The sequence below is a fragment of the Streptomyces sp. NPDC093801 genome, assembly GCF_040701585.1.
Lineage (GTDB): Bacteria > Actinomycetota > Actinomycetes > Streptomycetales > Streptomycetaceae > Streptomyces.
The window spans coordinates 62,735-118,266 of sequence record NZ_JBFBDP010000019.1; the positions used below are offsets into that span (position 1 = coordinate 62,735).

At 73.9% G+C, this 55,532-nt stretch carries 55 protein-coding genes (2 of these 55 running past the window's edge); 31 read left to right on the forward strand and 24 right to left on the reverse strand.

The genetic code is table 11. From position 1 onward, the window contains the following. Positions 1-428: the 5' end (the start) of a thiamine pyrophosphate-binding protein gene (locus AB0469_RS22575; protein WP_366453205.1), read on the reverse strand. It extends 1,279 nt beyond the left edge of the window; 428 of the gene's 1,707 nt are visible here — the first part of the coding sequence; the start codon lies at positions 426-428; its stop codon lies beyond the left edge, outside the window. A 362-nt stretch (positions 429-790) separates the two neighbouring features. On the opposite strand from AB0469_RS22575, the gene AB0469_RS22580 reads away from it, so the two are divergent. Continuing rightward, entirely contained in the window at positions 791-3,655 is a 2,865-nt protein-coding gene (locus tag AB0469_RS22580) for a peroxidase family protein (RefSeq protein WP_366453206.1), read from the forward strand. 244 nt (positions 3,656-3,899) lie between these two features. Continuing rightward, positions 3,900-4,376: a cupin domain-containing protein gene (locus AB0469_RS22585; protein WP_366453207.1), complete on the forward strand. Its 477-nt coding sequence runs from the start codon at positions 3,900-3,902 to the stop codon at positions 4,374-4,376. A gap of 512 nt (positions 4,377-4,888) precedes the next feature. On the opposite strand, the gene AB0469_RS22590 is transcribed toward AB0469_RS22585, so the two are convergent. Both AB0469_RS22590 and AB0469_RS22595 read right to left on the reverse strand, forming a co-directional pair. Beyond that, complete coding sequence (locus AB0469_RS22590) at positions 4,889-5,419, reverse strand: GNAT family protein (RefSeq protein ID WP_366453208.1); 531 nt, start codon at positions 5,417-5,419, stop codon at positions 4,889-4,891. A gap of 87 nt (positions 5,420-5,506) precedes the next feature. Then, positions 5,507-5,755 carry a hypothetical protein gene (locus AB0469_RS22595; RefSeq protein ID WP_366453209.1) on the reverse strand — a complete coding sequence of 83 codons (249 nt, stop codon included), beginning with the start codon at positions 5,753-5,755 and terminating at the stop codon, positions 5,507-5,509. A gap of 204 nt (positions 5,756-5,959) precedes the next feature. Here AB0469_RS22595 and AB0469_RS22600 point away from each other — a divergent pair, with 204 nt between their 5' ends. Next, positions 5,960-6,277 (forward strand): muconolactone Delta-isomerase family protein, encoded by a 318-nt coding sequence (locus AB0469_RS22600; protein ID WP_366453210.1) that lies wholly within the window; start codon positions 5,960-5,962, stop codon positions 6,275-6,277. Positions 6,278-6,320: 43 nt separating this feature from the next. Here AB0469_RS22600 and AB0469_RS22605 read toward each other — a convergent pair whose 3' ends face one another. From AB0469_RS22605 to AB0469_RS22615, 3 genes are all read right to left on the reverse strand, one after another. Then, positions 6,321-6,443, reverse strand: coding sequence for a hypothetical protein (locus AB0469_RS22605; RefSeq protein ID WP_366453211.1), 123 nt, complete (start codon positions 6,441-6,443; stop codon positions 6,321-6,323). 114 nt (positions 6,444-6,557) lie between these two features. After that, positions 6,558-7,415: an SGNH/GDSL hydrolase family protein gene (locus AB0469_RS22610; protein WP_366453212.1), complete on the reverse strand. Its 858-nt coding sequence runs from the start codon at positions 7,413-7,415 to the stop codon at positions 6,558-6,560. Positions 7,416-7,420: 5 nt separating this feature from the next. After that, positions 7,421-8,134, reverse strand: coding sequence for a hypothetical protein (locus AB0469_RS22615; RefSeq protein ID WP_366453213.1), 714 nt, complete (start codon positions 8,132-8,134; stop codon positions 7,421-7,423). A 69-nt stretch (positions 8,135-8,203) separates the two neighbouring features. Between AB0469_RS22615 and AB0469_RS22620 the strand changes: the two genes are divergently transcribed. Further along, positions 8,204-8,704, forward strand: a complete 501-nt coding sequence (locus tag AB0469_RS22620; RefSeq protein ID WP_366453214.1) for a MarR family winged helix-turn-helix transcriptional regulator — start codon at positions 8,204-8,206, stop codon at positions 8,702-8,704. Positions 8,705-8,897: 193 nt separating this feature from the next. On the opposite strand, the gene AB0469_RS22625 is transcribed toward AB0469_RS22620, so the two are convergent. The 3 genes from AB0469_RS22625 to AB0469_RS22635 all read right to left on the reverse strand — a co-directional run bounded on the left by AB0469_RS22625 (position 8,898) and on the right by AB0469_RS22635 (position 11,268). Further along, positions 8,898-9,254: a hypothetical protein gene (locus AB0469_RS22625; protein WP_366453215.1), complete on the reverse strand. Its 357-nt coding sequence runs from the start codon at positions 9,252-9,254 to the stop codon at positions 8,898-8,900. 372 nt (positions 9,255-9,626) lie between these two features. Beyond that, positions 9,627-10,457, reverse strand: coding sequence for an SDR family oxidoreductase (locus tag AB0469_RS22630; RefSeq protein WP_366453216.1), 831 nt, complete (start codon positions 10,455-10,457; stop codon positions 9,627-9,629). 436 nt (positions 10,458-10,893) lie between these two features. After that, positions 10,894-11,268, reverse strand: a complete 375-nt coding sequence (locus tag AB0469_RS22635; protein WP_366453217.1) for a DoxX family protein — start codon at positions 11,266-11,268, stop codon at positions 10,894-10,896. Between the two features lie 114 nt (positions 11,269-11,382). Between AB0469_RS22635 and AB0469_RS22640 the strand changes: the two genes are divergently transcribed. Beyond that, entirely contained in the window at positions 11,383-11,844 is a 462-nt protein-coding gene (locus AB0469_RS22640) for a MarR family transcriptional regulator (protein WP_366453218.1), read from the forward strand. 35 nt (positions 11,845-11,879) lie between these two features. Here AB0469_RS22640 and AB0469_RS22645 read toward each other — a convergent pair whose 3' ends face one another. Next, positions 11,880-12,614: an SDR family oxidoreductase gene (locus tag AB0469_RS22645; RefSeq protein ID WP_366453219.1), complete on the reverse strand. Its 735-nt coding sequence runs from the start codon at positions 12,612-12,614 to the stop codon at positions 11,880-11,882. Positions 12,615-12,760: 146 nt separating this feature from the next. On the opposite strand from AB0469_RS22645, the gene AB0469_RS22650 reads away from it, so the two are divergent. Continuing rightward, positions 12,761-13,615 (forward strand): helix-turn-helix transcriptional regulator, encoded by an 855-nt coding sequence (locus AB0469_RS22650; protein WP_366453220.1) that lies wholly within the window; start codon positions 12,761-12,763, stop codon positions 13,613-13,615. Positions 13,616-13,758: 143 nt separating this feature from the next. Next, positions 13,759-15,876 (forward strand): SpoIIE family protein phosphatase, encoded by a 2,118-nt coding sequence (locus AB0469_RS22655; RefSeq protein WP_366453221.1) that lies wholly within the window; start codon positions 13,759-13,761, stop codon positions 15,874-15,876. Positions 15,877-15,948: 72 nt separating this feature from the next. Here AB0469_RS22655 and AB0469_RS22660 read toward each other — a convergent pair whose 3' ends face one another. After that, entirely contained in the window at positions 15,949-16,317 is a 369-nt protein-coding gene (locus AB0469_RS22660) for a nuclear transport factor 2 family protein (RefSeq protein ID WP_366453222.1), read from the reverse strand. Positions 16,318-16,387: 70 nt separating this feature from the next. Between AB0469_RS22660 and AB0469_RS22665 the strand changes: the two genes are divergently transcribed. Then, positions 16,388-17,263: a LysR substrate-binding domain-containing protein gene (locus AB0469_RS22665; protein WP_366453223.1), complete on the forward strand. Its 876-nt coding sequence runs from the start codon at positions 16,388-16,390 to the stop codon at positions 17,261-17,263. A gap of 28 nt (positions 17,264-17,291) precedes the next feature. Here the strand turns inward: AB0469_RS22665 and AB0469_RS22670 are convergent, their stop codons facing one another. Then, positions 17,292-17,816 (reverse strand): hypothetical protein, encoded by a 525-nt coding sequence (locus tag AB0469_RS22670; protein ID WP_366453224.1) that lies wholly within the window; start codon positions 17,814-17,816, stop codon positions 17,292-17,294. A 167-nt stretch (positions 17,817-17,983) separates the two neighbouring features. Here AB0469_RS22670 and AB0469_RS22675 point away from each other — a divergent pair, with 167 nt between their 5' ends. Next, positions 17,984-19,675: a serine/threonine-protein kinase gene (locus AB0469_RS22675; RefSeq protein ID WP_366453225.1), complete on the forward strand. Its 1,692-nt coding sequence runs from the start codon at positions 17,984-17,986 to the stop codon at positions 19,673-19,675. 145 nt (positions 19,676-19,820) lie between these two features. Beyond that, the gene (locus AB0469_RS22680) at positions 19,821-21,470 is read left to right on the forward strand and encodes an allantoin permease (protein WP_366453226.1); all 1,650 of its coding nucleotides are present in this window, start codon (positions 19,821-19,823) and stop codon (positions 21,468-21,470) included. A 14-nt stretch (positions 21,471-21,484) separates the two neighbouring features. On the opposite strand, the gene AB0469_RS22685 is transcribed toward AB0469_RS22680, so the two are convergent. Beyond that, entirely contained in the window at positions 21,485-23,125 is a 1,641-nt protein-coding gene (locus tag AB0469_RS22685) for an ATP-binding cassette domain-containing protein (protein WP_366453227.1), read from the reverse strand. Between the two features lie 334 nt (positions 23,126-23,459). Between AB0469_RS22685 and AB0469_RS22690 the strand changes: the two genes are divergently transcribed. The 11 genes from AB0469_RS22690 (at position 23,460) to AB0469_RS22740 (ending at position 35,892) form a co-directional block, all read left to right on the forward strand. Continuing rightward, positions 23,460-24,713 carry a hydroxymethylcytosylglucuronate/cytosylglucuronate synthase gene (locus tag AB0469_RS22690; protein ID WP_366453228.1) on the forward strand — a complete coding sequence of 418 codons (1,254 nt, stop codon included), beginning with the start codon at positions 23,460-23,462 and terminating at the stop codon, positions 24,711-24,713. A gap of 96 nt (positions 24,714-24,809) precedes the next feature. Continuing rightward, positions 24,810-25,799: a cytosylglucuronate decarboxylase gene (gene blsE / locus AB0469_RS22695; RefSeq protein ID WP_366453229.1), complete on the forward strand. Its 990-nt coding sequence runs from the start codon at positions 24,810-24,812 to the stop codon at positions 25,797-25,799. Further along, the gene (gene blsF, locus AB0469_RS22700) at positions 25,787-26,716 is read left to right on the forward strand and encodes a CGA synthase-related protein (protein WP_366453230.1); all 930 of its coding nucleotides are present in this window, start codon (positions 25,787-25,789) and stop codon (positions 26,714-26,716) included. The genes blsE and blsF overlap by 13 nt, the downstream gene beginning before the upstream one ends. Positions 26,717-26,823: 107 nt before the next feature. Then, complete coding sequence (blsG, locus tag AB0469_RS22705; protein WP_366453231.1) at positions 26,824-27,990, forward strand: arginine 2,3-aminomutase; 1,167 nt, start codon at positions 26,824-26,826, stop codon at positions 27,988-27,990. Further along, a complete protein-coding gene (locus AB0469_RS22710; RefSeq protein ID WP_366453232.1) occupies positions 27,987-29,168 on the forward strand; it encodes a DegT/DnrJ/EryC1/StrS family aminotransferase in 1,182 nt (393 codons plus the stop codon). The genes blsG and AB0469_RS22710 overlap by 4 nt, the downstream gene beginning before the upstream one ends. Next, complete coding sequence (locus tag AB0469_RS22715) at positions 29,165-30,403, forward strand: ATP-dependent carboxylate-amine ligase (RefSeq protein WP_366453233.1); 1,239 nt, start codon at positions 29,165-29,167, stop codon at positions 30,401-30,403. Before AB0469_RS22710 ends, AB0469_RS22715 begins: the two co-directional genes overlap by 4 nt. Before the next feature lie 83 nt (positions 30,404-30,486). Beyond that, positions 30,487-31,713, forward strand: a complete 1,227-nt coding sequence (locus AB0469_RS22720) for an MFS transporter (protein WP_366453234.1) — start codon at positions 30,487-30,489, stop codon at positions 31,711-31,713. Between the two features lie 134 nt (positions 31,714-31,847). Continuing rightward, positions 31,848-33,731, forward strand: coding sequence for a hypothetical protein (locus AB0469_RS22725; RefSeq protein ID WP_366453235.1), 1,884 nt, complete (start codon positions 31,848-31,850; stop codon positions 33,729-33,731). Positions 33,732-33,761: 30 nt separating this feature from the next. Continuing rightward, entirely contained in the window at positions 33,762-34,412 is a 651-nt protein-coding gene (locus tag AB0469_RS22730; RefSeq protein ID WP_366453236.1) for a class I SAM-dependent methyltransferase, read from the forward strand. A gap of 58 nt (positions 34,413-34,470) precedes the next feature. Then, the gene (locus AB0469_RS22735) at positions 34,471-35,028 is read left to right on the forward strand and encodes a nucleoside 2-deoxyribosyltransferase (RefSeq protein WP_366453237.1); all 558 of its coding nucleotides are present in this window, start codon (positions 34,471-34,473) and stop codon (positions 35,026-35,028) included. Positions 35,029-35,289: 261 nt separating this feature from the next. After that, entirely contained in the window at positions 35,290-35,892 is a 603-nt protein-coding gene (locus tag AB0469_RS22740; RefSeq protein WP_366453238.1) for a CBS domain-containing protein, read from the forward strand. Between the two features lie 102 nt (positions 35,893-35,994). On the opposite strand, the gene AB0469_RS22745 is transcribed toward AB0469_RS22740, so the two are convergent. Both AB0469_RS22745 and AB0469_RS22750 read right to left on the reverse strand, forming a co-directional pair. Next, complete coding sequence (locus AB0469_RS22745; RefSeq protein ID WP_366453239.1) at positions 35,995-36,498, reverse strand: flavodoxin domain-containing protein; 504 nt, start codon at positions 36,496-36,498, stop codon at positions 35,995-35,997. Further along, entirely contained in the window at positions 36,495-36,953 is a 459-nt protein-coding gene (locus tag AB0469_RS22750; RefSeq protein WP_366453240.1) for an Hsp20/alpha crystallin family protein, read from the reverse strand. Before AB0469_RS22750 ends, AB0469_RS22745 begins: the two co-directional genes overlap by 4 nt. Before the next feature lie 300 nt (positions 36,954-37,253). On the opposite strand from AB0469_RS22750, the gene AB0469_RS22755 reads away from it, so the two are divergent. Continuing rightward, positions 37,254-37,718 carry a cyclic nucleotide-binding domain-containing protein gene (locus AB0469_RS22755; RefSeq protein ID WP_366453241.1) on the forward strand — a complete coding sequence of 155 codons (465 nt, stop codon included), beginning with the start codon at positions 37,254-37,256 and terminating at the stop codon, positions 37,716-37,718. Between the two features lie 18 nt (positions 37,719-37,736). On the opposite strand, the gene AB0469_RS22760 is transcribed toward AB0469_RS22755, so the two are convergent. The 4 genes from AB0469_RS22760 to AB0469_RS22775 are packed head-to-tail and all read right to left on the reverse strand — an operon-like array spanning position 37,737 to position 41,803. Continuing rightward, positions 37,737-37,973: a DUF1918 domain-containing protein gene (locus AB0469_RS22760; RefSeq protein WP_366453242.1), complete on the reverse strand. Its 237-nt coding sequence runs from the start codon at positions 37,971-37,973 to the stop codon at positions 37,737-37,739. Further along, positions 37,970-40,561, reverse strand: a complete 2,592-nt coding sequence (locus AB0469_RS22765) for a cation-transporting P-type ATPase (protein ID WP_366453243.1) — start codon at positions 40,559-40,561, stop codon at positions 37,970-37,972. Before AB0469_RS22765 ends, AB0469_RS22760 begins: the two co-directional genes overlap by 4 nt. 7 nt (positions 40,562-40,568) lie before the next feature. Further along, on the reverse strand, positions 40,569-40,898 hold the full coding sequence (locus AB0469_RS22770) for a hypothetical protein (RefSeq protein ID WP_366453244.1): 330 nt from the start codon (positions 40,896-40,898) through the stop codon (positions 40,569-40,571). Then, complete coding sequence (locus AB0469_RS22775; RefSeq protein WP_366453245.1) at positions 40,895-41,803, reverse strand: universal stress protein; 909 nt, start codon at positions 41,801-41,803, stop codon at positions 40,895-40,897. Before AB0469_RS22775 ends, AB0469_RS22770 begins: the two co-directional genes overlap by 4 nt. Before the next feature lie 264 nt (positions 41,804-42,067). Here AB0469_RS22775 and AB0469_RS22780 point away from each other — a divergent pair, with 264 nt between their 5' ends. Genes AB0469_RS22780 through AB0469_RS22790 form a run of 3 tightly spaced genes read left to right on the forward strand, consistent with a single transcriptional unit; the run spans position 42,068 to position 44,522 of the window. Continuing rightward, positions 42,068-42,943 (forward strand): universal stress protein, encoded by an 876-nt coding sequence (locus tag AB0469_RS22780; protein WP_366453246.1) that lies wholly within the window; start codon positions 42,068-42,070, stop codon positions 42,941-42,943. Positions 42,944-42,984: 41 nt separating this feature from the next. Beyond that, positions 42,985-43,587 carry a CBS domain-containing protein gene (locus tag AB0469_RS22785; protein WP_366453247.1) on the forward strand — a complete coding sequence of 201 codons (603 nt, stop codon included), beginning with the start codon at positions 42,985-42,987 and terminating at the stop codon, positions 43,585-43,587. A 56-nt stretch (positions 43,588-43,643) separates the two neighbouring features. Next, complete coding sequence (locus AB0469_RS22790) at positions 43,644-44,522, forward strand: universal stress protein (protein ID WP_366453248.1); 879 nt, start codon at positions 43,644-43,646, stop codon at positions 44,520-44,522. Positions 44,523-44,538: 16 nt separating this feature from the next. Here the strand turns inward: AB0469_RS22790 and AB0469_RS22795 are convergent, their stop codons facing one another. The 5 genes from AB0469_RS22795 to AB0469_RS22815 form a co-directional block, all read right to left on the reverse strand. Further along, positions 44,539-44,826, reverse strand: a complete 288-nt coding sequence (locus AB0469_RS22795; RefSeq protein ID WP_366453249.1) for a DUF1876 domain-containing protein — start codon at positions 44,824-44,826, stop codon at positions 44,539-44,541. A 19-nt stretch (positions 44,827-44,845) separates the two neighbouring features. Continuing rightward, entirely contained in the window at positions 44,846-47,518 is a 2,673-nt protein-coding gene (locus tag AB0469_RS22800; protein WP_366453250.1) for a cation-transporting P-type ATPase, read from the reverse strand. Next, positions 47,511-48,107, reverse strand: a complete 597-nt coding sequence (locus AB0469_RS22805) for a hypothetical protein (protein ID WP_366453251.1) — start codon at positions 48,105-48,107, stop codon at positions 47,511-47,513. Before AB0469_RS22805 ends, AB0469_RS22800 begins: the two co-directional genes overlap by 8 nt. Positions 48,108-48,262: 155 nt before the next feature. After that, positions 48,263-50,704 carry a phosphoenolpyruvate synthase gene (gene ppsA / locus AB0469_RS22810; protein WP_366453252.1) on the reverse strand — a complete coding sequence of 814 codons (2,442 nt, stop codon included), beginning with the start codon at positions 50,702-50,704 and terminating at the stop codon, positions 48,263-48,265. Positions 50,705-50,978: 274 nt separating this feature from the next. Beyond that, complete coding sequence (locus tag AB0469_RS22815; RefSeq protein WP_366453253.1) at positions 50,979-51,428, reverse strand: universal stress protein; 450 nt, start codon at positions 51,426-51,428, stop codon at positions 50,979-50,981. A gap of 172 nt (positions 51,429-51,600) precedes the next feature. Here AB0469_RS22815 and AB0469_RS22820 point away from each other — a divergent pair, with 172 nt between their 5' ends. The 6 genes from AB0469_RS22820 to AB0469_RS22845 all read left to right on the forward strand — a co-directional run. Then, positions 51,601-51,831, forward strand: a complete 231-nt coding sequence (locus AB0469_RS22820) for an MBL fold metallo-hydrolase RNA specificity domain-containing protein (protein ID WP_366453254.1) — start codon at positions 51,601-51,603, stop codon at positions 51,829-51,831. 147 nt (positions 51,832-51,978) lie between these two features. Beyond that, the gene (locus tag AB0469_RS22825) at positions 51,979-52,554 is read left to right on the forward strand and encodes a hydrogenase maturation protease (protein WP_366453255.1); all 576 of its coding nucleotides are present in this window, start codon (positions 51,979-51,981) and stop codon (positions 52,552-52,554) included. Positions 52,555-52,684: 130 nt separating this feature from the next. Further along, positions 52,685-53,854, forward strand: a complete 1,170-nt coding sequence (locus tag AB0469_RS22830) for a 4Fe-4S dicluster domain-containing protein (protein WP_366453256.1) — start codon at positions 52,685-52,687, stop codon at positions 53,852-53,854. Then, complete coding sequence (locus AB0469_RS22835) at positions 53,851-54,327, forward strand: cyclic nucleotide-binding domain-containing protein (RefSeq protein ID WP_366453257.1); 477 nt, start codon at positions 53,851-53,853, stop codon at positions 54,325-54,327. Before AB0469_RS22830 ends, AB0469_RS22835 begins: the two co-directional genes overlap by 4 nt. Next, positions 54,324-55,130: an FAD/NAD(P)-binding protein gene (locus tag AB0469_RS22840; protein ID WP_366453258.1), complete on the forward strand. Its 807-nt coding sequence runs from the start codon at positions 54,324-54,326 to the stop codon at positions 55,128-55,130. The genes AB0469_RS22835 and AB0469_RS22840 overlap by 4 nt, the downstream gene beginning before the upstream one ends. 1 nt (position 55,131) lies before the next feature. After that, a protein-coding gene (locus AB0469_RS22845; RefSeq protein ID WP_366453259.1) for an oxidoreductase crosses the window boundary here: on the forward strand, positions 55,132-55,532 show its start. The gene runs 418 nt beyond the window's last position; only the first 401 of its 819 coding nucleotides appear in the window; its start codon is at positions 55,132-55,134; its stop codon lies off the right edge, out of view.

Sequence of the window (55,532 nt, forward strand, 5' to 3'; positions counted from 1 at the left end):
CAGGTGTCGGCGGCATCGGTGAGCAGGAAGGACTTCTTCGTCGTGGCCGCGAACATGGCCCGGGAGTCGGGCGTCCCGTTCAGGCCCGAGGTCTCGTTGAGCGAGCCCCAGCCCTGCCACGCCCTCGATGCGTACCCCGAGACGGCGAGCACCGGGTAGGAGTCGGACATCGCCACGGCCAGGCCGGAGAACAGGTTGAAGGCGCCCGGACCGGCCGTCGCGAAGCAGAAGCCCAGTTCGTCCGTGTACATCGCGTATCCGCAGGCCATGAAGGAGGCGGCCTGCTCGTGCCGGGTGATGACGGGCCGGATCTGCCGTGAATGCTTCAGCGCCAGCATCAGGCCGGCGGCGTTCTCTCCGGCGCCCCCGAACGCGGCCCGTACCCCGATTCCCTCCAGCCCCTTGACCAGGGCCTCGTACACTCTCATCGGCCTTCCCTCGGCTCGCTCGTCCACTCCCTCACGGGATGTTCGAATGTCCTGCCGCTGGACGGATCCCGAGTCCAGCTTGCCATCGGTCGGTGCATCCCGCTTCCGCACGCGGCGTGGCCCGTACGGGTGGTACGGGTGGCGGTACGGGTGGCGGTCACGGGCCGCGGGGCCTCGGCGCGCGCCCGACAACACCACCCGTCTGCCCTGTTCGGCGCGACGCCGCCGCATCGCCGCGTCAAGGTAGCCGTGTGTAACGGAGGTGCCCGCAGGCTCGGTCGCGGGCAGCCGCGCAGCGCCGCCCCGGCACGGCCCCAGCATCGCGTTCGGCCGCCGGAGTGCGCCTTGGCGAAGAGGCACACATGGACGAGAACGGCCAGTACGAGCACTACGTGGGCGGGCACCCGGACGTCGAGCGGCTCCTTTTCGAGCGGCTCGCCCGTGACCTCATGCGGGTCCAGCTCACGTCCAGGAAGCGCAGTGGCGCCGCCGGCATCGAGCGGGCGTTCCATGCCAAAGCGGTCCTCGGGGCGGAGAACGCGCGCCTGAGGTTCGGCGACGACCTGCCGCCCGACCTGCGGACCGGGTTCGCACGTCCGGGCGCCGAGTATCCCGCCACCGTGAGGCTCTCGAACGCGAACGGCTCCCGCCGGCCCGACCACGCCCCCGATCTGCGCGGGGCGGCCCTGCGCATCGCGGCAGGGCCGGACGGGGCGCACGACCTGCTGATGACCAGCCATCCGGTCTCGCACGCGCGCGACGCGCGCGAGTTCGTCGAATTCGCGAAGGCGATGGCGGGCGCCGACTCGACGCCGCGCAAGGCCTTCGCGCTGTTCGTCAGGCTGCCGCTCGCGGTCGGATGGTCCGCCGCCGCGCGCATGCGCCACAACGTGCGTGCCGGCACGAGCCACACCGTCCGCAGCCTGGCCCTGGAGACGTACTGGAGCCGCGGCGCCATCCTGTGGGACGGCGCGGGACCGGTCCGGTACCAGTTGCGCCCCGCCGTGGACGCCCGGCCGGGCCCGGACCCCTCCCCCACCGATCCCGACCATCTGCACCACGAACTCGCGGAGCGGCTCAAGGGCGCGGACGTCGTCTTCGAGCTGTACGTCCAGCGCTACGTCGACGCCCGCCGCACACCCGTCGAGGACGGCACGGCCGAATGGAAGGAGCAGGACACCCCTCCCGTCCGGGTGGCCACGCTCACCATCCCCCGCCAGGACATCGACTCCGCCGAGGCCCGGGCCGCGGCCGCACGGGTCGAACAGCTCGCCTTCAACCCGTGGAACACCACGGAGGCGTTCCGGCCCCTCGGAAACCTCAACCGCGCACGCAAGGTCGCCTACGAGGCCAGCAGCGCCCACCGCCTGGGCCAGCGGTTCGCGAACGTCCAGCCCCGGCGCAACACCGTGCTGGGCGTGCCGTTGCGCGGCGCCTTCCGCGGCCTCAACCGGTTCGTCCCCTGGCACCGGCTGCCCGTCCCCCTCGGCCTGCTGAACCTCGTGGCCCTGCGGCAGCAGCTGCGGCGGTCCAACCTGATCGACACCGACGTCCACGAGGCTCCGCCCAGGACGCAGCCCGTGCCGCCGGCCATCGAGGAGAGCATGCGGGTCGAACGGAGCTACGACGGCACCTACAACGACCTGTCCGCACCGAGGATGGGCGCCGTCGGGGCCGCCTTCGGCCGCAACCTTCCCCCCGTCTACCGGCCGGAGCTGTTCGACGTACCCAACCCGGTCACGGTCAGCAGGCAGCTGCTGCACCGCGACGCCTTCATCCCGGCTCGTTCGCTCAACATCCTGGCCGCGGCCTGGATCCAGTTCCAGGTGCACGACTGGGTCAACCACAAGCGCTACCCGACCGGTACGACGGCCGTCGAGGTACCGCTCCCGCCCGGTGGCGCCCCGTGGACGAACACACCGGGCGGGCCTCCCGAGAGGGTGATGCGCTTCGCCGAGAACGAAGGGCTGCACCCGGCCGACGGCAAGGGGCCGCCCACGCTCTTCGCCAACGCGGCGTCCCACTGGTGGGACGGCTCGGAGATCTACGGCGGCGACAGGGAAACCGGCATGTCCCTGCGGGAACCGGACGGTGGCGCCACCCTGCGGCTGGACGACGGGCACCTCCCGGTCGGGCCGAACGGCCTCCCGCTCACCGGATTCGCGGAGAGCTGGTGGTTCGGCCTCAGCGCGATGCAGACCCTCTTCGCCCGCGAGCACAACGCCGTGTGCGAGGCGTTGCGGCGGGAATACCCGCGCCTGGACGAGGAACGCGTCTACCACACGGCGCGTCTGGTCGTCTCGGCGCTCATCGCAAAGATCCACACGGTGGAGTGGACTCCCGCGATCCTCGCCACCGAAGTGATCGACATCGGCTTGAAGACCAACTGGCAGGGCCCGCCGAAGAAGTGGCTCGACCAGCTGGGCCTGTGGCTCTTCGAGTCGCACTCGCTGACCGGCATTCCGAAGACCCTGCCGGACCACCACGCCGCCCCGTACTCCCTCACCGAGGACTTCGTCACCGTCTACCGCATGCACCCGCTGCTCCCCGACGACTTCGAGATCGTGGACCACCGTCTCGGCCGGCGCCTGGACACCCTCGGGTTCAACGACGTCCAGGGCGCCGCCACGGAAGTGCTGATGCGCAAGACCGGTCTGGCCAACTCGCTCTACTCGCTCGGCACGGCCCATCCCGGCGCGATCACCCTGAACAACTATCCGCGGTCCCTCCAGGCCTTCGAACGGGACGGCGAGATCATCGACCTGTCCGTGGTCGACCTGGTGCGCACCCGGCGCCGCGGCGTCCCCCGGTACAACGACTTCCGGGCCGGCCTGCACAAGCCGCGCCTGCGGCGGTTCGAGGACCTGTCCTCCGATGCGGAGACGGTCGCGCGCCTGAAGGAGGTCTACCGCGAGGTCGATCACATCGACACGATGGTGGGGCTCTTCGCCGAGAACCCGCCCCACGGCTTCGGCTTCAGCGACACGGCCTTCCGCATCTTCATCCTGATGGCGACCCGACGCCTCCAGAGCGACCGCTTCCTCACCGTCGACTTCAGGCCGGAGGTGTACACGCCCCTGGGCATGGACTGGGTCGCGCGCAACGGCATGACCAGCGTGGTGCTGCGGCACTGCCCCGAACTGGCGGGCTCCCTGCCGCGCACGGCCAGCGCCTTCGCACCCTGGCGTGCGGCGGCCGCGAACGGCGCCGGGGGAAGTCGCCCTTGAGCGTGGACCGGGGCAGTGCCGGGGCGGGTGCGCGGCCGGCCTTCACAGCGGCCCGGGCTCTCGGCGGTCGCGGTGCGTGCGGAAGTGCGCCGCTCGGTACTCGATGATGGAGGTGTCGCGTCGGCGTCTGGCCGGCACGACTGACATCGACTGTACGGACCCGGTCGGCTACACGCCCGGGTGGACCGCGGAATGTGGCAGCGGGCCGCGGCCGTGCATCGCCTTCGTCGACCGGGAGAGACGTATGACCATCAAGGACATCGGGCCGGAACCCCAGAGCTTCGACCTCGAGAGGGCGACGCTCGAGAACAAGAACTACCGCTCGGTCGCCTGGTCCGGGAAGTACCTTCAGCTGACCCTCATGTCGATCCCGGTGGGTGAGGACGTCGGCCTGGAGGCGCACCCGGAGACCGACCAGTTCCTACGGCTCGACGCAGGCCGGGGCCGCGTCCAGATGGGCCCGGCCAAGGACCGGCTCGACTTCGACCAGGAGGTGGAGGACGGCTGGGCGATCTTCGTACCTGCCGGTACTTGGCACAACGTCACCAACATCGGGGACGAGCCCCTGCAGCTCTACGCCGTGTACGCGCCGGTCCACCACGCGCCGGACAAGGTCCAGGCGACGGCCGCCGATGCGGAGCGCGACGAGGAGTCGGGCGACGACGAGCCGCCGAGCTGGTCGGTCCAGCCTCCGCGCCAGCCGTCGGACGAGCACGCCTGACCAGCGGGGCCCTGTCGAGAGAGCCGTGGTCCTTTCTCCCGACGGGCGTTCGAGCGCGCGCAGCCGATCCGCCGGCACTGCGCCGAGGGAGCACCGGCGCATGCTCGCCGCTACGCGTACGCGAGGCCCGCGGTTCACACGGCCGGGTGAACCGCGGCGCCGTCGGCCGATCCCCGGGGCACCGCCGCGAGGTGGCGCCCCGGGGCCGCGGTCGGCCCCGGCGCGCGTGGACGCCGTCCGCGGCTGGTGGCGACCACCGTTCCACCAGGTCCGGCAACGACCGTTGTGGAGGCGGGCTTCTGACCGGTGCTCCGGCGGCGCCTCCACGTGGGAGGATCCGGGCATGCGCCTGATGGCTGACGGGACCACGCCGCGTCGGGGCGCGCCAGGGGGACGCGTCCCGGGAGCGGATGTCGCTCGATGCCGATCGACCCGGGCCGTGGAAGAACGCGGATCCGGCGTGGGATTCCCCGCCCGTGACCGGGTGGTGCTCGGAGGGGCGGGGCCCGTCTCTATTCGCCGAGGAGCCGTTCCCACAGCAGGCCGTCCCGCCAGCGCCCGTCGAGGAGGATCGAGGAGTGCGCGACGCCGTACGGGCTGAACCCGTTGCGCCGCAGCACCCGCTGCGAGGGCAGGTTCTCCAAGTGGGTGGACGCCTCCGCGCGGTGCAGCCCGAGTTCCTCGGCCATCACTCGGAGTACGAGCGCGACGGCGCGCCCGGCGTGGCCCCGGTTCTGGGCGACGCCGGCGATCCAGTATCCGACGGAGCCGCGCAGCAGGTGCGGCTGCGGCAGGATGCCTCCGACGGTGACCTGCCCGATCACCTGGTCGTCGTCGGCGAGTACCACGCCCGGCCAGACCGTGCCCGCCCGGTATCCGGCCAGCAGTCTTCCGATCCGTTCCGCCTGGCCCTCCGGCGTGAAGAAGTCGTCCGGCTGGGCCGGTTCCCACGGACGGAAGGCCTCGACGTCACGCGCCCGGTGCGCTGCTATGGGGGCGGCGTCTTCCGGCTCGATCAGACGGATCCTGGTGCTGCGGTGCATGGGATGACCTCGTCACGGTACGTCGGATGAGACGGCCGGCCTGTGCAACGGCTCGAACGAGCCTTCCTCGTGTCCGCTCCCCGCGCCTCAGCGCAGGATGTTCGCCCAGTGGCCCAGGACCGAGGGGAGCTCCTCGGCCGTCACCCAGGCGCGGAACAACTGGTGGCCGCGGTCCTGCGGAGTGCCGGTGTACACGGCGACGACCGCGCGGTCGTGCATGAGCGCTTCCTCCCTGCACCCGCCGTCTTCCTTCCAGACGGACACGTGCCCCTGGCGGTAGGTCAGCGGCCCGATCTCGTACACGTCCTTGGCTTCAAGATCCCCGTTTACGTTCATGCACCGGACTCTACGTCCGGGCCGCGCACGGCGGGGCCGAAAGTGGTGATCACAACAGACCGCGCGGCCGGCACGACACCGGAGGGCCGGGTCGTGGCGCGTGCCCTCCGGTGGGGACAGGATGGGCGCATCGCGGTGCTCGCGGCACGGTGGGCACCCCACGCGCCCGGCCCTGTCCGGCGCCCGAGCGAACGGATCCGGAGCATGCGGGAATTCCTGGTCGAGATCACCACCGCCGTCCCCGACGGCACCCCGCGCGCCGAGGTCGACGACCGTCGCGCCGCCGAGGCGGTGCGCGCCCGTGAACTGGCGGCGGCCGGCCACCTGGACCGGTTGTGGCGTCCCGTCGGCGAACTGCGCAGCATCGGCCTGTGGCGGGCCGCCGACGAGAACGAGCTCCGCACCGAGGTGCTCGGCACCCTTCCGCTGCACGCCTGGATGTCGTTCCGGGTGACGCCGCTGGAACCGCACCCCAACGACCCGGGACGCGGTACCGCAGCGGGCTCCGCGTCCACCCACTGACACTGCGGCCCGGGGATGTTCCGCGCCGGCGGGAGGCGTGGGGTCAGGCGCGGTGCCAGGCGCTCCAGCGGCCGGTGGCGGCGCGGTCGCGCTCCCAGCTGGTGGCGAAGGCGTCCTGGATGGGGAGGGTGAAGGCGCTGGGGTCTTCACGGTTCTCCCGGTTCATCGTGTGATCGTGGCGGGCCCGGCGCCCAGGGGCAGCACGGCCGGGCCACGGTGGTGATCTCGACCTGGTGGATCCGGTGGGTACCGGACGCAGCGGCGGAACTTCACCGACCGGTCACCCGTGGGACATTCGGCGTGTGTCCCGCGTTCCCTCCGCCGGTCGGCCCGTTGCCCGGTCCGGCAGGGAACCGAGCACCTCGAGCACGGTCGCGGCGATGCGCCGCTGGCCGGCCGGGGTGAGGTGGATGCCGTCCTCCTCCAGGTGGCCCTGCACGGCGCCCCGGGTGTCGACCGTGGTCTCGGGCTGCGCGAGCAGGAATTCCGCGACGGCGTCGAGGTCCGGCCCGGCCCAGGTCAGTCCCGCGCGCCGGAAGTGCACGTACTCGGCGGCGCGCCCGGCGTCGACACCGGGCGGGGTGAGCCAGATCCAGCGGGCCCCGGTCCGGCGGACCGTCAGGTCGCGCAGGGCCAGCAGGGTGCGGCGGGTTTCGGCGGCGGCGACGAGCGGGACTCCGTCCAGCCGCTGGGCGTCGTTCGCCCCCAGCATGCACAGCACCCAGTCGGGCCGCTGGAACGTGAGCTGCGGGAGGTTCGCGAGGGCCTGGGTCGTCGTACTGCCGGATACGGCCGTGTTGGTGCAGCGGACGCCCTCCGGGAGGAGGTGCCGCAGGATCTCGAACCAGGAGAGCCGGTCGGCGGTGGTGCTCTCCCCGACGGCCACCACGTGCCCGCCCGGCCGGAACGGCAGGCCTGCACGGAGTGCGGTCGCTCCCGGACGGGCCGCGAGCGCGGTGGCGGCCGACCGGTTCCGCTCCTCGAACCCGTCGAGGCGCGTCCGGTATCCGGCCCGGTCGAGGCCGAAGAGGGCGGCGAGCGCGGCCTCGTCGGGGGCGGGGCCGAGGTGTCGCAGGACCCTCTCCGGCTGGTGGAAGCGGAGCATCTGTTCCGCCGGGTCGGGGACGGTGTTCGTCATGTCGGTCAGCCCTCCGTGCGGACGCGGCGGCGCGGCAGCAGGAACCCGGCGGCGACCAGCCACAGCAGGCCGGCGAACCGGGCGACGGGCAGCAGCAGGGCGGCGGCGTCGGTCAGCAGGACCAGTGTGGACAGTTCGGCGACGGCCGCGACCGTCAGGCCCGCCACCGCCAGGGCACGGGGCAGCAGGCCGGCGAGCAGCCCGGGTACGGCGATGCCGGCGATCAGCAGGCCGAGCAGGACGACGTGGGCGGGGCCGCCGAGGCCGAAGGCCAGGTACTGCAGGGCCCGTACGGCTTCGGCGCGCCCCGCGACCTCGGGCCGGGACAGCACCCAGGTGACCAGCCCCGAGCAGGCGAGGAAGGCCGAGGCGAGGACACCCCCGGCGAGGGCGATGGTGGCGCCGGGGGCACGGATCCCGAGCTTGTGCAGCCGTGCCGAGACGGTCGCGGCATAGATCGCGAGCGGCACGGAGGCCGCGAACTGCAAGGCTCCGGAGACCTGGACCGCATCGGTGTGGTCGCGGAAGTAGGAGGTCACCGTGTCGGTGGACCCGAAGGGAGAGGGAAAGGGGTCGCCCCCGGCGAGGAGGGTGCTGAGCACGAGCCCGGCGAGGAAGAGCGCGGTGAAGACCACCGCGAGGACGCCGGGTGGCGGCCCGGCCTGCGGGTCGCGGCGGCTGCGTGCCTGCGGGATGGCGGTGTCCGGGGTCGCGGTCACGGCGGGATCCATTCTCTGCGATAAATCGTTCAGTGAGGTGAATCATTGCGCGAGGCTTACGATAGGCGGGTGGACACTCCCCCGCAACCGCATACGGCGGATCCCGCCCCGGCCCCCGGGCCGCGCGGAGCCGCGTTCCTCCTCGCCCAGATCGGCGCGCACGCCGCCGCACGCTTCGCCGAACACATCGGCCACCTGGGACTGGTGCCGGCGGACGTCGGACTGCTCCGCATGATCGCCACACAGCCGGGACGCAGCCAGCGGGCCCTCGCCGAGGACCTGGGGGTCGTACCGAGCCGCGTCGTCACACTGATCGACAACCTGGAGGGCAAGGACCTCGTCGAACGGCGGCGCAGCGCCGAAGACCGCCGCAACCACGAACTCCACCTCACGGCGGAGGGCACACGCGCCCTCGGCGCGGTCTCCCGTGCGGCCGCGGCCCACGAGGACGCCCTGCTCGCCGCCCTCGACCCGGAGCAGCGCACGCTCCTCTCCGGCCTCCTCGCGCGCATCGCCACCGAGCAGGGGCTGACTCCCGGGGTCCACCCCGGCTACCGCAGCCGCGGCTGAGGGCCGCTCAGGCGCCCGACGCTCCGGCGCGCGCCCGCCGAGGACGCGCAGCGAGGGCCCCGGAAGCGGAGCGGGGCGGGTGGGGACCCTCACCGGGACCCCACCCGCCCCTTCACCTCAGCACCCCCTCAGGAGGACCGGCGGGACCGGGCGAGATCCGCCCCCGCCCTGCCGGCCGTTCCCGCAGCCCGGGTCAGGGGGTGGTGAGCGTCGGGTTGTTGACGACCTTCGCGCAGATGGCGTAGACCTCCAGCGTGCCCGGGTTGGTGGTGTCGGTGTTCGTCGCGAACGCCCACCACCGCTCGCCGGCGATGGGCGCACTCGCGCCGAGGGCGTACCGCTCGGCGTGAGAGTTCCCGGCAGTCACGATGGCCCCGCCGCCCGTACGGGTCTCGCCGGCCGGACACCCGACCGCGGCCGAGGCACGGCCGGGAAATCCGCCGGAGGACACGGGGAGCGTGACCGGGCCGCTCGTCACGACACGGACGACGTCGTCCGCTTCCGCCACGCCGGCCGTGCCGGTCACCATCGCCACGACCGAGGCTGCCACAAGGGCCTTCTTGAACACGGAGTTCTGCTTTCGTTCGAGTGGGACATGCAGGGAGACACACCACACAGCGGGCGTGCCGCACACAGCCGTACCGCACCCGAAAACTTCGAAACAGAGCAGAAAATGTGGATAAAGGTTTCATCTGCGCTGTGGAAAACCGCGCAGGCCCTTTTGGAACCGGCGTTTCGGACGGTCCGTCAGGTCCACTCCCGAGGAGCGGACGGTTCACCCGTGCGGCCGCGGCAAACCGAGGACGCGTTCGGCTTCCGCCCGGTCCCCTACGGGTGGCGCACCCGCGGGCGGCGGACAGGGGCGGACGAGCGCGGCGGACGCGACGGGCCCGAAGGCGCCCGGGCCGAGCGAGACATGCGGTCAGAGGGATTCCACGAGGCCTCCGTCGATGACGAAGTCGGCTCCCGTGATGTTCGCCCCGCCCGGACCGGCGAGGAACAGCACGAGCTGCGCGACCTCCGACGGCCGGGTGAAGCGGCCGGTCACCGACCGGGCCGCGGCGGCGCGGGCCACGTCGCCCGGGTCGACGCCGCGGGAGCGCCCGATCTCGGCGGCGACGCCGTCGGCGCCCTGCCACAGTGCCGTCTCCACCGGGCCGGGACCGATCGAGTTCACCCGCACGCCGTGCGGCCCCACCTCCTTCGACAGGGCCTTGCAGAAGTTGGTCAGCGCGGCCTTGGCCGCGCCGTAGTCGATGACCAGGGGGTCCGGCAGGCGCGCGTTGACCGAGGAGACGGCGACGATGCGGCCCGCGCCGGACGCGATCAGGTGCGGCAGGGCGGCCCGGGTGGCGCGGACGGCGGTCATGAGGTTGACGGTCAGGGTCCAGTCCCAGTCCTCGTCCGTCACGCCCAGGAATCCGTCCAGCCGCGGGCGCACCGCTCCGACGTTGTTCACCAGTACGTCGATGCCGCCGTGGAGGCCCACGGCTTCGGCGACGAGCTCGGCCGGGCCGCCCGGGGTCGCGAGGTCGATCTCCACGGCGGTGAGGTCCGCGCCCTGCCGGAGGTGCCGGTCGAGGGCCTCGGTGCGTTGCCGTGATCCCGCGACGACGCGGCATCCCGCCGCGAGGAACGCCTCCGTGATCGCGAGCCCGATGCCGCGGCCGGCTCCGGTGACCACGACGGTCTTCCCGGCCAGGCCGCGGTCGCCGTCGGCCGCGTCCTCGCGCGGCGGTGCGGACGGGGTCATCGCCCCGCCCCCGGGCCCCGCCCCTGCCACCCGGGCACGGCGTCCCCTCCCCCGCCGCCTCTGCCCGCGGACGGCCGCTGCGGTCCTGCGAGGGCTCCGGCGCGCGTCCCCGCCCGTGCGGCGGGGGTCACCGGGCCGGCCGGGTGGCGACGGGGCCCGGCCCCGCCACGGGCGGGGATTGCCCCTTGGCGGCCGTGATGTGCCGTGGTGCGGGGTCGGGGAACGGAACGACGGCGATCGAGGTGGTCACGGCTCACGGCTCACGGCTCACGGCTCACGGCTCCCTGAGGGTCGGTTCCGGGGTTCGCGACCCCAGCATGTCCAGCCGGGGGCGGTGTCCGTGCAGAACCGCGCCGGGAAGACGCCGGCCGGTCCACGGTCGGACGCAGGACGGCACCGCAGGACCCGTGTGTCCGGATCGCGGCGGGAAGGGGGGTCAGAAGGCGTAGGGGCCGAAGCGGGCCCAGGCCACGAAGGCGGCCAGGAGGAGGAGCAGCAGGCTGACGGGTACCGCCTTCGCCTCCCTGCGGCGCAGGTGCACGGCGGTGGCGCCGAGCATCGTCGCCGCGAGCCCGAGGGCGGCCCAGGCCGTCAGGGCCGGGGCGATGCCGAGCGCGGCCGGAAGGACCAGCCCCAGGGCGCCGAGCGCCTCGGCGGCGCCGATCGCCTTGACCGACTGCGGGGAGAAGTCCCCGGCCCAGGCCATGCCCGAGGCGGCGAGCTTCTCGCGCGTCCCGCCGACCTTCATCAGCCCTGCCGCCAGAAACGTCGGCGCGAGGACGCCGGAGATGATCCACAACGTGGTGTTCATGAGGGGATTCCCATCCATTTACTTGAATGTTCAAGCTAAAAGCTACGCAGGAAGAGTTGAAGCGTCAAGTGAATGGCAAGAGTTCCGCTTGAAGGGTCAAGCTAGGATGGGGTCATGGAGTCGAACGAACCCCGCTGGCTGGACGCCGAGGAGCGGCAGACCTGGCTGTCCCTGACCGCCATGGTGATCAACCTGTCGAGCGCGCTGGACGGCCAACTGCAGCGCGACGCCGGGATCAGCCACTTCGAGTACCAGGTCCTCGCCACCCTGTCCGAGGCGGCCGACCGGACCATGCGCATGAGCGACCTGGCGCTCCTCACCAACGGCTCGCTCTCCCGCCTGTCCCACGTGGTCAAGCGCCTGGAGAAGCAGGGCTGGGTGCGCCGCAGCCCCGATCCGGACGACGGCCGCTACACCCTGGCCCTCCTCACCGAGACCGGCTGGGAGAAGACCGTCGCCACCGCTCCGGGGCACGTCGAGGAGGTCCGCCGCCTCGTGTTCGACCCGCTCACGCAGGCCCAGCAGCGCACCCTGCGCACCATCGGCCACCGCGTCAACGAGGCCGTCGACGGCTGACGGACCACCGCACCCGTACCGTCACTCCCCGGCCGCTACCGGACGCCGGCCGCCGGGCGGACGACGATCTCGTTGACGTCGACCTCCGGCGGCTGGGCCAGTGCGTAGGCGATCGCGTCCGCGATGGCGGAGGCGGGCAGGGCCACGGCCCGGTAGCTCTCCATCTCCTTCCTGGCCGCCGGATCGGCGATGTGGTCCGCGAGCTCGGATTCGGTCACGCCCGGGGAGACGAGGGTGACCCGGATGTCACCCGCCGACTCCTGCCGCAGGCCCTCGGAGACGGCACGGACGGCGTACTTGGTCGCGCAGTAGACGGCGGCGGTCGGCGAGACCTCGTACGCGCCGACGGAGGCGACGTTCACGAAGTGCCCGCTCCCCTGGGCGCGCATGAGGGGAAGGGCCGCGGCGATGCCGTGCAGCACGCCCCGCACGTTCACGTCGATCATGCGGTCCCACTCCGCGATCCGCAGCGCCTCCAGCGGGGACAGCGGCATCACGCCCGCGTTGTTCACGACCGCGTCCACCCTCCCGTACAGCTCCTGGGCGGCGCGGACGAACTCCGCGGTGTCGGTGGCGTCCGTGACGTCCAGCCGCCGGAAGGCCGCGGTGCCGCCCGCGGCGGTGATCTCCGCGGTGAGTGCGGCCAGCCGGTCGGCGCGCCGCGCGCCGAGGAGCAGGCGGTGGCCGTCGGCGGCGAGCCGGCGCGCGGTGGCCTCGCCGATGCCGCTGCTGGCCCCGGTGACCGCGACGGCCTTGGGCGTGTTCTTCATCTGGGCAACCCCTCTGCGCTGTGCGCCGCCCGGTGCGGTGCACGGCCCGGAGTCTGTCCCGGGCGCGGGCGGGCCCACCAGGACGGCTGCTGCCTGGGTGCACCGCACCCAGGCAGCAGTACGGTCCCGCGGCCTACCCTGTGCCCATGGCCGGCACCCACAGCCCCCTCGGGGAGTTCCTCCGCGCCCGCAGAGCGGGCACCAGCCCGCAGGACGTGGGCATGACCAGCCACGGCGTACGACGGGTCCCCGGGCTGCGCCGCGAAGAGGTCGCGGTCCTCGCCGGTGTGAACGCCGACTACTACACCCGGCTCGAGCAGGGGCGGGAACGCAACCCCTCGGCCCAGCTGACCGAAGCACTCGGACGCGCCCTGCGCCTGGACACCGACGCCCTGGCCCACCTCCACCGGCTGGCGGGCACCGCACCGGGCAACCGGCGTGCGCAGGCCGCCGACGCGCTCCCTCCCGGGCTGCGGCACCTGCTGGAAGGCCAGCGGGACGCGGCGGCCTTCGTGATCAATCGCGCCCTGGACGTCCTGGCCGCCAATTCCCTGGCCCAGGGCCTGCACGCGCCCTTCGAGCGGATGGACAACCTCGCCCGCATGGTCTTCCTCGATCCGGCAGGCCCGCGGTTCTACACCCGGTGGGCGGCCACGGCGGAAGCCACGGCGGGGCATCTGCGCCGGGCCGTCGGCACCCATCCGCACGACGGCCGGCTGAGGGAACTCGTGGACGTCCTGCGCGGCCGCAGCACGGACTTCGACCGGCTCTGGAACCGGCACGTGATCAGGGGAAAGACCCAGGGCACCAAGGAGTTCCGGCATCCGCACGCCGGTGCGCTCAGCCTCACGTACCTCGCCTTCGACGTCCGGGCGGCACCCGGGGACCTGCAGCTCGTCGTCTACCAGGCGGCCCCCGGCAGCCCCGGCGCCCGGGCCCTGGCCCTCCTCCCGCGAGCGGGTGCCCCCGCGGAGCGGAGCGGGCCGCCGGCCCCCTTCTGAGGCGGGAAGCAGGGTGGGTCGACGAGGCCCTGCACACGCCCACCGCATCGACCGGGCGGGCCACAGATGCGATTCTGGTTGGTGCGTGCCCTCACCCGCATCACGACTGTGCCGACGCCGCGGTGGGCGAAGGAGGTCCGGCCATGGTCGCGTCCGAGGCGTTCAGCACCGGGCCCGGCCCCGTGCGGATGTTCCCCTCCGAGCCGGGCGGTCTGCTGGACGTCCTGAGCGTGGCCGCCGTGGTCCTGGACGCCGAAGGGCGGATCACCCTGTGGAGTCCCCAGGCGCAGGACCTGTTCGGCTGGTCGGCAGCGGAGGCGCTGGGCCGCTACGCGGCCGAGCTGCTGGTGGCCGAGGAGGACGTCGACCTGGTCCTCGAACTGTTCGCCAAGGTCATGGGCGGTGGCGGCGCCTGGGCGGGCGTCTTCCCCGTACGCCACAAGGACGGCTCGACGAGGCCGGCGGAGTTTCGCAACATGCGGCTGCAGGACGAGCGGGGCGGCGTGTACGCCCTGGGCATCGCCTGCGACGAGGCGGTCCTGCGGGGCGTGGAGCGCGATCTGGCGCTGTCGGTGCCGCTGGTGGCCCAGTCTCCGCTCGGGCTGGCCGTGCTGGACACGGGCCTGCGCTACGTCCTGGTCAACCCCACGCTGGAGCGGATCAACGGCCTGCCCGCCGAAGAGCACCTGGGCCGGACGCCCCGTGAGGCCGTGCCCTTCCTGGACACGGACGTGATCGAGGCGTCCATGCGGCAGGTCCTGGACACCGGCGTGCCGCTGCTGGACCAGTACGGGACCGGGCACACCCCCGCCGATCCGCACGAGGAGCGCGCCTGGTCGGGCTCGTACTACCGGCTGGAGGACCCGGGCGGACGGGTGATCGGCGTGGCCCTGGTGGTCGTGGACGTCACCGCCAGCCACCGTGCGGCCCGGGAGGCGGCCGAGGCCCGCAGACGCCTGGACCTGATCGCCCGGGCGTCGGTCACCGTGGGGACCACGCTGGACCTGGAGCGGACGGCCCACGAACTCGCCGACGTGCTCGTGGCCGACCTGGCCGACCTGGCCTCGGTCGACCTCCTCGACTCGATCCTCGAAGGCCGTCAGACCTCGGCAGCCGGCGCCCCGCCCGGGCAGGCCCTCTTCATGGCCATGGCATTGGCGAGCTCCTACGAGACGGCCGCCGTCCGCGCCGCGGACCCGGTCGGCGAGCGCACCACGTACGCGGCAGACCGCCTGGTCACCCGCTGCGTCACCAGCGGGCGCCCCGTCCTCGTCCCGCACGTCACCGCCGCCGACCTGGAGCGCATCGCACGCGACGGGGCGGCCGCGGACCTCCTGGCCCGGGAGGGCGCGCACTCCTACCTGGCCGTGCCCCTGCGCGCCCGCGGCCAGGTCCTCGGCGCCCTCGGCCTCCTGCGCACCCGCGATCCGCGCCCCTTCGGCCACGACGACGTCACGCTGGCCGGGGAGCTGGCCACGCGCGCCGCCATCGCCATCGACAACGCCCGCTGGTACCAGCACGCCGCCGACACCGCCCTGACCCTCCAGCGCCACCTGCTCCCGCACCCCCCGCCCCGGGCCGCCGGCCTCCGGATCGCCTACCGCTACCAGCCCGCGGCGGCCGCCAGCGGGATCGGCGGCGACTGGTTCGACGCGATCCCCCAGCCCGAGGACCAGACCGCCCTCGTGGTCGGCGACGTCATGGGACACGGCGTGCACGCCGCCGCCACCATGGGGCAGCTGCGCACGGCCACCCGCACCCTGGCGGACCTCGGCCTCGATCCGGCTGAGGTCCTGCGCCACCTCGACCACATCACCGCCGAACTCGACGGGACCATGGCGACCTGCGTCTACGCCACGTGGGACCCGTACGGCTCGCGCTGCCGCGTGGCCCTGGCCGGCCACCCGCCGCCCGTCGTCATCCGGGCGGGGCGGGCCCCCGAGCTGGTCGACCTTCCGGTGGGCGTGCCGCTCGGCACGGGCGGTCTCGGCGACGCCGGGTTCGAGAGCGGCCTCCTCGACCTGCTGCCCGGCGACCGGCTGATCCTGTACACCGACGGCCTCGTCGAGACCCGTGACGACGCCCTGGACGACCGCTTCGACCTGCTGCTCGGCCTCCTCTCCGCTCCGGGGCTCTCCCCCGAGGCGGCCTGCGACCGGCTCCTGGCCGCCCTGCGCCACCGCGACGCCGCCGACGACGTCGCCCTGGTCATCGCCCAGGTGGAAGACCACCCGCCCGCGGCCGGTGCCCGCCCGTCCTGAAGGGCGGCCCGGCAGCGGCACCGGGGCCGGTGGCCCCCTCCGCCGGGCCGGCGCCCTCCACCCCGTCACGGTTCAGTGCTGCCGTTCGAATCCCGCCAGCAGTCCGCGGGGGTCGAAGGTCACCCGAATCCGGGTGACCTTCCCGTCCTCCACGTGCATCCAGTTCGCCGTCGGGGCGGGCGGTGCGACGCTCGTGCAGAGCTCGAACCAGGTGATCACTTCGTCGCCTTCCGCCACCCGCACCTTCACGTCGATCCTCTCCAGCACCCGGCCGAGCCCCTCCAGTCCGGTGAGCGCCTCCTCCACGCCCGACGCCGTACCCAGCGCTCCGACGAATTCGACGTCCTGGGCCAGCACCCCCCTCAGGGCCTCGAAGTCGCCCGCCTCCCAGGCGGTGAAGTAGGTCTCGGCAAGCTCGCGCGCGGTCTTCGTCGTCGTCATGCCTCCATCCTCCAAGCCACCCTTCCATCCGTCCAACAGATGGATCAGATGGGATCTATCATTGCCGGATATGGAGATCCATCAGCTGCGCTACTTCGCCGCGATCATGGACGAGGGCACCTTCACGGCCGCCGCCCAGCGCCTGCACGTCAGCCAGTCCGGCATCAGCACCCAGGTGGCCAAACTGGAGTCGGAACTGGGCCAGCAGCTGCTCGACCGGTCCGGCCGCCGCGTCCGCCCGACCCCGGCCGGTGAGGCCGTCCTCCCCCTCGCGAAGAGCGCCCTCGCCACCCTGGAGGCCATCCAGCACACCGCCGCCGAGTTCTCCACCGCCGTCCGGGGCCGGGTCCGTCTCGGCATGATCACGGGCTGCTCGATCCCGCCCTTCCTCGACACCGTCGCCGACCTCGGCCGCACCCACCCCGGCATCGAACTCAGCCTTCACGAGGGCCACTCCGACGACCTCCAGGCCCGGGTCCTCTCCGGCTCCCTCGACCTGGCCCTGATCGGCTACGCGGGCGACGTGGCCCCGGGCCTGGAGGTGAGCACCGTCGTCGACGAGCCGCTCGCCGCCGTCGTCCCGGCCGGGCACCCCCTCGACCGGACGGAGCTGCACCTCGCCGACCTGCGCGGCGAGAAGATCCTCACCCTCTCCCCGGGCACCGGAATCCGCGCCGCGTACGAGGACTCCTGCCGCCGGGTCGGCCTCGAGCCGCGCGTGGACCTCGACGCCAGCTCCCCGGCCGCCCTGCTCCGCCTCGCCGAGCGCGGCGCGGGCACCGCCGTCCTCAGCGCGTCCTCCGCACAGGGCACCGGCCTGCGCACCGTCCCGCTCGCCGACGCCGCCACACACGCCCGACTCGGCCTCCTCACCCGCCGGGGCCAGCACTCCCCCGCCGCACAGCTGCTGCACACCCGCCTCCTCGCCGCACTGAGAGCCGGCTAGGAGGCGTTGCGCGTCCGGCCGCCGCCGGTCAGTGGCCGGCGGCGGCCTTCACCAGGGCCACGGCCAGGCCGATCGCGGCGTCGAGGGCACCGGCCAGGAGGGCGGACAGGATGCCGCCGCCCATGCGCACACCGCCGTAGCAGCCCCAGGCGAACAGACCGGCGACGCTCACCACCGCCGCGGCCAGCAGAGCCGTGTCGACGGCCATCACGCCCGCCGCGGCCGCGGCGACCAGCACCAGAGGGCCCGCGGCGGACAGCAGCAGCGGACTGCTGACGGACAGCATGGCGCGCAGCTCCCGCCCGGTGGCCAGCCTGCCGTGCACCACCCGGTGGGCCTGCTGGTCGGCGACGACCGCCGCCAGCCACAACCCGACGGCCGTCGTCCCCAGTGTCGCGGCGGCGCCGGCCGCGTCCACGTGTCCGGCGGCCCGCAGCCCGATGACCACCGAGATCATCGTGATCGTCGCGTAGATGCGCTCCTTGAGCAGGGCGGCCTCGAACCGCGGGTCCCCCGTCTCCCCAGGTCCTCCGGCGGTGCTGTCGTGCCCCATGGGAGCACCCTAGGCCGCGCGTTCCGGTACGGCGGGTCGCCTGCGCCGTGTGTCGCCGGCGAACGCTCCGGATCGGCGCACTCCGCCCCCGCCCCGATCGGCAACCCGAACGTGCCTTACGCACCAGCATGTCTGACGGCACGTCACAGCGCTTAGGGTGGGTCACCGTGACGAACGGCAGCGACGACATACTGACCCCTCTCGACCCCCTCGACCCGCGCGAGACCTCCGGCTACCGGCTCCTGGCCCGACTCGGCGAGGGCGGAATGGGCACCGTGTACCTCTCCCGCACCCGGGGCGGGCAGCCGGTGGCGTTCAAGGTGATCCGCCGCGAGTACGGCCGGGACCCGGGCTTCCGGCGCCGCTTCGAGCAGGAGGTGCGGGCCGCGCGCCGGGTGCAGGGCTACCACCTGGTGCCGGTCGTCGACCACGACACGACGGGGCCGCTCCCCTGGATCGCCTCGGCGTTCGTCCCCGGGCTCACGCTGGCGGACGCACTCGCCTCCTGCGGCCCCCTCCCCCTGCCCGCCGTCTTCCAGCTGGCCGGCTGCACGGCCCGGGCGCTGGGCTCCATCCACGCGGCGGACGTCGTCCACCGCGACCTCAAGCCCGCCAACATCCTGCTCGGCTCGACCGGGCCGTACGTCATCGACTTCGGCATCGCGCGGGCGGCCGAGAGCACGCAGCTGACGCACAGCGGCGGCATCGTCGGCACCCCGCAGTACATGTCGCCCGAACAGGCCCTGGGCGAGCCCGTCACCGCGGCCGCCGACGTGTTCTCCCTCGGCCTGATCGCAGCGGTCGCGGCGACCGGCCGGCACCCCTACGGCGAGGGCGGCGCGACCGCCCTCGCCGTGAGGATCGCCAACACCGGGCGGGCGGCGCCCGATCTCGGCGACCACCCGCCTGCGCTGCGGACCCTGCTGGAACGCTGTCTCACCGCCGACCCCGCGGCACGCATCACGCCGGAAGAGCTGGCCGTGCTGTGCGAACGGGCGGCGGGGCGGCCGCTGCGCGCGTTCGACGGCTGGCTGCCGGCGCCGCTCATGGAGCGCATCGCCCGCCGCGAGGCGGCCGCCGCCCACCCCCCGGAGCCCACGCCGACCCCGACCCGCCCCGATGCCGGCGCCCACTGGTCCGGGCAGCCCACGGTGACGGCCCCGCCGGGGCCCGCCCCGGCCCACCCGCCGCATCCGACGCGGGCCCCCTCTGCGCGATCCGCCCCGCAGGTGCGCCCCGCCCTGCTCGCCGCCGGCATCGCGCTGACCGTGGGCCTCACCGCGGTCGTGACCTGGGCGGTCGTCGGCCCGGACGGCGGCGCGGGCACCGCCGACGGCTCCCGGACGGACCGCAAGCCCACGGAGCCGTCGGCGCCCGCCTCCGCGGCGTCCTCCCCGTCCTCCCCCTCCCCGAAGGCCTCGTACACGCTCGTCTTCGAGGACAAGCCGCTCACCCTGCGCGCACCGGCCTTCAACACCGGTACGCACGTCGACCTGGACGCACCGAAGCTGTTCCCCGACGGCGGGATCGGCAAGACCACCGGCATGGAACTCACCTATCAGGACTGGGGCGACGCCGACCTGAGGTTCCTCACTCCCACGGGCAAGGCCGCCGGCACCACGCCCGAGGCGTGCAGGGCCGGGGTGGACACCGACACCCTGCCGGCCGCACTCCCCCGCAAGGACCTGAACCTGGGCGCGCCCCTCGCCAAGGGCGCCGTGCTGTGCACCGTCACCAGCGAGGGCAACCTGGCGATGCTGCGGATCACCGATGTGGTGCCCCCCGCCAAGGGCGGCGGCCCGTCGTCCGACATGCCCGACTACGTCACCACGCTGACCCTCTGGAAGCCCGCCAAGTAGCGGGCCCGGCGCGGCGTGCGCGCAGCGGCGCACCGCCCGCAGCAACATGGTGTTCACGCCGCCGCGCACCCCGGGTAACAACCGCTTCCTAGCGTGGCCGACCGCAGCGCAGCGCTGGCACCCACCTGCACCGGGAGGCGTCGCAATGAGCACCACCGAGTCACCCCAGGCCGTGCCGGACACGGCGAGGACCGCCGCCGGCCAGGCGGTCGAGGAGACGCTGGAGGACTACACCCTCCGTTTCGCACCCCGCAGTTACCGCCGCTGGACGCCCATGGTCGTGGCCACCACGGCCCTGGGCGGCATCGCCTACATGGCCGACTTCTCCATCGGCGCCGGCATCGGCCTGGCCCACGGCACCGGCAACGCCCTGGTGGCCATCGCCGTCGCCGCGGTCGTCATCTTCGTCACCGGCTTCCCCCTGGCCTACTACGGCGCGCGCTACAACATCGACCTCGACCTCATCACCCGCGGCTCCGGCTTCGGGTACTACGGCTCGGTCCTCACCGGCATCATCTTCGCCAGCTTCACCTTCGTCTTCTTCGCCCTGGAGGGCTCGATCATGGCCCAGGGCCTCGAACTCGGCCTGGGACTGCCGCTGTGGCTCGGCTACGCCGTCTCCACCCTCATGGTGATCCCGCTGGTCGTGTACGGCATGAAGGCGCTCAGCCGGCTCCAGGTGTGGACCACCCCGATCTGGCTGCTGCTCATGGTCGGCCCGCTGGTCTACCTGGTCGCCGAGGACCCCGGCACGGTCGGCCGGTTCCTGTCCTACGCCGGCACGGACGGCGACGGCGCCGTCGACACCGCCTCCGTGATGCTCGGAGCGGGCGTGTGCCTGTCCCTGATCGCGCAGATCGGCGAACAGATCGACTACCTGCGCTTCATGCCGCCCAGGACCGAGGCGAACCGGCGCGCCTGGTGGACCGCGGTGGTCCTGGCCGGCCCCGGGTGGGTGCTGCTCGGTGCGCTCAAGCAGGCCATCGGCGTCTTCCTGGCCGTCTACGTCCTCGCCGAGGCCGGACCGGCCGCCGCGCCCGAGCCCATCCGGCAGTTCCGCGGCGCCTTCGAGGCGATGATGCCGCCGTGGGCGGTCGTCCCGCTGGCCGTGGTCCTGGTGGTCATCAGCCAGATCAAGATCAACGTGACGAACGCCTACTCCGGCTCGCTGGCCTGGACGAACGCCTTCACCCGGGTCACCCGGCACTACCCCGGCCGCATGGTCTTCGTCCTGGTCAACCTCGCCTTCGCGCTCGCCCTGATGGAAGCCGACATGTTCAGCTTCCTGAGCGGCGTGCTGGGCTTCTACTCGAACTGCGCGATCGCCTGGGTGGTCACCGTGGCCACCGACATCGGCATCAACAAGTACGTGCTGAAGCTGTCCCCGCTCCGGCCGGAGTTCCGCCGGGGCATGCTCCACGCGGTCAATCCGGTCGGCGTCGTGGCCTTCGTCTCCGCCTCCGGACTGTCGATCGCCCTGTACTTCCACCTCTTCGGCGACGGCCTCCAGCCGTACTCGCCGGTGGCCGCGGCCGTCATCGCCTTCGTCGTCACCCCGCTGGCGGCCGTCGTCACCAGGGGCCGCTACTACCTGCGCCGCGCCGACGACGGCATCGCCGAGCCCCTGCTGGACACCGACGGCAACCCGAGCGCGGTCACCCTCGACTGCCACGTCTGCCGCCGGCCCTACGAGCGCCCCGACCTGGCGGCCTGCGTCGCCCACGCGGCGGTCGTCTGCTCGCTGTGCCTGAGCACCGACACGGCCGGCGAGCACGTCCTGCCGGCCGCCGTGTAGGCCGGACCCGGTGGTCAGCCGCGGACGCGGCTGACCCGGCCCTCGTCCCACACCGGTTCGTCCGTCTCCACCACCCGGCCGTCCTCCCGGAAGACGAGGAACCGGCTGAACACCCGGGCGAACCAGCGGTCGTGGGTGACGGCCACCACCGTGCCGGTGAAGCCGGCGAGCGCCTGCTCCAGGGCCTCGGCCGAGATCAGGTCGAGGTTGTCGGTCGGCTCGTCCAGCAACAGGAGGGTGGCCCCGGCCAGTTCCAGCAGCAGGACCTGGAAGCGCGCCTGCTGGCCTCCCGAGAGGGTCTCGAAGTTCTGACGGCCGGCCCCTGCCAGGCCGTATCGGCTCAGGGCCGACATGGCGCCCTGGAGGTCCAGCCCGGGGCGGTCGCCCTCGCCGGCCCCGAGGATGTCGGCCGGGGTCCGGCCGGCCCACTCCGGGTGCCGGTGCGTCTGGGCGAAGAGCCCGGGCCGGACGCGCGCTCCCAGCCGGCACTCGCCCGTGTGGGCCACGGTCGCGGCCGCATCGGGGGAGACCTCGTCCAGCAGGCGCAGGAAGTGGCTCTTGCCCGATCCGTTCGAACCGAGCACGCAGACCCGGTCGCCGAAGAACACCTCCAGGTCGAACGGCCGCATCAGTCCGCTGAGTTCGAGGTTCTTGCAGGTGATGGCACGGATGCCGGTGCGGCCGCCGCGCAGGTCCGGTGCGACCCGCTGCCGGCGCGGCGGTGCGGGCGGCGGCCCGGCCGCCTCGAACTTCGCCAGCCGCGTCTGCGCCGCGTGGTACCGGGAGGCCATCTCGTCGCTGATGGAGGACTGCTGACGCAGGGTCCGGACCAGCTCCTTGAGCTGGTCGTGCTTCTCGCTCCAGCGCTGGCGCAGCTCCGCCGCCCGCTGCCAGCGGGCCTCACGGGCCTCGCCCCAGGTGGCGAACCCGCCGCCGTGGGTCCAGGCCGTTCCGCCCTCCAGGGTCACGACCTGGCCGGCCGTGCGGCTCAGCACCTCGCGGTCGTGGGTGATCAGCAGCACGCCCTGCCGGGTCTGGGTGAGCTGCTCCTCCAGCCAGCGCTTGCCCGGAACGTCCAGGTAGTTGTCCGGCTCGTCCAGCAGCAGCAGTTCGGCCGGACCCCGGAGCAGGGCCTCCAGGACGAGCCGCTTCTGCTCGCCGCCGGACAGCGTCGTCACCTCCCGGAACTGGGCGGCCTGGAACGGGACGCCGAGCGCGGCGACCGTCACCGTGTCCCAGAGCACCTCGTGGTCGTAGCCGCCGGCCTCGCCCCAGTCCACCAGGGCCTGTGCGTAGCGCACCTGGGTGCGTTCGTCGTCGGCCTCCATCATGGCGAGTTCGGCCGCGTCGAGGGCGGCGGCCGCCGTCCGCAGGGGGATCGGGGCGACGGTGAGCAGGAGGTCCCGGACGGTGCGGTCGTCGCGCAGGCTGCCGATGAACTGCGGCATGACGGCGACGGCGCCCTGGCTGCGGAACGCCCCCTGCTGCGCGGGGATCTCGCCCGAGAGGGTGCGCAGGAGGGTGGTCTTGCCCGCACCGTTGTCGCCGATGAGCGCGACGGTCTGGCCTGCCGGAACACGGAACGAGACATCGCTGTACAGCTCGCGTCCGTCGGGGAGGACGTGCCCCAGGGAAGCGGCTTCGAGGTAGCCCATGGGAGCAGATGCTAGCGGCAGGATTCCCCCGGGGCGATTCGGTTCCGGCGGCCCGGCTGGCGGGATTTCGACCTTGTGGCGCATATGCAATTACTTTCCCCCGCCTGTCGATTATGCGACTGATCAGGCTATTCACTCGTCGGTTTCGGGGCATCGGCGATTCCTTGCAGCATGCACCCGCATGCGGAAGGGTGGTGCTCGACGGGGACTTCGGGAAGCGTTCGCCGATCCCTCTGCGGGCGGCTGTGCCTGCGTGTGTGCGGATGCGTGCGCCGCACCCTCCTCCCCATTTCCCGGTAATGCCATTCCTCCACCGAAAGGCGAGAGCCAGCCGATGCCGCCCATCCCCGCACTGAACTCCGCGGCTCCCTCCGATCCCCCGGGCGTCGCCACCGTCGCACTCGTCGGGGCGGAATTCGGATGGGGAAGTTCGGGAAAACTCAGCGCGGTCCTCTCCGCGCTGCGGGAACGGTCGGCGCCTCCCTTGCGATTCGTCGGAATGGCATCGGGACTGGGCCGCCCCCTGCTCGCCGAACACGCGGTGGACGGCTGGTACGACCTGCCGGACGATCCCGGCCGAACGGCCGCCTGGGTCGCGGAGTTCGTACGGTCGCAGGGGGTGCGGGCCGCCGTGGTGGTCCTGGACGGCGCGGCGGCGACGGCGCTGCTGGCCGCCGGCGTGCCCACCGTCTTCGTCGACAGCCTGCCCTTCCTCTGGTCCGAGGGCGACCGGGCGGCGCTGCCGCTGGACGCGACCGTGTACTGCGCCCAGAAGAGCGTCGAGCTGCCGCCCGAGTGCCGCAGCGTGCTCGCCGACGCCCGGGGGCTGCGCTGGGTCGAGGCGGTCATCGCCCGGCCCCGCGCCTCCGAGCCGGAACGGGGATCCGGGCGCGGTGCGGGCCGCCCGTACCGCAGGGCGCTGATCAGCCTGGGCGGTCTGCGCGCGCCGAACCTCCCCGCTCCGGAGCACTACCCGCGCCTGGTCCTCCCGGCCGCCCTCGAGGCCCTCGCCGCCCACGGGGTCGAGGAGGTGCACATCGCCGGCAACCTGCCCGGCGGCCTGGTGGGCGGCCTCGTCGACTCCTGCGCCGCCCCGCCGCGGACCACCGCCGGCCCGCTCGGGCACGGCGCCTTCCTGGAGCGGCTGGACGCCTGTGACGTCCTGCTCACCTCACCGGGCCTGACCACCCTGCTCGAAGCGGGCGGACTGGGCGTCCCCACCGTCTGCCTGCCTCCGCAGAACCTCAGCCAGATCTTCAACGGCCGGTACCACAGCCAGGCGCTCGGGGCCCGGCTGCGGGTGCTCTGGCCCAAGGAGGTACTCGTCGAGGACGAGGTGCTGGCGCTCCGCGCGAGGGGCGAGGACCACGCCCTCGAACGGATCTACGGCTCCATCGGGGCGGCCGCGCAGGGCGATTCGCGGCAGGAGGTCGGCCGCGCCCTGCGCGACGGTGTCCTGGACGCGCTGCGCCGCTCCGCCGGCGTCGGCGCGTGGGACGCGCTCACCACCGCGGTGGGCACCCGAGGCTCGGTCCAGGTCGCCGACGCACTCCTCGAAGTCCTGGGCGCGTCCGGTCCTCCGTCCTGACGCGCCCGCACGGTCCGGCCGGCCCGGCGGCCGGACCCGCGCCGCCCCACCGCACCGTCCCATCCGTCCCGTGAGTCGCCTGGAAGGTCTCCGCCCGTGCGTGCACGCGATCGCTACCTCTTCATCAGGATCCTGGAAGCCTGCAACGCCGACTGCTTCATGTGCGAGTTCGCCCTCTCCCGCGACGCGTACCGCTTCTCCCCGGAGGACTTCGCCGACCTGCTGCCCAAGGCCAGGGACGCCGGGGTGGGCTACGTCCGGTTCACCGGGGGCGAACCGCTGATGCACCCCGACGTGGTGGACCTGGTGCGCGCCGGTACGGCCGCCGGGATGAAGATGTCCCTCATCACCAACGGCTCGCTGCTGCCCCGGATGGCCGCCCCGCTGGCCGCGGCCGGCCTGGCCCAGGTGATCGTCAGCCTGGACGGCGCCTCGGGCGCCACCCATGACGTCTACCGGCGCACCCCCGGCCTGTTCGACAGCGGGCTGCGGGGCCTGCGGGAGGCCGCCGCGCTGGGTGTCCTCCCGAGGGTCAACACCGTGGTGGGACCGCACAACTACGCCGAGATGCCGCGGCTCCAGGAGGTCCTGACGGAGGCGGGGGTGCGCCAGTGGGAGCTGTCCGCGCTCAAGCTCGACCGCACGATCACCTACCCGGACGCCGACCGCGTCCGCAGCGTCTGCGATCCGATCTACGACGCGGACCCGGCCGCCCTGCTGGTCCCGATGGGCAAGCGCTTCTACGGGGACACCCCGCAGGAACAGGAGCGGTACTTCACCGGGTCCGTCACCCCGCGCGCCGCCGGACCGCTGTGCCACGTCGCCGACGACGTCATCTACGTGGACGGCAAGTACGGGCGGATGTACGCGTGCAGCTGCATCCCGCACCGGGAGGGCGACGACGGGCCCGGCGGCGCACCACTGCGGGAGCAGGGGGTGGTCCGGCTGGACACCCCGGTGTTCCGTGCGCACGCCGACTACTTCCGCGAACGCGGTCCCGAGGTGTGCAGCGGGTGCTCCACCACCGCCGCCGGATACAGCGACGACGTGGCGCGGCTCGGGGCGGTGGGAGCATGGCACTACTGAACCCGTCCGGGGCCGCACCGGCCGCGCCGGAAGGCGGCGGCCCCGGTCCGCGGGTGCTGCTCGGCGCCCGCGAGGACCGGCTGGACTCGGTCCTCGCCCTCGCCCGCGTGGCCGCCCACCTCGGGGGGCTGCGCCGGACCGGCCGGGACGGGCTCGAACCCCCGCCGGCCGCGGCGCTGGTCTGCGACGACGCGGCCGCCACCGGGCGGCTCCTGGAGCTGGGCGTACCGGTGGTGCACCTGGAATCGGGGCCCGCCGGCCCGGCCGACGGCGGAGCGCCGCCGCAGCGCGCGCTCCTGCGGGTGCACCGGCCGGGGTGGCTGCCGCCGCCCGGGCCCGGTGCCCGGGGCGCCCGGCCCACCGGGATCCTCGCGCCGCGGCGCACCGGGCGGAGCCGGACCCGCTCGGGCACCCTCCTGATGCTGTCGCTGTGGGGCGTCCCCGATGCCGAGGCGGAGTCCTTCGCCTCCGGGGCGCTGCCCGAGCTGGCCGCCGCCGCGCTGGACCGCACCGGGAGCTGCACCGTGGTCGCCGACACCGGGCTCGCACGCGTGCGGTCCGCGCTGGCGGCGCATCCGGGCGTGCGGGTGCTCCGGGCGTCCGAGACGGACCCGGACGCCCTCCACGCGGAGGCCGCCGTGTTCCTCGCCTCGCCGGTGCTCGGGGCGCTCGCCCTCGCCCAGGCCCGCCGGGCACCGCTGGTGCTGCTGCCGGCGTTGGGGACCGTACAGCGGGCCCTGGCCGCACAGGTCGGCGAGGTCCTGCCGCTGCCCTCGGCCGAGGACCCCGCGGACCCGGGCCTGTGGGCGCCCCCGGCAGCCGGTCCGTGGCACCTGCTGGACCCGGCCCTGGACGACCTGCGCGGCGCCCAGCGGGTCGCCCGTACCCTCCGCCAACTCGCCCTCGCCCCCTTGTGAATCCCGCCCCGGGGACCGTCCGCCCACGCCTCCTCGTCAGCCCGCCGGTCCGGCCCCGCCGCTTCCGGCCCACTCATCCACGTCGTCCGCGCCGTGCTGGAGCCGCCATGTCCGACACCGTCCGCGAACCCGTCACCGTCACCCGCCCCGAACTGGTCCGTCCCCGGGTCCCCGAGAACGACTGGGACGACTGGCGCTGGCACATGCGCCGGCGCATCACCAACGTCGACAAGGCCAGGCAGTGGATCAACCTCAGCGCCGACGAGGAGGAGGCCATCGCCGGGGTGGCGGGCAAGTACCGCTGGAGCGTCACCCCGTACTACGCCTCCCTGATGGACCCGGACGACCCCGCCTGTCCGGTCCGGCAGCAGGCGGTGCCGGCGCTCGGCGAGCTGATGGAGTTCCCCGGGGCCGAGGTCGACCCCGTCGGGGACACCTACTACCGCAAGACCAACCGGGTCGTGCACAAGTACCCGGACCGCGTGATCATGCTGATCACCGAGGCCTGCCCCGTCTACTGCCGCCACTGCACGCGCAAGTTCCACACGACCGACGTCGACGGCACCTACTTCCGTGACGACGAGGGCGGCTCCTTCGACGAGGACCTGCGCTACATCGCCGAGCACCCCGAGATCCGGGACGTCCTGCTGACCGGCGGCGATCCGCTCTCCTACCAGGACGGCAAGCTGGAGGAGATCATCGCCGGGCTGCGGGCGATCCCCAGCGTGGAGATCATCCGGATCGGCAGCAGGTTCCCCGTCCTGCTGCCGCAGCGGATCACCGAAGACCTCTGCTCCATGCTCTCCCGCTACCACCCGGTCTGGCTGAACACCCATTTCAACCACCCCAAGGAGATCACGCCGGAGGCCGCGGCGGCCGTGGACCGCCTGCTGCGGCACGGCATCCCGGTCGGGAACCAGACGGTGCTGCTGCGCGGGATCAACGACGACGTGGCCGTCATGCGCACGCTGATGACCGAGCTGCTGCGGATCCGGGTCCGCCCGTACTACCTCTACCACTGCGACAACGTCACAGGGGTCTCCCACTTCATGACGACGGTGGAGAAGGGCTGGGAGATCATGGACGGCCTCCAGGGCCACATCACCGGGTTCGGCGTCCCCCAGTACGTCCTCACCACCAGGATCGGCAAGATCCCCATCGCGCGGCCCTCCTACACCCCCACCCCCGACGGCCTGCTGCTGCGCAACTACCGAGGCCAGGAAATGGTCGTCGGCGGCCACGCGCAGCCGATCACGGAGTCCGACACACGATGAGCACACTCGACAAGCGGCTCGGGCAGCGCTTCCTGCCCTACGGAGCGAACTACCTCGACTGGTCCGACATGTCGGAACTGAAGAAGGTGATCGAGCACCAGGTCCTGTTCCGGTACCAGACGGAGACCGAGAGCATGGCCTCCCGCCTGGAGCGGACCGTGGCCGAACGGCTCGGTGCGGGCCACGCCCTCGCCGTGCACAACTGCACGGAGGCGCTGCGGCTGGCGCTGATCTCCACCCGCCCGGCCGTCGGCGACCCGGTGTACGTCCCGGCCGTGACGTTCGTCGCGGTGGCCGGCGCGGTGCTGTCCTGCGGCCTGATCCCGGTCCTGGTCGACGCCGACGACTCGCTCTCGATGGACCCGACGCTGCTGCCGCCGGACGCGCAGCGCGTGATCACGGCCCACATGGAGGGCACCGTCGCCCCGCTGCCGGCGGGCGTGCCGTACCTGATCGAGGACTGCGCGCAGTCGCTCGGCGCACGCCTCCCGGACGGCCGGCACGCGGGAACGGCCGGCTACGCCGGGACGTTCAGCTTCCACCACAACAAGGTCCTCACCTCGGGCGAGGGCGGGCTCGTCGTCACCGGCGACGACGACGCCTGGGCGACCATGCGCCGCTACCACGACCACGGTTCGGCCCGGGTGCCCGGCCACTACCCGACCTGGGACGAGGACGCCCACTTCGGGGAGAACTTCGTCACCAGCGAGCAGGTCGCGGCCGTCCAGTGCCAGCAGTTCCGCCACCTCGACGAGCTGCTCGCCGGGCTGGAGCGGATGTACGCGATCGCCATGGCCGAACTGCCCGCGCGCACCGACCTGGAAGTCCGGCCCCGGGCGGCCGGCGACGTCAAGGTCAGCCTGCGCTTCCGGTGCGAGAGCAAGGAGCTGCGGGACGCCGCCGTGGCCGCGCTCACCGGGGCCGGCATCGCCAACTGGACGCTCGGGAAGTACCTGCTGCCCGCACACCCGGTGCTCACCGGCCGCCGTTCGCTGTACCGCGACGGCTTTCCGTGGAACCACGCCCCGGAGGGACCCCTCGCCCTCAGCCGCGACGGCTTCGCCCGCACGAGGGACCTGCTGGACCGCACCCTGTGCCTGCCGCTCTCCCCGGAACTCCCGGAGGAGGAGCAGGCGCTCGCGGCCAAGGCCGTCCGCCGGGTGCTGGAGGCGGTGTGAGCGGCGCCGAGGTGCTGTTGATGGTGGACGACCGGCCGTCGTCCTTCACCCGCTACGCGGCCCGGGAGCTCTCCGGCCGACTGGTCCTGCTGCGGTTCGCCGGCACCCGGCCGGACCTGTCCGAGGACTACCTCCGGGAAACCGCGCACCTGCCCGCCTTCTGGGTGCGCGAGGACGCTGCGCCGGCCGAGGAGGCCCGGCGGTACCGGGAGTGGGCGGCGGGGCTGCCGACGGCGCCGACCAGGTTCTGCAATCCCTCGGAGCCCCGGCAGGCGGCCGCCCAGCGGTTCGCGCGGCTCGCCGGCCTGCCGCACCTGACCGAGCGGCAGGTGGCCCTGGTCCGCGACAAGGCGGCCATGAAGGCCTGCTTCCGGGAACTGGGCCTGCGCACGGCGGAGTTCGCGCGCGTGCGGTCGGCCGCCGGGATCGAGAGGTTCGCCGACCGGCACGGCTGGCCGGTGGTGCTCAAGCCGGTGGACTCGTTCGCCTGCGTGGACACCCACCGGCTCGACGGGCCGGGCGGCCTCTCCGGGATCGACCTCGCGGCGCGGGACTGGATGGTCGAGGCGTACCTCGGGGGCACCGAGTGGGAGGTCTGCGCGATCGTCCTCGGCGGCGAGGTCCTCGACGCCTGGCCGAGCGCCATGCCCTGCCGCCCGCTGGAGATCGTCGACGGCGCCATGAACGCCAACATCAGCGTCGGCACCGGCGAGGGCCCGGCCGTCGACCTGCGGGCCCTCGTCCAGCGCATCGTCACGGGCATGGGCATCGACCACGGCTACGCCCACATGGAGTTCTTCCTGATCGACGGCGAGGTGTACGCCGGCGAGATCGGCGTGCGGCTCGCCGGCTGCGAGATCCCCGCGAACCACGGCCACGCGTACGGCTTCGACGTGTTCGGCGCCACCCTGGAGGTCTACCTCGGCCGGCGGCCCGACCTCCGCTACGGCGAGCGCCGCTGCGCGGGCGACCTGCTGCTGCCGCTGCCCGGCTCCGGGACGATCCGGCGGATCACCCCGCGGGAGGAACTGCTGGGCATGCCCGGGGTCATCGACGCCGTGCTCAAGGTGCGCGCCGGTGACACCGTGACGGCCCGGCGGGCCTCGCACAACGCCTCCGGGTACGCCCATGTCGTGGGAGCCTCGGTCGGGGAGGTGGAGAGCCGGATGCGCGACGTACTGGCCCGTTTCACGATCGAGGTGGTGGCGCAGGAGGCCTCCGCCGTCCCTGCCTGACCGCCGCCCGAGCCGGCCGCCGCAACGGCGCCCCGGCACCCGACCCGGCCGCCCCGCACGGCCGTCGAAACGGAGACCGACACGTGACCAGCGGCCTGCCCCGTCGCTTCCTCGACCTGCTCACACGTCCCCGGGTGGCCGGGGCGGCCTGGTGGAGCGTCGTCTCCAGACTGCCGGTCTACCTGATGTCGCTGGCCCTCGTCCTGACCGTCCGCGAGCAGGGCGGCAGTTACGCCCGGGCCGGACTGGTCGCGGCGCTCTACACGATCGGGATGGCCCTCGGCAGCCCGCTGATCGCCCGCCGCCTCGACCGCAGCGGCCGCGCGGCGGTGCTGACCGCGACCGCCGTCGCCTACCCGCTGGCGCTCGCCGTCCTGGTGTGGGCGACCCGCCCCGACGGCTGGGCGCAGCCGGTGGCTGCGGTCGTCGCGGGGATGGTGCTGCCGCCCGCGAACGCCTGCATGCGCTCGCTCTGGGCGCGGCTGCCGCTGCGGGAGGAGGAGCGCGAGACGGCCTACCTCTGGGAGGCGCTGCTCACCGAGGTCCTGGTGATCGGCGCGCCGCTGATGCTGGCGGCGCTGATGCTGGCCGGTCCGGCGGGCCTGGCGCTGACGGTGATCGCGGTGGTGGGCGGGGTGGGCACGCTCGGGCTCGCGTACACCAGGCTGCCCGCCGGCACCGAGGCCGCCCCGCAGGCCCCGAAGGGTCCGCGCCACCCGCTGGGCCCGCTGCGGGAGCCGGCCCTGCTGGCGCTGACCGGCATCATGGCCGTCTCCGCGGTGCCCATCGGCCTGCTGACCCTGGCCATCCCGGCGTTCGTCGACCGGCACGGGGCTCCGGGCGGCGCGGGCGTGGTGTACGCCTGCTGGGGTGTCGGCAGCGCGCTGGGGGCGGTCTGGCTCGGCCGGTCCCAGTCCGAGGTGGCCCCGCAGGTGCGCCTGGCCCGCCTCCTGCTGGCCTACGCCGTCGGCACCGGGCTGACGCTGCTCGCCGGGTCCCAGGTGGGGCTGGCCGTGGCGCTCGCGGTGGGCAGCGTGCCGATCGCCCTGGTCTCCGCCACCGAGATGAGCCTGGTGAGCGGCATCGCCGAAGGACGGTCCATGGCCGAGGCGTTCACCTGGGCGTCGCTGGCCACCGTCCTCGGCGACGCGCTGGGCCAGCAGGCCGGCGGGCTGCTGATGGAACCGTTCGGGCCGCGGACGGTGTTCGCGGTGGCGACCGGAACCGCCCTGGCCGCCGCCGCGCTGGCCCTCGCCTGCCGGGGGCTGCTGGCGCGGCGTGCGGCGCCGGCGCTGAAGTGCGCGGCATGACGGCCGGGCCCGGCACACCCGCCCCTCGCCCCGTACCCGGCGCGCAGCCGCTCCCCGTCCTTCCCTCTCCCCGCCCCCCGTCCCCCGTCCCCCCTACCCCGCGCCCCGGCGCCGACGACACGAGGTGGTCCACCATGAACGCCGCGCTCACCGAGCAGCGAACCGACGGGCCCGCCGGGCCGTGCCCCTTGTTCCGCCCGGTCGACGGGCAGGAATTCGCCGGAGCGGTCCGGGAGTTCCTGGACTCGCCCGGGCTCCCGCCGGTGCCGGTGCCGACCGGGGACCGCGCCGATCTGGCGGAGAGCGTCGAGCTCGCCGGCCGGCTGTACGGCGGCCTGCGGCGGCCGCACCCGCTGGACGTCGGGGTCGTCCTCGGCGCGGGGCACCTGCCCGAGGGGCTCGCGGAGCTGGCCCGTCCGTTCGCCCGGACGTGGGCGGGCGAGGAGGAGCTGGCGGACGTGGCGGCGTTCCGGGCCCGGCACGGCGGTTCGCTGCTGCTCGTCGGCCTCTACGACCGGCTCACCCTCGACCCCGTCCGGGACCTGCTGATGGCCACCTACCGGGGCCCGCGGCACGGCCTGACGCTGCTGAGCGGCCGCGACGGCGCCTCCGTCTGCTGGAACGTAGCCAAGCAGTACGCGGAGCCCGCCCTCGACGTGGACGCGCTGGGCCTCTTCACCGACACGGACCGGCCCCCGCGGCTGCCCGGTGTGCAGGTCTTCGACGACCGGGACTTCGAGCGCGCCGACATCCAGGCGGAGATCCTCGGCACCCGGTGGCGGCGGGTGGGCTTCCAGGGCCACGGCAAGGACGACAGCGTCAACCTCGGCGAGTTCACCCTCTGCGGTCTGAACGCCTCCGCCCCGGCCGTGCCCGGACTGCTCGGCCCGCGCTGCGCGTACGGCCTGCCCTGCTACAAGCCGGAGGACAAGCTGGTCCCCCTCAACCGGGTGGAGGCCGTGGAGCTGGTGCTCAGCGCGTGCAACAGCGGTCCCCTCGCGGACCTCGCCCTCTACGACCCGAAGTACCAGCTGCTGCTGAACGCCCTGGACGGTCCGGCCCGTACGGTGGTCTCGGCGGTGTCGGTGCACGACTCCGACCGGCCCGAGAACGTCGCCTGGATGCACGGCGCCCTCACCGGCGCGGACTCGGTCGACACCCTCAACGCCAGCCTGGCGGGCTCGCACCCCTACCCGGCGTTCATGCGCTTCGGGCTGCCGGGCGCGCCGCAGGAGACGCCGGCGCCACCCGCTCCCTCGGACCACCGTCCCAACCCGCTGCTGTTGACCACGGGCGCCCGGCTCACCGCCTACCTCGCCTCGGACCTGCTGCCGCACCACCACGGGCTGCGGCCCCGGCTGACCAAACTGGCCCGGAAGGTCGACCTCTGGGTGGCCAGGCCCACGCACCTCGCCGACCAGTCGCCCGAGCAGATCGAGGCCTCCCTCACGGCGGACCTGCAGTCCCTCGACCACGTGATCGCCGAGCAGGTCGCGGCCGATCCCGAGACCGAGCTGATGAACTACCCGGCGTACTTCGGCGACCGCAGCAGCCTGGACCCGGACGTCCGGGAGGTCACCTGCCACTGCGGCCGCCCCGCACAGGAGTTCACCCGGCGGGGACTGCTCCCGCACGTCCTGGACACCACCTGCGCCGTCTGCATGCGGTGCGGCGACGTCACCTTCCGGATCCCCGACGCGCCCGCGCTGCTCGCCCACGCCGCGGACGAGGTCGCGCAGGGCGGGGTGCTGGAGGTGCGGGCCACGGTCACCGCGGCCCGTACCGGGCCGGTCCGGCTGGGCCTCTTCGTCCCGACCTACCTGCGCGAGGACACGACCGTGGAGCCCGCCACCACCAGGATCCGGCTCACCGGCGGGCGGGCCGAGGACGTCGCGTTCCGTGTGCACTTCGCCCCCGGGACCGCCCCGCAGGCCTACTACTTCACCGTGTTCGCCGTACAGGACCTGGCCGTCTCCACGGCCCGGCGGCACTTCGGCGTCCTTCCCCGGACCGTCTGACCGACCCCCACACCCCACGAGGAGAAGAGCATGCAGAGCCAGGACGTAGCCGAGGCGGGCACCGCGCCCGCGGACGGGCCGGCGATCGAACTGATCGAGCAGAACGGCGAAGTGACCCTCAGCATCGGCGGCGAGCAGGCCATGCAGGCCTGGGAGCGGGACCTGATGTGGGCCAGCGCCGACATGCTGTGCGAGTACGGAAAGGACTTCTACGAGGTCGGGCTCGGTCTCGGCCTGTCCGCGCTGCGCATCGCCGGCAACCCCGCGACCCGCAGCCACACGGTGCTGGAACTCTTCGACGAGGTCGAGGACCTGTTCCGGGCCCGGCACCCTCACGTACCCGACAACCTCACGATCGAGCGCGGCGACTTCTTCGAGCGGATCTTCGAACTGCCGTCGGAGAGCATCGACGGGATGTTCTTCGACCCCGCCCTCGACATGGAGGTCTGGACGGACGCCGATCTGTGGGCCCAGGCCATGCCGGAGGTCGTCCGGGTGCTGCGCCCCGGCGGCGTCTTCATCCCGTTCTTCAGCACCAAGCCGGAGCTGCGCTGGCAGTACCTCCCGCACTTCCGCCGGATCCGGGTCGAGCGGCACCCCTTCGCCGCGTACGACACCACCGAGTACACGCACGGCGGCACCACCGGCGACGCGTTCATCCAGTGCTTCCTCAAGGACTGATCCGCTCCGCCCTTCAGCCGCCCCGACCGCACCAGCGCTCATCCCGGAGGTACCTCCCATGGCCATCACCCCGCCGCTCGACCCCCCTGCCCCCCTCGGCTCCCCCTCTTCGCCCGGCATCCGCCCCGACCTGGGCATCCGCTCGGTCTTCCTCGCCGGTCCGTTCATCCAGCTCCTGGACCCCGAGACCGGGGAGATGCCGGCCGGTGCCCGGGCCCCGTTCGACGTCCTGATCAAGCACTTCGAGGCGCAGGGGCTGTCCGTGCACAACGCCCACCGCCGCGAGGCGTGGGGGGCGGAGCTGATGCGGCCGGAACAGTGCACCAAGCTCGACCAGGACGAGATCCGCAAGGCGGACGTGTTCGTGGCCCTGCCGGGCCACCCGGCCTCCCCGGGCACCCACATCGAGATCGGGTGGGCCAGTGCCTTCGGCAAGCCGATCGTCCTGCTGCTGGAGCGCGACCGGGAGTACACCTTCCTGGTGCAGGGCCTGCACACGGTCGCGTCGGTGGAGTACGTGGTCCACACGGACATCGCCGCCTGCCTGCCCGCCGTCGACCGGGCGGTGGACCTGGCGGTCCTGCGGCAGCGGGAGGGCGGCGGCGGCCGTCGCTGAGCACGGCCGGGCGGACGCGCCCGAGGGGCCGGCCCTCCTCCCGCCCACCCCGGCCGCCCACCGGGTGGGACCTGCACGCCCGTCCCCGGACCGGTGGGCCCCGCCGCCGGGGGCGGGCGGCCGGAGCGGGGGGGGGAGGACCCGCCGCACACGGCGTGAGAACCGGACCACGCAGCCCCCGCCCGGGGGCCGGTCGGCCCTACTCCCCGCCGGGCGCGCACAGCCAGTCTGGGAGCACGGAATCCAGGGGTTGGAGGAATCATGCACCACCTGCGCAGCGTCAACGACGTCATGACGCACGCCGTCGTCTCGGTCGACGGCACGGCGCCGGTCCACGACATCGTCGAGACCATGCGGCGGTGGGGCTTCAGCTCCCTGCCCGTCCTGTCGGCCGGGGGCAGGGTCGCCGGTGTGGTCTCCGAAGCCGATCTCCTGGCCAAGGCGGAGGGCACCGACGCCTCCCACAGCGTGACCGCCGGGCAGCTGATGACCGTTCCGCCCGTGACCGTGCCCCGGCAGGCCACGATCGCCGCAGCCGCCCGCCTCATGGCGCAAGGACACTTCAAGCGGCTGCCGGTGGTCGATGACGACGGCAGGCTCGTGGGCGTCGTCAGCCGCGGCGACCTCCTGAAGATCTACCTGCGCCCCGACGCGGACATCGCCGAGGAGCTGCGGGACCTGATCACCACTCGGCTGGTCCCCTCCGGAACTGCCGACGTGCACGCGCACGTCGACCACGGCGTCGTACGGATGGAGGGCGAGGTGGCCGATCCGGCGCTGGCCGACGTGCTCGTGCGCGTCGCGCGTACCGTTCCGGGGGTCGTGGACGTCACGTCCACGCTCCACGCGCGGGTGCCGGCCTGACGGCGGCCCGTTTCAGGGCCGGCCGTCGCCGTCGCCCCCGGGCGCAGACGGCCGGTCCGCCCGCCTCGGCGACGGGCGGACCGCTGCCGACGGTCGTGCCTCTCAGGCGGCCGTGGCCAGTTCGCTGCTGATGTGGTGGGCCCAGGTCTGGATCCGTTCCGAGTTGCGGAAGTCCCCGCCCTTGCCGTGCCGGACCAGTGCCTTGGCGATGATTCCCGGGGTGTGGTCGGTGATGCTGCCTCCGAAGGTGACGTGCTCCCGGGCGCCGAGCCGTTCCATCTGCCGGGCCACCGCCGGCACCGGCGGGATCTCGTGCCGTTCGGCGGAGCTGTCGACCGGGCCGCTGCTGAACAGGAAGACCGGCCGGTGCCTGAGGTACTGCTCATTGCGTTCCGCGCAGTGCAGGGCCTTGCCGCTCCAGCGGCCGGCGTACAGGGCCCCGCCCAGGACGACCGCGTCGAAGCCCCGGACGTCGTCCACGTCGTCCGCCGGGAGCACCACGGCGTCGAGGCCGTCCTCGCGGAGGGCCCGTCCGATCTCCGAGGCGATCCCGGCGGTGGCGCCGTGCCGGCTGCCGTAGGCGACGAGGACCCTTTTGGCGGTCATGCCCGCTCTCCCGTCTGCGAGGTCCGGGCACGCCTGACGGGAATGCTGCGGCGGCCGGCGGGCGGTTCGGTCTCCATCGGGACGCGGACCGTGAGGATGCCGTCCTCGTAGGAGGCGTCGACTCCTTCGGTGGGGATCGGTCCGGGCAGCCGGACGCTGCGGAGGAAGGATCCGTAGCGGAACTCCGAGTGGTCCTTGGCCTCCGTGCTCTCGGTGTGCTCGGCGCCGACGGTGAGGGTGTCGCCGTCGATGGTGATCTCGACGTCCTTCTCGGGGTCCAGCCCGGGCATTTCGGCACGGAGCGTGTACGTGCCGTCGCTGCTGGTCACCTCGATCGGGATGGGGTGGGTGCCGAGGGTCGGCCGCCACATCGGGAAGCGCGGGAAGTCCGATCCGAGCCAGTCGGAGAGGTCGGGGAAGAGGCTGCGCCTCCGCTCCATCTGTGTGTCTGCCATGGGGTGCTCCCGGGTCTCCGACGCCGTGCGACGGCGCCTCCGTGCGGTTTCCGTCACCACTGTCGGCCCGTCGGCCCACGGTCCGCTTGGGCCTGTCGGGGCAGTGCCAGGACCATTCGGCCCCGGGTCGGGCCGTGCACGGCCCGACCCACGGGGTGGGGCGCCGGCCGAGGCGTCGCGTGGAGCTCCGCCGCGGCGTCGAGCACACTGGTGGAGGGGAGGCGACGGGGCCATCGGGCCCACGCCCGGAAGCCGCGGGCACGCGAAGACCGGAGATGGATTCGAGTCAGGAGGCCGCCGATGAGCACCCCGTCCCCCACCCGCATCGCCGCAGCACTGCCGGCCGACGCCCGCACGCGGCTGATGGAGACGGCCCGGGAGGTGAACTTCGCCGAGGGGACCCGTCTCTTCCGCGAGGGCGGCCACGCCGACAGGTTCTGGATCGTCCGGTCCGGGACCGTGACGCTGGACGTCCACGTTCCCGGTCGGCGCGCAGCGGTCGTGGAGCGTCTGGGCGCCGGCCAGCTCGTCGGCTGCTCGTGGCTGTTCAAGCCCTACACCTGGCACCTGGGCGCCGAAGCGATGACCCCCGTGCGCGCGTACGAGTTCGATGCCGAGCGCGTGCGGACGCTGATGGACGCCGACACCGCATTCGGCTCCGCCATCGGCCAGTGGGTCGCCCAGGTCCTCGCCCACCGCCTGCAGGCGACCAGGGTCCGCCTGCTCGACCTGTACGCCCCTTACGGAAGCGGCAGCTCCCTGTAGCCGGTCCTCGGCGGCGGGCTACTCGTCCGCCTCCTCGTGCAGATGCCGGACGTGGGCGTCCGGGCCGGGGAAGAACACCGACGTGCGGCCGGTGTCGGACCAGCGCACGTCGTAGGGCGGGGTGCCGTCGGCGTGGTGCAGGGCGATGACCTCCCCGTCCCGGCCGGGCCGGCCCACGGTGGGACCGCCCACGACGATCTGATCGCCGACCTCGGCGTGGATGCCTGACCCGTGTTCCGGTGCAAAGGCCTTCATGACCTCGCCTTTCCGTGGAATGCGCCCCGCAGGAGCCGGGCGGCGACGAATGCGCAGAGTGCGGCCGCCGCGGCGAGCCCCATGCCGGTCGGGCCGACGGGCTCGGTGTCCAGCAGCGATCGCAGCGAGGGGACGTACAGGGCCGCCAGCGCCAGGACGGCGGATCCGGCCACGGCCGCGGGCAGGAAGAGGTTCTCCCTGGTCATCAGCCGGGCCCTCAGTCCCAGGGCGACGCCCAGCTGGGCCGCGAGCAGGGCCAGGAAGAGCACGCTCTGCCAGGGCAGGCCGACGGTGCGGGCGGCGGCTGCGGCCAGCAGGCTGACCGCCGTCACGGCGGATGCCAGAACCAGGAGGCGCTGCCAGACACCTGCGGCGAGGATGTGCTGGCCGGGCGGCCGGGGCGGCCGCCGCATGGCGTGCGGCGCGACGGGCTCGGCGCCCATGGCCACGCCGGTGAGGCCATGGGTGAGGAGGTTGATCCACAGGATCTGCCCGGCACGCAGGGGCAAGGGCAGGCCGAGCAGCGGGCCGAGCAGCATCACGAGGATCTCGGCGGCTCCGCCGGCCATGGCGTAGACGAGGAAGCGCCGGATGTTGTCGTACACCCGGCGGCCTTCCTCGACGGCCGTGACCACGGTGGCGAGCTCGTCGTCGGTGAGGACGAGGTCGGCGGCCTGGCGGGCCACCTCCGTGCCCCGGGCCCCCATGGCGACACCGATGTCGGCCTGGCGGAGGGCGGGGCCGTCGTTGACTCCGTCGCCGGTCATGGCGGTGACGGCGCCGCGGGCCCGCCAGGCGTGGACGATGTCCAGCTTCTGTTGCGGGTCGGTGCGGGCGAAGACCCTGATGCCGGTCAGGTCGGTGTCCGGCGCGGCGGCCAGCTCGGGGCCGGTGAGGACCTCGCCCGGCTGCCCGTCCTGGACGAGGCCGGTGCGTTCGGCGATCGCGCGCGCCGTCGCGGGGTGGTCGCCGGTGATCAGGACGGAGGTGATGCCCGCATCCCGGCAGGCCGCCAGGGTCGCGGCGGCAGCGGCTTTCGGCGGGTCGCTGAGGGCGATCAGCCCGAGCAGCCGCAGGCCCCGCTCGGCCTCGACGGCCGGCTGGTCCCACACGAGCCGCTCCGTGCCCGCGACCGCCAGCACGCGGAACCCGTGGGCGGCCAGGCCGGCGGCCTCCGCGCGGGCCCGGTCCAGCAGCTCGGGCGGGTCGGCCAGCACGCCGGGCGTGAGGACCGCCTCGGGAGCTCCCTTGAGGCACACCAGCACGTTCCCGTCGGGCAGGTGGTGCAGTGTGGTCATCCGTTTGCGCAGGCTGTCGAAGGGCGCTTCCGCGATCCTCGGGCAGGCCTGGTGGAGCTCGGCCGGGCCGGGGCAGCCCGCTTTCGCAGCGGCTGCCAGCAGGGCGGCCTCCATGGGGTCGCCGATGGCGCTCCAGGCGTCCGATCCGCCTCCGGGGGGCTTGAGGCTCGCGTCGTTGCACAGGGCCGCCGTGGTGAGCAGCTCCCGCAGCGGGCGGAGCTCCTCGGGCGTCGGCGTGCGCCCCGCGCGTGTCAGCTCGCCGTCCGGTGCGTATCCGCTGCCCGACACGTCGGCGCCGCCGGAGGGCGTCCACAGGTGCTGGACGACCATGCGGCCCTCGGTGAGGGTGCCCGTCTTGTCCGTGGCCAGCACGCTCACCGACCCGAGGGTCTCGACGGCCGGCAGGCGGCGGACGAGAGCGCCGCGCGCCGCCATGCGGCGGGCTCCGAGGGCGAGGGCGAGGGTGACCACGGCCGGCAGGGATTCGGGGACGGCCGCGACGGCCAGGCTGATGGCCGTGACGGCCATCGTGCCCGGCGCCAGGTCCCGCAGCAGGCCGAGGGCGAAGACCAGCGCGCACAGGGCGATGGTGACCAGGGCGAGGACGCGTCCCAGGGACGCGAGCCGGCGCTGGAGCGGGGTCGGTTCGTGGCCGCCGTCCAGGAGTGCGGCGATGCGGCCGAGGGCGCTCGCCGGGCCGGTGGCCGTGGCGGTGGCGGTGCCGCGGCCGCGTACGACGACGGTTCCGGCGGACACCGTCCCGCCCGCGGTCTTGTCGACCGGTTCCGACTCGCCGGTGAGCATCGTTTCGTCCATCAGGAGCGCGGACGCCTCGGTGAGATCGGCGTCCGCGGCGACGATGTCCCCCTCCCCCAGCAGCAGGGTGTCCCCCGGGACCACCAGGGCGGCGGCCACCACGTACGGGGCTCCGTCGCGCAGCACCCGGGCGTGGGGGGCCGAGAGCGCGGAGAGCGCGGCGACGGCGCGATCGGCCCTCACCTCCTGGACGACGCCCACGGTGGTGTTGACGACGATCACCAGTCCTATGACGACGGCGTCCGGGTGGTCGCCGATGGCGACGGTGAGCGCGGCGGCACCGAGCAGCACCATGATCAACGGGTCTCGGAGCTGGGCGAGGACCCGGTGGTACAGGGGCGTCGGCGGGGGCTGCGGCACCTCGTTGCGGCCGTAGCGGACCAGCCTGCGCTCGGCCTCGGCCCGGGCCAGCCCCGAGGGGTCCGGGCCCTGCGGCGCTCGGACGGGCTGTGCGTCGATCGCGGGGCGGGTCATGTCGGCCTCATCGCTCCGGGACGGTGATCAAGCGGGCGATGACCTCGGCGGGGAGGCCTTCCCGCAGATCGGTGGCCACGGCCGGCTCCGGACGGCGTTCCCGGATCCGGTCGCCGGCCTGGTCGGGCCCCTCCGCGACCACCCGTCGCGGATCCGTCCGCCCCGGGGTGCCGTCGGCGTGGTGGGCGTCGTTCCCGGGCGGCACGGTGAGCACCGGACGGACCGGAAGGTGGCGCGAGCGGGCTTCGTCGGCGGCCCGGGCCGGAGGCGGTCGCCACTCCCGTTCCGGGTCGATACGCCCGCGGGCGACACGGGCGCGTTCCCACCGGCCGGTCACGAGCCGCTCCCGAAGTCGGCCCCCACCCGTGGGAGGAGGAGGACCGGGCAGTGGGCGTGGTGCAGCACGCGGTGCGGGACGCGGCCCAGGCTGCGGCCGATTCCCAGCGGGGTGAGCGCCCTGCGCCCGCCCATGACGAGCAGGTCGGCGCGGCGGGACGCCTCGACGAGGACGCCCGCCACGGAGACGCCCTTCTCCGCGTCGCTCTCGACCGGCAGCTCGGGGAACTCCGCGTGGACCGCGTCCGTGACGGCTTCCAGGACCGCCGCGTGCTCCCCGGCGATCGCGTCGACGTCGTCGAGCATGGGCACCACGCTGCCGACGGACCGGAGGATGTTCCACACGTGCACCAGCCGCAGCGACGCCTTGCCCAGCTCGGCCTCCCGCGCCGCGTACCGGGCGCACGCGAGGTCGTGCTCGTCACGGACGGCGACGAGGACGCTGCCCCGCTCACCCGTCCCGTCGACGCCGCGGACCACGATGACGGGAGTCCTCGCGCCGGCTGCCGTGTCGAGGCCGACGGAGCCCAGCATGAGCGAGTCGAAGCCGCCCAGGCCCCGGCTGCCCACCACGATCGTGCCGTGCAGGCCGCCGGCCCGGTACAGGCTCGTGACGGCGTCCGCGCGGCTGAACTCGGTGGTCACCAGCAGACCGGGATACGCGGCAGCGACGGCCTTCGCCGTGTCGTCCAGGAGCACGCGGCCGGCCGCACGGACCTTTTCGACGCTCTCCGCGGACAGGTACAAGGCCCTGGCGTCCGTGTCGGCACCGTAGACGAGGCGCAGGGGGCGGCTGCGGCGTACGGCCTCCCCGGCGGCCCAGAGGGCAGCGAGGCGGGCCGGCTCCGATCCGTCCACACCGACGATGACCGAGCTGGTGTCCGGGGTACGGATGGTGCTTTCCACGATTGCTCCCGACAGCGGGGCCGATGGGGACACCACCCACGCTGACACCGGCGGCGTGGGTGGGAAGAGGGCCGCACGGGACCGCTGCCAGGACCAAAGGTCCCCATCGCGACGGCCCGGCTCCGTCCGGCCGCGGCCGGGTGGCCCTTCCGGTCCCGGGAAGGGGCTGTTCGGCCCTCGATTCCGCCTTCTCCCCGGCGGAGTGTGGGCAGCACACGGACGCACCACTTCGGCCTCCCACGAACAGAGACGCAGGAGGGCTCCATGCAGAACAACCACGTAGCGGTCGGAGTCGACGGCTCCGCCGAGGGCCGGGCGGCCGCCCGTTGGGCGGCGCGGGAGGCCGTCCTGCGGCGGGTGTCCCTGCGGCTCGTCCACGCCGTCGACTGGCCCCTGGACCCGGTCCTCCCCGGCGTGGGCAGGCAGGACGTGGACCGGTGGGCGGACCAGGCCCTGACCGAAACGGCGGAGGAACTGCGCCGGCTCCATCCGCTCCTGGAGATCACGACCCGCTGTCCGCAGGGCCGCCCGGCCGCCGCCCTCGCCGCCGAGGCGGCCGACGCGTCGCTGCTGGTCCTGGGCTCGCGCGGGCTCGGCGGGCTGGTCGGCTTCCTCGTCGGCTCGGTGGCGCTGTCCACCGTGGTCGCCACCGACACCCCCGTCGTCCTCGTCCGCGCCGCCGACGGCCCGGACGACACCGCCGGCGGCGGTACGGCCGCCGAGGTGGTCGTCGGCGTCGACATCCGCGAGGCCGGCGACCGGATGCTCGCCTTCGCCTTCGAAGAGGCGCAACGGCGCGGATGCCCGCTGCGGGCCGTGCACGGATGGAAGATGCCCCCCGCCTACGCCTACGTCCCCTTCTTCGACCCGGACAACGAGCGGGACATCGGCCGGAGCGTCACCCGCATGGTCGACGACATGCTGCTGCCCTGGCGGCACAAGTTCCCGGACGTGAACGCCACCACCAGCGTGTTCACGGGATCCGCCGGCGAGCGGCTCGTGCGGGCCTCCCGGGGAGCGGGGCTGGTCGTGGTCGGCCGCCACCTGCGCCGCTCCCCGCTCGGCGTGCACCTCGGGCCCGTCGCCCACGCGGTACTGCACCACGCGGCAGCGCCCGTGGCGGTCGTCGCCCACGCCTGAGGCACCCGCCCCTTCCGCCGACCCATCGCAGAGGACAGGCCATGGAACACCTGCGCACCGTCGACGACGTCATGACCCATGCCGTGATCTCCGTCGACCACGACACCGCGTTCAAGGACCTGGTGGAAACAATGCGGATGTGGAACGTCAGCGCCCTTCCCGTCCTGTCCGGTGAGGGAAGGGTGACCGGCGTCGTGTCGGAAGCCGACCTGCTGCTCAACGGGACGGACCCCGACCCCGACCGCGCGACCACCGCAGAGCGGCTGATGACGCACCCGGCCGTGACGGTGACGAAGGACGCCACGCTCGAGGCCGCGGCACGCCTGATGGCGCGCCGCCACCTCAAGCGCCTGCCCGTGGTCGACGGCGACGGCCACCTCACCGGCGTCGTCAGCCGCGGCGACCTGCTGAAGGTCTACCTCCGGCCCGACGCCGACATCGGGGCCGAGATCCGTGAACTGATCACGGGCCGGCTCACCCCCAGCGGTTCGGCAGAGGTCCACGTCCACGTCGCGGGCGGCGTCGCCTACCTGTACGGCACCCTGCCCGATCCCACGCTGGAAGACGTGGTGGTGCGCGCCGCCGGGACCGTACCGGGAGTCGTGGACGTCAAGGCCGACTTCACGGTCACCGCACCGGTGTGAGGAGAGGACCCCCGGCCGGTCCTGGGGGCCGGTCTCCCGTCAGAGGAGGAAGATCCATGTCGAACAAGATCGTCGCAGGCCTGGACGGATCGGGCGCAGACGCCGCTTCGGCCGACTGGGCGGCCGAGGAGGCCGAACTGCGCGGAGCCGCGCTCGACCTCCTCCACGTGGAGGACTGGCCGGAGTACGCGCCCTTCGCCGTACCGCTGCCCGAGGTCCGCAGGCAGTGGACCGACGACCTCCTGGCCGGCACCCGCAAACGCCTGGAGCACGCACACCCCGCCCTGGCCGTCCGCACGCACCGGATCGACGGGCGCCCGGTGTCCGACGGCCTCGCGGAAGCCGCCGCGGACGCGGACCTCCTCGTTCTCGGATCACGCAGGCTCGGCGCCGTCGCGGGGTTCCTCGTCGGCTCGACCGGCTCCGACACCCTTCCCCGGACCGAGACACCCGTCGTGCTCGTCCGCACGGACCCGGACACCGGCGGCACGGCCGGGCGGGGCGGCGACGGCGGGCCGGTGGTGCTCGCAGTGGACCTCCGCAGCACCTGCGATCGGCTGATCGCCTTCGCCTGCGAGGAAGCCCACCGGCGGTCCTGCCCGCTGGTCGTCGTCCACGGCTGGTCACCACCGCCCGTGCTCGCCTACGCTCCCGCCCTCGACCCCGGCGTCGGGCAGGAGATCGCCGACGGGCTGGAGGCGGGCCTGCGGGACCTGCTGAGTCCCTGGCGGCTGAAGTACCCCCGGCTCGCCGTGGACTCACGCGCCGTCATCGGGCAGCCGGCCGTCCAGATCCTGGAGGCCGCGCAGGGGGCGGCACTGGTCGTCGTCGGCCGCCGCATCCGCCGCGCGGCGCTCGGCGCCCACATCGGCCCCATCACCCATGCCGTGATGCACCACGCCACCTGCCCGGTCGCCGTCGTCGCACACGACTGAGGACGCACGGGGCAGGTCATTCCGCCGCGGTGGCCCACGGCGCGCTCCTGCCTTGCGGGCGGCCGCCGGCTTCCTCCACGTCGCCGAAGGCGAGGCGCTTCAGCTGCGCGCCGAGGTCTTCCATGGCCCGGGCCGCGGCGAGCTCGTCACCGATCTCCGGTACGTCCGCGTCGGTGGGGTTGCAGCGCGCGGTTCCGTGGCCGGTGAGCTTCGTGGTGCCGGTGTCCAGTTCGACGCGGACGTTGGTCGTCCGGTCTTCCTCGAACAAGTAGACGCGGGTCTTCCATTCGCCGGTGTGCGACATGGTGTTTCCTCCGGTGGTGTCAGGAGCGGTTCCGGTGGCGGCGGGCCCAGCGGCGGGCCTCGTCGGTCCCCCAGACCAGCGGTGGGAAGGCCGCGATGAGGAGGACGACGTCCAGGGGCAGGGCCGCGGTGCCGAAGAGGTGCTGGAGCGGGGGCGCGTAGACGAGTGCCGCGGTGAAGGCGAGTTCGAAGGCGATGCCGGCGAGGAGCAGGGGGTTGGTGAGGAAGCCGATGTCGCGCAGGGCGGCGTGGTCGGTGCGTGCGGCGATGGCGGTGCCGACCTGGCAGGTGACGATCCCGGCGAAGGTGGCGGTGGTGGCGGTGAGGTAGGCGTGGTGGAGCGGGGTGCCGGGGCCGGTGGGGTCGCCGGGCTGCCATCCGGCGCGTTGCAGGACGTAGAAGAAGGCGGTCATGACCAGGGCCGCGGAGACGGTGCCCAGCCAGCCCCAGCTGCGGACCAGCATGTCTTTGCTGATCACTCCCTGGGTGCCGGGGCGGGGCGGCCGGGACATGACGCCCGGTTCGGCCCGCTCGCGGCCGAGGGCGAGTGCGGGGAGGGTCTCGGTGCCGAGGTCGATGGCGAGGATCTGGAGCACGGTCAGCGGCAGTGGCACCGCGCCGGCGGAGAGGGCGAACACGAGGAAGGGAACCACCTCGGGGGTGAGGTGGGCGAAGATGTAGACGATGAACTTGCGGACGTTGTCGTAGACCCGGCGTCCGGATTCGATCGCCGTGACGATGGTGGCGAAGTTGTCGTCCGTGAGGACCATGGTGGAGGCCTCGCGGGCCACGTCCGTGCCCGACTTCCCCATGGCCACGCCGATGTGGGCGCGGTGCAGGGCGGGGGCGTCGTTCACCCCGTCGCCCGTCATGGCCACGATCTGCCCGTGCGCCCGCAGGGCGTCGGCCACCTTCAGCTTCGTCTCGGGCGAGGACCGCGCGAAGACGATCTCGGTGTCGCCCTGGCGCAGGAGGTGGTCGAGGTCGTGGTCGGCGACCGCCTCGGACTGGGCGATCACCGTCAGCCCGGCCGCGCCGATGCCCACGGACCGGGCCACCGCGGCGGCCGTGGCACCGTTGTCGCCGGTGACGATGTGCACGGTGAGCCCCGCCTCGTGACAGCGTTCGACCGCGGCGGCGACCTCGGGGCGCGGCGGATCGTAGAGACCGACCAGCCCGAGCAGGTGCAGGTCCCGTTCGGCCTGCTGACGCCGCACCGGGGGTTCGGCACCGTCGGGCAGGTCGCGCACGGCGACGGCCAGCACCCGCATGCCGTCGCCCGCCAGCGCGTCGGCCGCCGCCTGCGCCTCGCGGGCCGGCTCCCCGTCCGCCAACAGGGTCAGGACGGCCTCCGGTGCTCCCTTGACGATGACGCGGAGGCGGTCGTGGTCCGTCGGCTGGACCACGGACATCAGGCGCAGGCGGGGATCGAAGCGGAAACAGGCCCGGCGGCCGGCGTCGCGGGCCGCCGGGTCGACGGGCACGGCCCGCTCCGCGGCCCCCTCGACCAGGGCGATCTCGGTCGGATCCCCGTGCAGCCGGCCGTCGGTCTCACGGGTGACGGTGGTGCACAGGGCGGCCGCCCGGATCAGACCGGCGCTCCGGGTCCCGGCCCCGGTGCGGTCCTCGGGCGTCCAGAAGCCGTGCAGGCGCATCTCGTTGCGCGTGAGCGTGCCGGTCTTGTCGGTACAGATGACGTTGGTGGAACCGAGGGTCTCCACGGCGCTCAGCCGCTTGATCACCGCTCCCTGCCGGGCCAGCACCCGGACTCCGACCGCGAGGGCGAGGGTGATCGTGGGCAGCAGCCCTTCGGGAACGTTGGCGACGAGCAGGCCGATCGCGAACATCAGCGAATCGGTCACCGGCAGGCCCACCGCCACACCGGTCACCAGGAACACGGCCCCCATGACGACGGCGACCGCCGCGATCAGCCAGGCGACCCTCTTGACCTGCTTCTCCAACGGGCTGGGCTCGCGCCGGGTCCGCTGGCTGAGGGCCGCGATCCGGCCCAGCTCCGTGTGGTCGCCGGTGGCGAAGACGATGGCCTGCGCCTGTCCTTCCGTGGCGCTGGTGCCGCTGAACACCAGGTTCGGCTCCTGGAGGACCGGCACCGCCTGCAGACCGGGGCCGGCCAGGCGCTCGACCGGGGTGGACTCTCCCGTGAGCATGGACAGGTCGGCCTCGATGCCGCCTTCCGTCAGACGGGCGTCCGCGGGGATCCGGTCGCCCTCCTCCAGGACGACGAGGTCGCCGGGGACCAGATCACGGGCGGGGACGTGCTGCGGCTGCCCGTCACGGATCACCCGGGCCCGTGCCGGAAGGTAGTGGGCCAGGGTTTCGACGGCCTTCTCGGCCTGCCGTTCCTGGACGAGGGCGAAGCCCGCGTTGACGAGGACGACCGCGACGATCGCCCAGCCGAGCACGTCGATGGCCGCGATGAAGGCGAGGGCCGCCGCCGCCCACAGGAGCAGTGCCAGGGGGTGGACGAGCTGCCGCAGGAGCTCCCGCAGGACGCTCGGCCGGGCCGTGCGTCGGACCTCGTTGGGCCCGTAGACCGCCAGACGCCGTTCCGCCTCCCGGCTCGACAGGCCCAGCGGTCCGGTGTGCAGTTCACGGCGGAGCAGCGGCAGGGGTTCGAGCGGATCCGGGGTGGCGTCCGGCCTGAGGTCCGGGTCCACGGCGCTGTCAGCCATCGTCGGCTCCCCGACCGGGCCGCAGGCGCCCGGACCACAGGGGCTCGACGCCCTCCCACTCGGTCTCCCAGGCGCGGGAACTGCGTGCGTCGACGATCCGGAGCCCGAAGCGGACGAAGGCGCCCGAGGCCAGCAGGATCCCGGCGAGCGCCCCCGTTCCCAGGCCGAAGGCGGCCAGCCCCACGTCGACCGCGCCGGGCGGCGCGTCGGCCGCGGTGCCCGCGTCGTCGACCCAGGCGCGGACCGTGTCCCCCTCACGCGTGCCCACGGGGACGGGGAGGGTGCCCGTGTGCGCGCGGTCGACGGGATAGTGCCACGTGGCGGGGGCGACGGTGACCGGCGTACCGCCCGGCCCGTCCCCGGCCCGGTAGGTGGTGCGGCCGACCGTGACGGCCCGGACGTCGTGCCGATGCCGGGCGACCGACTGGGCGGCGCGGCTTCCGTCGGTCCAGGCTGCCCGTCCGACGGCGAGGCCGCAGAACACGGCGACGAGGCAGGCCAGGGCGAAGGCGACGTGCAGACGGGTGCGGGTGCGGTCGGCCCTCCGCCGGAGCGGGTTGCTCCCCGGTCCCGACGTCCGGTCGTCCATGACGCGCCTCCGCACTGCGTACGTGCCGGCCCGGCCACCCGGTTCGGGCGGCGGGCTCGGCGACGATGGGGTGGGCCCGGGCCGCCGAGGAGCTGCGTCCGGCGGACGACGGCGGGAACCGAGCCCTTTCCCGTCCTCGTGGGCCGATGTCACTGTCATGCGGCCGACGGCGGTCGCGCATGGGCCGGACGGTTCCCGGCGGGGACCATCCGGTCCCCGCCGCAGCCGCCCGCCTCGGCTGCGGCCACGTGCTGCTTGACGTCGGCGAAGCTGTCGGGGACCACGGAGATCGAGTCGACCTCGACACCGACCAGGAACGCCGCGAACGCGGGGTCGTCACTGGGCCGCTGGCCGCACAGGCCCACGGGGCGTCCGACCGCGTGGGCCCGTGGGACCAGCATCCGGATCAGGCCGGTGACGGCCGGGTCGTTCTCGTCGAAGACGTCGGCGAGCGCTTCGGAGTCCCGGTCGACGCCGAGGGTGAGCTGGGTGAGGTCGTTGCTGCCGATGGAGAAGCCGTCGAAGCGTTCGGCGAAGTCCTGGGCGAGCAGGATGTTGGCCGGGATCTCGGCCATCACGTAGACCTCGAGCCCGTTCCCGCCGCGCCGCAGGCCCTCGCCGGCCATGACGTCGAGGACCTTGTCGGCCTCTTCGAGGGTGCGGCAGAAGGGGATCATGACGATGACGTTGGTCAGGCCCATCTCGTCGCGCACCCGGCGCAGGGCCCGGCATTCGAGGGCGAAGCCCTCGCGGTAGCCGTCGTCGTAGTAGCGGCTGGCGCCCCGCCAGCCGATCATCGGGTTGGCCTCGACCGGCTCGAACGGCCGCCCGCCCAGCAGCTTGGCGTACTCGTTGGTCTTGAAGTCGCTGGTGCGGACGACGACCGGGTCCGGCCACCGGGAGGCGGCGATCCGGGCGATGCCGTACGCGAGGCGGTCCGTGAAGTAGCCGGTGCGGTCGAGGTGGCCCTCGGTGAGCTGGTCGACGGCGCACCGGTCGGCCGCGTCCAGGCGCTCGGGGTGGACCAGCGCCATGGGGTGGACCTTGACCTGGTGGGCGACGATGAACTCCAGGCGGGCCAGTCCCACGCCGTCGGCCGGCAGCCGCCACCAGCGGAACGCCGCCGACGGGTCGGCGAGGTTGAGCATCACCCGGGTACGGGTGGCGGGCAGGGCGGCGAGGTCGGTCTCGGTCTCCTGGTACGGCACCAGGCCCGCGTACACACGGCCGCGGCTGCCCTCGGTGCACGAGACGGTGACGTGCCCGCCGCGCGGCAGGACCCCGGTGGCGTTGCCGGTGCCGACGACGGCGGGGACGCCAAGTTCCCGGCTGACGATCGCCGCGTGCGAGGTGCGGCCCCCGTGGTCGGTGACGATCGCGGCGGCGCGCTTCATGATCGGTTCCCAGTCGGGGTCGGTGATCGAGGTGACCAGCACGGCGCCCGTGGGGAAGCGGTCCAGGTCGACGGGGGTGTCCAGGCGGCACACGGGGCCGGCGCCGATGGCCTCGCCGACCGCGATGCCTTCCGCGAGCGGCTCACCGGGCGTGCCGGTGAGGCGGCAGCGGCGCAGGGTCGTCGACCGCCGGCGGGACTGCACGGTCTCCGGCCGGGCCTGGACGACCGCCAGCTCGCCGGTGATGCCGTCCTTGGCCCACTCCAGGTCCATGGGGCACCCGTAGTGCTCCTCGACGGCCACGGCCCAGGCGGCGAGCTGGCGCGCCTCGGCATCGGTCAGGACGCGGCAGCCGCGCTCCTCGGCGGAGGTGTCGACCGTGTCGGTGAGGCCGCCCTGGGCGTAGACGGCCTTGCGGCGCTTGGCTCCGATGCGCACGTCGATGACGGGGTTCAGGGCCGGGTCCTTCAGGGAGGGCTTGAAGACGGTGTACTCGTCGGGGTCGGTCTGCCCGCTGACGACGGTCTCGCCGAGGCCCCAGGCCGCGCTGATCACGACGACCTCGGGGAAGCCGGTCTCCGGGTCGAGGGTGAAGATCACCCCGGCACCGGCGAGGTCGGAGCGGACCATCGCCTGGACGCCGACGGAGAGGGCCACGCCCAGATGGTCGAAGCCCATGCGCTCGCGGTAGTCGATGGCCCGGTCGGTGTAGAGGGAGGCGAAGCAGCGGTGCACGGCCTCCAGAAGCGGCTCGGCGCCGCGGACGTTCAGGAACGTCTCCTGCTGCCCGGCGAAGCTGGCTTCGGGCAGGTCCTCGGCCGTGGCCGAGCTGCGCACGGCGACTTCCGGTACCGGTCGGCCCAGTTCCCGTCCGAGGGCCTCGTACGCGGAGGTGATCTCGTCCCGCAGGGCCTCCGGCAGCGGCTCGGCCATGATCAGCGAACGGATGGCGGCACCGACGTCCTCGAGCGCGGCGCCGTCGCGGTACCGGTCCAGCTGTGCCGCGATGCGGATGCGCAGCCCGTGCCGGTCGAGCAGTTCCCCGTAGGCCTCGGCGGTGGTGGCGAAGCCGGGCGGTACGGTCACGCCCGCCGACGCCAGCCGGACGGTGAGCTCGCCCAGCGAGGCGTTCTTCCCTCCGACCCGGCCGAGGTCGCCGCGGCCGAGCCGGGTGAAGGGTATGACGCGTCGCATGTCTTCCATGACGGCCTCCGTGGCCTGCCTGACGGCGGGTGCTCAGTAGGGCAGCGGGCGGCCGGACGGCGTGCGCAGGTCCAGGGGAGCGGGCTCTCGGGGCCGCTTCGGCGGGGTCTGCATCCGTATGCGCTGCATGATGGTCACCCTCTCGGGGAAGCGGCGCCGGTGGGGCGCCCTTCCACGGTCATGCCGGTGCCGCTCCGTCCCCAGTGCCGAGGGGACCGGTGGCGCGGGGCCGAACGGTCCGCTCGCGCGTGGGGCCGATCGGCCCCGACACGGCTCACGCCACGGAGACGTCCGGTCGGACGATCGTCACCGGGCACGGGGCGTGGAGCGCCACCTGCTGGCTCACCGAGCCGAGGAGTGCCCGGCGGAAGCCGCCGCGTCCGCGGCTGCCCACGACGAGCATGTCGGCCCCTTCGGCCGCGTCGACGAGGACCTCGACCGGGTGGCCGTGCACCAGGCGCTCGCGCACCAGGCGGCTCCCCGCCTCGCCGAGGACAGTGCGGACCTCGTCGACGAGCAGCTTCTCGGCCTCCTCCTCGTCGAACTCCGCGTCCACCGCCGGAGCCGACCACGACGCTTCACCCGGGATTTCCCAGGCCGTGACCGCTTCCACCGCTGCGCCGACGAGGCCGGCGTAGGCGACCGCCCAGCGCAGCGCCGTGCGGGACGAGGGCGACCCATCGACGCCCACGACGATCCTCGGAGCCTCGTGTTGCGTGTTCATGCTGTTGGCTCCTTCCTGGACATGCCTCCAGCGTGTACGGGACGGGCGGCCGCCGCCATGTGGGGCGCCGGCCCGGGGAGTCACCGCAGGTGACGAACGCTGCGGGGATCGCTGCCGGTCGCTACGCCGGCGGCGGTCACCGTCAGGCTGCGCCCCCGCGCCGCGGCGGCGCGTGGGCCGGTCGGTCCCCGCCGAGGGGACCGGTCGGGTCTCGTGGACGCATCATGGGGGATGCCGCGCGGATCAGATCGTCGGCCGGCTGCGCGGCGCGCCGCCCCCGCACACCACCTACCTCGTCCACGGCGAGGAGACCGCCTCCGCAACCCTGCGGGCCCGCGTCGACCACGAGCTCGGCTGGACGGCCGTGGTGCCCGGGCCCGGGGAGGCCGTCCTGGTCCGCTGATCCGGGCCGCGCCCGCCCGGGCCGGGGGCCGGCATGCGCGTGGCGCCGGGCCGTTCGAGTATGGGGCCCGGGACGGACGTGCGGCCGGCCGTAACCGTCCTGCGCCGTGGCCGCCGGGGCGGTGCCGGCCCGGGAAGGGGGTTCGACGTGGCCGAGACCGCGGTCGGCACGACGGTCGTCGGGCTGGGCAACGACTTCCGCCGGGACGACGGGATCGGGTGGGCCGTGGTCGCCGCGCTCAGGGAGCGGGCGGCCCGGCGCGAGCTGCCACCGGGGACCGTACTGGCGCAGTGCGACGGCGATCCCGGCCGGCTGCTGGAGCTGTGGGCCGGAGCCGGTCCGGTGATCGTGGTCGACGCCTGCTTCCCGCCCTCGGCACGGCCGGGGCGGGCGTACCGCTGGGACAGCGCGGCGGGCGGCGTCCTGCGTCCGACGGGGGCGGCCCGGCACAGCACCCACGCGCTGGGGCTCTCCGAGGCCCTGCGCCTGGGTGCGGCGCTCGGGCGGGGCCCCGATCGTCTGGTCGTGTTCGCGGTGGAGGGAGTGGACCGCTCGGTGGGACCGGGCATGACACCGGCGGTGGCGGCCGCGGTGCCGCGTCTGGTCCGGCGGGTCGAGGCGGAGATCGCACGGCACGCCGCGCCCCCGGACGGCGGCGCCCGTACGGGCCCCGCGGACGGGACTCGCCGGACGGCCTTCGCGGACGGCGGGCCGCCCGCCTGACACCCTGTCCGTACGCAGTCGCACGCCGTGGCGCCCCGGGGCGCGGGCAGGACCCTGCCCTCCCCCGGAGCGCCGGACGCGCCCCGCACGCCCTCCCGGGCCGCAGGGGCCGCGGAGAAGAGGGCAGGACATGGACGACCCCGACGGCCCCGGAGCGGCCCCCGGCGCAGGAACCGAGGCGGTGCTCGGCCCCGACGGGCTGGAGGCGCTGGTACGGGCCTTGAAGCGCCGCGGCCGCACGGTGATCGGCCCCACCGTGCGCGACGGGGCGATCGTCCTCGACGCCCTGGACTCGGCGGCCGCGCTGCCCTGGGGGTGGGGGGTGGAGCTGGAGGCGGGCCGCTACCGGCTCCGTCCGCGCGCCGACGGGGCGGCCTTCTCGCACAGTGCGGGGCCGCAGTCGTGGAAGACGTTCCTGCACCCCGAGCGCGTCCGCCAGTGGTCGGCCGACCGCGGGCCGGACGGCGGGCTGACCGTGCGCGAGGAGGAGCCGCCGGACCTCTCGTACGCGTTCCTCGGCGTGCGGCCCTGCGATCTGCGCGCCATCCGGATCCTGGACCGGGTGCTGACCGGCGGCCGCCACCGGGACCCCGCCTACGCCTCCCGTCGGACGGGCGCCTTCCTGATCGCGGTCGAGTGCACGGAGCCGGGGGCCACCTGCTTCTGCGTCTCGATGGGCACGGGCCCGGCCGTGGACGCCGGGTACGACCTCGCCCTGACCGAGGTGGTGGACGGCGCCGGCCACCGCTTCCTGTGCCGCAGCGGGACGCGGGAGGGGGCCGGGGTGCTCGCGGAGCTCCCGGGCCGGGCCGCCGACGAGGCCACCCGTTCGGCCGCGGCCGACGGGGTGCGGGAGGCGTCGGAGCGGATGGGGCGGTCCCTGCCGGTGGTGGACCTGCGGACGCTGATGCGGGACTCGCTGGACGCGGACCGCTGGGACGACGTCACGGCCCGGTGCCTGAGCTGCGGCAACTGCACCATGGTCTGCCCCACCTGCTTCTGCACCACCACCGAGGACGTCACGGACCTGACCGGCGACCACGCCGAACGCTGGCGCCGCTGGGACTCCTGCTACGACCTGGACTTCTCGCTCCTGCACGGCGGCCCGGTCCGGGCGAGCCCGCGCAGCCGCTACCGCCAGTGGCTCACCCACAAGCTCGGCACCTGGCACGACCAGTTCGACAGCTCGGGCTGCGTGGGGTGCGGGCGGTGCATCGTCTGGTGCCCCACGGGGATCGACCTCACGGAGGAGGTGCGCGCCTTGCACGAGGAGGCCGCGCGCCCGAAGGGCGCGCCGTGACCGCGGCCGCCGGAGGACCCGCCGCCGCGGGGCTGGCCGGTGCCCTGCCCCCGGAGGGGCGCGAGCTGCTCATGGCCCTGGCCCGCCCCGTCACCCTGCCGGGCGGCGCGCGCGTCTTCGAGGAGGGCGGGGAGGCGGACCGGTTCTGGATCGTCCGCTCGGGCGCCGTCGCACTCGACGTACAGGTGCCCGGCCGGGGGCGTGCCGTGGTCGAGACGATCGGCGCGGGCGGGCTGCTCGGCTGGTCCTGGCTGTGCCCGCCCCACCGCTGGCACCTGGGCGCCGAGGCCCTGGAGCCGACCCTCGCCTGGGAGTTCGACGCCGCCGCGGTGCGCGCCCTGTGCGCCGAGCGGCCCGCCCTGGGCCTGGCCCTCGTGACCGTGGTCGCGGGGACGATCGGGGAACGGCTGCGGGCCACCCGGACCCGGCTGCTCGACCTGTACGGGCCGCAGCGCAACGGGCCCGTGCGGTGACGGCCGTACCGCTGCCGTACCGCGTACGGGACCGGCGGGAGGAGACCGGTGACGTGGTCACCCTCACCCTGGAGCCGGTCGCCGGACGCACGGCGCCGTTCGCACCGGGCCGCTTCGCCATGCTGTACGCCTTCGGGGTCGGCGAGATCCCGGTATCCGTGTCCCGGATCCTCGACGGGGGCGCGCTCGCCCACACCGTGCGGGCCGTCGGCGCCGTGTCGCGGGCCCTGTACGGGCTCCGGCCCGGCGCGGTGGTCGGGGTCCGCGGCCCCTTCGGCACCGGCTGGGACGCGGACCGCGCCCGGGGCGGCGACGTGCTCGTCGTCGCGGGCGGCATCGGCCTCGCCCCACTGCGCCCCCTGATCGACACCGTACTGGCCGGGCCGGAGGCGTTCGGGCGGCTCAACGTGCTCGCCGGTGCCCGTACGCCGGCCGACCTGCTGTACCCCGGGGAGTTCCCGGCGTGGCGCCGGCCCTTCGCGGCCGTCACCGTCGACCGGCCCTCCGCCGGCTGGACCGGGAGGGTGGGGGTCGTCACCGCGCTGCTCGACGAGGCCGCGTTCGACCCGGCACGGACGACCGCCTTCGTCTGCGGCCCCGAAGTCATGATCCGCGCCACCGGCCGCGCGCTCGCCCACCGCGGCGTGCGCCAGGACCGGATCCGGGTCTCCCTGGAGCGCACCATGCGCTGCGCCACGGGCCACTGCGGACACTGCCAGCTCGGCCCCCTGCTGCTCTGCCGCGACGGGCCCGTCATCGGCCACGACCAGGCCGAGTCCCTGCTCTCCGTCCGGGAACTGTGACATGACCACCCCCCACACACCACCGCCGCCGCCCGCCCGGCCCCGTCTCGGCGTCTTCAAGTTCGCCTCCTGCGACGGCTGCCAGCTCACCCTCCTCGACTGCGAGGACGAACTGCTCGGCCTCGCCGCCGAACTGGAGGTGGTCCACTTCGCCGAAGCCTCCAGCGGCGCCGGGCCCGGCCCCTACGACCTCGTGCTCGTCGAGGGCTCGGTCAGCACTCCCGAGCACATCGACCGGATCCGGCGCGTCCGATCCGAGGCCCGCCACCTCGTCACCATCGGGGCCTGCGCCACCGCCGGCGGCGTCCAGGCCCTGCGCAACAACGCCGACGTCGGCGCGTACCTCTCCACCGTCTACGCGCGCCCCGACTACATCGCCACCCTCGCCACCTCGACACCCGT

Bases quoted from the DNA above. Each gene is read 5' to 3' on its own strand.
- AB0469_RS22815 (WP_366453253.1), bottom strand. From the start codon at position 51,428: ATGAACACGCAACACGAGGCTCCGAGGATCGTCGTGGGCGTCGATGGG.
- AB0469_RS22780 (WP_366453246.1), top strand. From the start codon at position 42,068: ATGCAGAACAACCACGTAGCGGTCGGAGTCGACGGCTCCGCCGAGGGC.
- AB0469_RS22680 (WP_366453226.1), top strand. From the start codon at position 19,821: ATGAGCACCACCGAGTCACCCCAGGCCGTGCCGGACACGGCGAGGACC.
- AB0469_RS22755 (WP_366453241.1), top strand. From the start codon at position 37,254: ATGAGCACCCCGTCCCCCACCCGCATCGCCGCAGCACTGCCGGCCGAC.
- AB0469_RS22765 (WP_366453243.1), bottom strand. From the start codon at position 40,561: ATGACCCGCCCCGCGATCGACGCACAGCCCGTCCGAGCGCCGCAGGGC.
- AB0469_RS22800 (WP_366453250.1), bottom strand. From the start codon at position 47,518: ATGGCTGACAGCGCCGTGGACCCGGACCTCAGGCCGGACGCCACCCCG.
- AB0469_RS22725 (WP_366453235.1), top strand. From the start codon at position 31,848: ATGAACGCCGCGCTCACCGAGCAGCGAACCGACGGGCCCGCCGGGCCG.
- AB0469_RS22690 (WP_366453228.1), top strand. From the start codon at position 23,460: ATGCCGCCCATCCCCGCACTGAACTCCGCGGCTCCCTCCGATCCCCCG.
- blsF (WP_366453230.1), top strand. From the start codon at position 25,787: ATGGCACTACTGAACCCGTCCGGGGCCGCACCGGCCGCGCCGGAAGGC.
- AB0469_RS22585 (WP_366453207.1), top strand. From the start codon at position 3,900: ATGACCATCAAGGACATCGGGCCGGAACCCCAGAGCTTCGACCTCGAG.
- AB0469_RS22610 (WP_366453212.1), bottom strand. From the start codon at position 7,415: ATGACGAACACCGTCCCCGACCCGGCGGAACAGATGCTCCGCTTCCAC.
- AB0469_RS22740 (WP_366453238.1), top strand. From the start codon at position 35,290: ATGCACCACCTGCGCAGCGTCAACGACGTCATGACGCACGCCGTCGTC.
- AB0469_RS22655 (WP_366453221.1), top strand. From the start codon at position 13,759: ATGGTCGCGTCCGAGGCGTTCAGCACCGGGCCCGGCCCCGTGCGGATG.
- AB0469_RS22580 (WP_366453206.1), top strand. From the start codon at position 791: ATGGACGAGAACGGCCAGTACGAGCACTACGTGGGCGGGCACCCGGAC.
- AB0469_RS22735 (WP_366453237.1), top strand. From the start codon at position 34,471: ATGGCCATCACCCCGCCGCTCGACCCCCCTGCCCCCCTCGGCTCCCCC.
- blsG (WP_366453231.1), top strand. From the start codon at position 26,824: ATGTCCGACACCGTCCGCGAACCCGTCACCGTCACCCGCCCCGAACTG.
- AB0469_RS22600 (WP_366453210.1), top strand. From the start codon at position 5,960: ATGCGGGAATTCCTGGTCGAGATCACCACCGCCGTCCCCGACGGCACC.
- AB0469_RS22650 (WP_366453220.1), top strand. From the start codon at position 12,761: ATGGCCGGCACCCACAGCCCCCTCGGGGAGTTCCTCCGCGCCCGCAGA.
- AB0469_RS22685 (WP_366453227.1), bottom strand. From the start codon at position 23,125: ATGGGCTACCTCGAAGCCGCTTCCCTGGGGCACGTCCTCCCCGACGGA.
- AB0469_RS22805 (WP_366453251.1), bottom strand. From the start codon at position 48,107: ATGGACGACCGGACGTCGGGACCGGGGAGCAACCCGCTCCGGCGGAGG.
- AB0469_RS22760 (WP_366453242.1), bottom strand. From the start codon at position 37,973: ATGAAGGCCTTTGCACCGGAACACGGGTCAGGCATCCACGCCGAGGTC.
- AB0469_RS22605 (WP_366453211.1), bottom strand. From the start codon at position 6,443: ATGAACCGGGAGAACCGTGAAGACCCCAGCGCCTTCACCCTCCCCATC.
- AB0469_RS22640 (WP_366453218.1), top strand. From the start codon at position 11,383: ATGGAGTCGAACGAACCCCGCTGGCTGGACGCCGAGGAGCGGCAGACC.
- AB0469_RS22830 (WP_366453256.1), top strand. From the start codon at position 52,685: ATGGACGACCCCGACGGCCCCGGAGCGGCCCCCGGCGCAGGAACCGAG.
- AB0469_RS22630 (WP_366453216.1), bottom strand. From the start codon at position 10,457: ATGACCCCGTCCGCACCGCCGCGCGAGGACGCGGCCGACGGCGACCGC.
- AB0469_RS22660 (WP_366453222.1), bottom strand. From the start codon at position 16,317: ATGACGACGACGAAGACCGCGCGCGAGCTTGCCGAGACCTACTTCACC.
- AB0469_RS22790 (WP_366453248.1), top strand. From the start codon at position 43,644: ATGTCGAACAAGATCGTCGCAGGCCTGGACGGATCGGGCGCAGACGCC.
- ppsA (WP_366453252.1), bottom strand. From the start codon at position 50,704: ATGGAAGACATGCGACGCGTCATACCCTTCACCCGGCTCGGCCGCGGC.
- AB0469_RS22595 (WP_366453209.1), bottom strand. From the start codon at position 5,755: ATGAACGTAAACGGGGATCTTGAAGCCAAGGACGTGTACGAGATCGGG.
- AB0469_RS22635 (WP_366453217.1), bottom strand. From the start codon at position 11,268: ATGAACACCACGTTGTGGATCATCTCCGGCGTCCTCGCGCCGACGTTT.
- AB0469_RS22745 (WP_366453239.1), bottom strand. From the start codon at position 36,498: ATGACCGCCAAAAGGGTCCTCGTCGCCTACGGCAGCCGGCACGGCGCC.
- AB0469_RS22730 (WP_366453236.1), top strand. From the start codon at position 33,762: ATGCAGAGCCAGGACGTAGCCGAGGCGGGCACCGCGCCCGCGGACGGG.
- AB0469_RS22590 (WP_366453208.1), bottom strand. From the start codon at position 5,419: ATGCACCGCAGCACCAGGATCCGTCTGATCGAGCCGGAAGACGCCGCC.
- AB0469_RS22710 (WP_366453232.1), top strand. From the start codon at position 27,987: ATGAGCACACTCGACAAGCGGCTCGGGCAGCGCTTCCTGCCCTACGGA.
- AB0469_RS22795 (WP_366453249.1), bottom strand. From the start codon at position 44,826: ATGTCGCACACCGGCGAATGGAAGACCCGCGTCTACTTGTTCGAGGAA.
- AB0469_RS22785 (WP_366453247.1), top strand. From the start codon at position 42,985: ATGGAACACCTGCGCACCGTCGACGACGTCATGACCCATGCCGTGATC.
- AB0469_RS22670 (WP_366453224.1), bottom strand. From the start codon at position 17,816: ATGGGGCACGACAGCACCGCCGGAGGACCTGGGGAGACGGGGGACCCG.
- AB0469_RS22750 (WP_366453240.1), bottom strand. From the start codon at position 36,953: ATGGCAGACACACAGATGGAGCGGAGGCGCAGCCTCTTCCCCGACCTC.
- AB0469_RS22665 (WP_366453223.1), top strand. From the start codon at position 16,388: ATGGAGATCCATCAGCTGCGCTACTTCGCCGCGATCATGGACGAGGGC.
- AB0469_RS22645 (WP_366453219.1), bottom strand. From the start codon at position 12,614: ATGAAGAACACGCCCAAGGCCGTCGCGGTCACCGGGGCCAGCAGCGGC.